Origin of the sequence: Parasphingorhabdus sp., assembly GCF_036964565.1 — a bacterium.
Lineage (GTDB): Bacteria > Pseudomonadota > Alphaproteobacteria > Sphingomonadales > Sphingomonadaceae > Parasphingorhabdus.
Map to the genome: position 1 here is coordinate 1 of NZ_JBALTN010000011.1, position 57,671 is coordinate 57,671.

Consider the following 57,671-nt stretch of genomic DNA (forward strand, 5'->3'; position numbering starts at 1 on the left):
TCGGCACCCAAAGACCAGCGGACGAAATCGGCCTATATCTTCGGCGCGATCTGCCCCGAGCACGGCAAGGGCGCGGGCCTGGTTCTGCCCTTCTGTAATACCGAAACCATGACGCTCCATTTGGCCGAAATAGCGCTCGCCATCGCCCCCGACGCTCACGCTGTCGTACTGATGGATCAGGCCGGTTGGCATATGACCGACAAACTGGATGTGCCCGGCAACATCAGCATCATCGCGCTCCCGGCCAAATGCCCTGAACTCAACCCGGTCGAAAATATCTGGCAGTTCATGCGCGACAACTGGCTGTCCAACAGGGTGTTCACCTCCCACGACAATATTCTCGACCACTGCTGCGAGGCGTGGAACAAGCTCGTCGATCAGCCTTGGCGCATTATGACCATCGGCCGCCGCGAATGGGCCCGTGGGTCATGATCATTGCAGGTTGGTATAATTCGCTCCGCTCATAAGGCTCTGTTTCCTTCTCCCTCACGGGAGAAGAAGAACACAGTCCGCTGCCTTTTTAGAATTCTGCCAAAAATTCCTCCCCGCTTGCGGGGAGGGGGGCCGCGCAAATCGTGGTGGAGGGGCCTGCGTCTAAGCCGAGCTCCTGGCCCAGAAGCCCCTCCGTCAGCCCTGCGGACTGTCACCTCCGCGCAAGCGGGAAGGATTTTTCTCTGGTCCTATCTTTCGCGCTTTTGACTCAGGCCGTCTTCGCTTGGGCGATCATCGCCGCCACTTCATCCAGAATCAGCAGGCGCTGCTTCTTCAATTCCTCGCTGCGTTCGTCAGAGGCTGCTTCCACCTCGGCTTCAATCCGGTGAATTTCCTTGTTGATGTCATGATATCGATCAGCAACGGTCCGGAAATGCCCGTCCGACATTTTCAGATCATGCAAAATGTCGCCATCGTTCGGAAATTCGGCGTGGAGATCGTGGGCTACATGGCTCATCTTGGTTCCTTCAAGGATGGATTGTCCCGGTCCGGACTGACGATGTTCAACCGGCCGGATTTCAGGATCGGGATATGCGTCGGCACCGCGCGCGGCTATCCGGGAAACTACCTAGGCTGCTGCTGGCCGGGGCGGTCACAACCAGCCGGACCCAGCTATTTGACCCAGTCGAGACCCATGTCCTGATAGAGGCTGCGGTCCTCGTCCCAGTTGGCGCTGACCTTGACGTGCAGATAGAGATGGACCGGCTTGCCCAATATGCCGGACAGCTCGGCCCGCGCCTTGGCGCCGATTTCCTTGATCTGGTGTCCGCCCTTGCCGAGAATGATCGCCTTCTGGCTGGCCTTCTCGACCAGGATCTGCTGGTGGATCTCGATCGACCCGTCGGGCCGCTCCTTATATTGTTCCATCGCGACGGCCGTGGCGTAAGGCAGCTCGGCATGCAGTTGCCGAAACACCTGTTCCCGGGTAATTTCGGCGGCGAGTATGCGTTCGCTGGCATCCGAGACCTGATCCGCGGGGAAATGCCACGGTCCCTCCGGCATGGCATTGGTCAGATATGCTTTCAGCTCTTCCAGACCGTCACCGGTCTTTGCGCTGACAAAAAATGTCTCGTCGAAATCGGCAAGTTCGTGGAGCTTGACGACATGGCCGAGCATTTTCTCTTTTGCGGCGATGTCGACCTTGTTCATCACCAATATGGTCTTTTCCGAACGGTGTTTTATGCGTTCGACGATCGATGTAACCTTGGTTCCCAGTCCGGCGCGGGCATCGACCAGCATCACGATGATATCGGCATCTTCGGCGCCTTCCCAGGCGGCAGAGACCATGGCGCGGTCAAGACGGCGGTGCGGCTCGAAAATTCCGGGCGTGTCGACCAGCAGAAGCTGGGTATCGTCCTCGATGGCGATCCCCAGCAGCCGGGTGCGCGTGGTTTGCGGCTTGGAACTGGTAATCGCGACCTTCTGTCCGACCAGGGCATTGATCAGGGTCGACTTGCCGGCATTGGGCGCGCCGATGAGAGCGATGACGCCACATTTTTGGTTCATGTGAATTTTTCCAGAAATTTCTTCGCAGCCCCGGTTTCGGCTGCCTGAATGGCGGAAGCGGTCGCTTCCACCGACCCTATATTGGTCACCGTCACCCGGACGGTGAATTTCAGATCGTGGTGCGGTCCGCTCTTGTCGATCAGTTCATAGGTCGGAACCCTGCGGTTGTTGGCCGCCGCCCATTCCTGCAGGGCAGACTTGGGATGCCTGACGTCTTTCACGGCCGCCGAAATCCGGTCGTCCCAGTGTTTCAATATGAAAGCGCGGGCCGCCTCCATGCCATGATCAAGATAGACCGCGCCGATCAGCGATTCCATGACATCGCCGAGCACCTTGATGCTGTGCCGGGCGCCATCATCGCGGGCCTGCTTGCCGAGCAGAATATGGTCCCCAACCCCGATTTGCCTGGCAACATCGCCGCAGACCGGACCCGATACCAGGCCGTTTAGCCGTTGCGACAATTGTCCCTCCGGCTCCAGGGGGAATTCGTGGTAGAGATGATCGGCGATCACCAGTCCAAGCACGCGATCGCCCAGAAATTCAAGCCGCTGATAGTCTTCATCGCCGTGACTGCCGTGCGTTGCCGCTCTCTTGTAGAGATTGGCGTTCAACGGTTGTGCATCCGTTATCGCGGCAATCCAGTCGAGAAAGTCCGTCCTGCTCAAAATCTCTTCCCGATGCGGTCGGGGCGAGCCGCGCTGAACCATGTCCAGGGCTTGATCCATTCGGCAGAGCCATCGGTAGAGAAAACCGAAACCAGTGCTTTGCCGACCAGATTCTCCTGCGGCACCATGCCGATCGCTTGTCCCTCTTCTGCGGGGAACCTGCTGTCAGCGCTGCGGTCGCGATTGTCGCCCATCAGGAACATGTGACCGTCCGGGACCACAAAGGCCTGCGTGTTGTCGCCTTCCGAATTTTCGTAAATGTCCAGAATTCGGTAGCTGACACCATTGGGCAGGGTTTCCCGGAACTGGGGATAGCGACAGACCCTTGTACCATTTTCGCCCGGCGATTCAAACTCGGGGCGATAGCAGGGGCTGTTGGGAGTGACGCGCAGCTCGAAATCCTCGATTCTCTCGCGTGCAACCTCGGTCCCGTTGATGGAAACGACGCCATCGGTGACCTGCACGATATCACCGGACAAGGCGATCACCCGCTTGATATAGTCATCGCGGGCATTGGGGGGCGCCTTGAACACAACCACATCGCCGGGCGTCGGCGCGTGGGGCAAGATCCGCCCGGGGATCAGCGGCGCGCTGAACGGCAGGCTGTACTGGGAGAAGCCGTACGGCCATTTCGCGACCAGCAGATAGTCGCCGACCACCAGCCGTGGCTGCATCGATTCCGAGGGAATGTTGAACGGCGACACGATGAAACTGCGCAATATCAGCACGAACAAAGCCAGTTTCACCAGGAATGCGACAAAGTCGCGGGTTTCCGATCGTTCTGCTTTGTGTCGCGCCATGGCGCCCCTTCGCCGACAATGGCAGCGAGGTCAAGAATTCTTGCAATGTCGCGGTCGTCATGATTTTCAACTTGAGGCGCGTCTGCCCGGCGGATAGGGCATGACCGGCAGGCAGGACGCATAACGCAGCACGGACAGATCGGATGATAGCATGACCTCAGGCAGTTGGCAGGCGCTCACCGCGCTACCCCGGATCCCGCTGAACCGGTTGTTCGAAGCCGACGGCGATCGCGCGAGCAGGCTTGGCCTGGACTTCGACGGTCTCTATTTCGACTTTTCGAAAACCCATCTCGACGAGCCGGTGCTGGCGGCATTCGCAGCGCTGGCCGACGACCTGGCCCTGGCCGACAAGCGCGCGGCGCTGCTTGCCGGGGAGCCGGTGAATATCACCGAGGGCCGGGCCGCCGAACATTGCGCAGAGCGCGGCACCGGCAATCCGGCCAGCGTCGAAAACGCCCGGGCGCTGCACCAGCGGATGAACAGCCTGATCGGCGCGATCGATGCCGGCGCGCTGGGAGAGATCAGCCAGATCATCCATCTCGGCATCGGCGGCTCGGCGCTCGGCCCGAAGATGCTGTACCAGGCGCTGCGGCTCGGCGACGAGAAATATGAGCTCGCCATCGTCTCCAACATCGACGGCAGCGCGCTGGAACCCGTGCTGGAGCGGTTTGATGCACACAGGACCCTGCTCGTCGTCGCCTCGAAGACGTTCACCACCGCCGAAACATTGCTCAACGCCCGGTCGGTGCTCGACTGGATGGGAGAGCAGGGGGTCGACGACCCGCTCGGACAGGTTGTGGCGCTGACCGCCGATCCCGAGCAGGCGGTTTCCTTCGGCATCGACGAGACCCGGATATTGCCCTTTTCGGACACGGTCGGCGGTCGCTACTCGATCTGGTCCTCGATCGGCTTCAGCGTCGCCCTGGCGCTGGGAGCGGAAATTTTCGAGGATCTGCTGGCCGGGGCAGCGGCCATGGACTCGCATTTCGAAACCACGCCGTGGGCCGGCAACATCCCGGTGCTGGCCGCCTTTGCCGATCAATATTATGCACAGGTCCGCGGCTGCGAAACCCGCGCCGTCTTTGCCTATGACGAACGGCTAGGCCTGCTGCCCGACTATCTCCAGCAACTGGAGATGGAGAGCAACGGCAAATCGGCGACCCTCGACGGCGAGCCGCTGGCTCTCCATTCCAGCCCGATCGTCTGGGGCGGCGTCGGCACCGACGCCCAGCACGCGGTGTTCCAGCTGCTGCACCAGGGCAGCCATCTGGTGCCGGTCGAATTTCTCGCCGTCGTCGAACCGGGCGATTCCCTGGACCCGGCGCATCACAATGGTCTGCTGCTCAATTGCTTCGCGCAGGGCGCGGCGCTGATGGCGGGCAAGAAATCCGATGACAGTCATCGAAACTATCCGGGTGACAGACCCTCGGTCACCATATTAGTGGAGACGCTCGACGCCCGGTCGCTGGGGTCGCTGCTCGCCTTTTACGAGCATCGCACCTTCGTCAACGCGGCGTTGTTGAATATCAATCCGTTCGATCAATTTGGCGTCGAGCTGGGCAAGCACATGGCCAATAGCCTTTCGGCTGACGACGGCAACCGTTTGGATGCGTCGACCGAAGAACTCAAAAAGCGGGCCTTCGATGTCTGACAACAAGGAATTATAAATGGCGGAATATGATTATGACCTGTTTGTTATCGGCGCAGGCTCCGGCGGGACGCGGGCAGCGCGGGTTTCGGCATCCTTCGGTGCAAAGGTCGCGGTTGCCGAGGAATATCGGGTCGGCGGAACCTGCGTCATCAGAGGCTGCGTGCCCAAGAAGCTGCTGGTCTACGGCTCGCATTTTTCCGAAGAACTGGAAGACGGCAAGAATTTCGGCTGGACCTGGGACAATGCGAAATTCGACTGGCCGACGCTCCGCGACCATGTCCTGAAAGACGTCGACCGGCTGAACAACGCCTATACCGACACGCTGAAGAATCACGGCGTCGAGATTATTTTGGAACGGGCGGAACTGACCGGACCGCACGAGATCAGGCTGGCTGGCGGCAAGACCGTCACCGCCAAGCATATTCTGATCGCGGTCGGTGCCTGGCCGCTGGTCGCCGAATTCCCGGGCAGCGAGCATATGTCGACGTCGAACGAGATGTTCCATCTCGAGAAACTGCCCGAATCGATGATCATTTCCGGTGGCGGCTATATCGCCAACGAATTTGCCGGTATCTTCAACGGGCTGGGCTGCGACGTCACCGTCGTCAACCGGTCCGACATCATCCTGCGCGGCTATGACGAGAGTGTCCGCGACCGGCTGATCCAGATCTCCCTCGCCAAGGGCATCAGCTACAAGTTCAACTGCGCCTTTGACAGGATCGAGAAGCGGGAGGATGGTGCGCTGGACGTCTATATGGATGGCAAGAGCGCGCCGGTGCGGGCCGATGTCGTTCTGGCAGCAACCGGACGCCGGCCCAAGATTGACGGCCTTGGTCTGGACAAGGCAGGGGTCGAGCTCAGCGAGACGGGCGCGATCAAGGTCAACGAATATAGCCAGACCAATGTCGAGAATATCTACGCCGTCGGCGACGTCACCGACCGCGTGCAGCTGACCCCGGTCGCGATCCGCGAAGGCCAGGCCTTTGCCGAAACCGTCTTCAACAACAATCCCCGCACGGTTGATTATAGTTGCATTCCGTCGGCGGTCTTTTCCCAGCCGCCGATTGCCTCGGTCGGCCTGACCGAAGGCCAGGCGCGCGAGAAATACGGCAATATCAAGATCTACTCGTCCGATTTCCGCGCCATGCGCAACGTCTTCGCCGACCGGGCGGAGCGCAGCCTCTACAAGATGATCGTCGAGCATCCGTCCGAAAAGATCCTCGGGCTGCACATGATCGGACCCGATGCCCCGGAAATATTGCAGGCGGCAGCGGTGGCGGTAAAGGCCGGGCTGACCAAGCAGGCGTTCGACGATACCGTCGCGCTGCACCCCAGCATGGCCGAGGAACTTGTGCTGCTGAAGTGACGCTACGGCACCCGTTGGTTGCAATTGAAATTTAATCGTTCAATTAATCTCTATTGACGATTGCCTTTCTGGCCATTCTTTGACTAGGGCATATCACGAAACGTGATTCACCCTGGGGGACCGATGTCAGATATTATTGCACAACTGGAAGCCAAGCGCGCCGAAGCCATGCTCGGCGGCGGACAAAAACGGATCGACAGCCAGCATGCCAAGGGCAAGCTGACCGCGCGCGAGCGGCTCGATATCCTGCTCGACGAGGATTCGTTCGAGGAAATCGACATGTATGTCGAACATAATTGCGTCGATTTCGGCATGGACGAACAGCATATTCCCGGCGACGGCGTCGTCACCGGTTCCGGCACGATCAACGGCCGTCTGGTCTATGTCTTCTCGCAGGATTTCACCGTCTTCGGCGGCTCGCTGTCCGAACGCCATGCCGAGAAAATCTGCAAGGTGCTCGACAATGCGATGAAGGTCGGCGCGCCGGTCATCGGCATCAACGACAGCGGCGGCGCCCGCATCCAGGAAGGCGTCGCCTCGCTCGGCGGCTATGCCGACGTGTTCCAGAAAAATGTTCTCGCCAGCGGTGTCATCCCCCAGCTCAGCCTGATCATGGGCCCCTGCGCCGGCGGTGCGGTCTATTCGCCGGCGATGACCGACTTCATCTTCATGGTGAAGGACAGCAGCTATATGTTCGTCACTGGCCCCGATGTGGTCAAGACCGTGACCAACGAGATCGTCACCCAGGAGGAACTGGGTGGTGCCATCACCCACACGACAAAGACCAGCGTCGCCGACCTCGCCTATGAAAATGACATTGAGGCCTTGCTCGCGGCGCGCGACTTCATCGACTTCATGCCGCTGTCGAACCGGGAAGAAGTGCCCGAACGCCCGACCGCCGATCCGTGGGACCGGCTCGAGGAAAGCCTCGATACCCTGATCCCGGCCAATGCCAACCAGCCCTATGACATGCACGAAGTGATCCGCAAGATGCTCGACGAGGGCGACTTTTTCGAGGTCCAGCCCGCCCATGCCGGCAATATCATCTGCGGTTTCGGCCGGATGGAAGGCTCCACCGTCGGCGTCGTCGCCAACCAGCCGATGGTGCTCGCCGGCTGCCTCGATATCAACGCCTCCAAGAAGGCGGCGCGGTTCGTGCGCTATTGCGATGCGTTCAATATTCCGATCGTCACACTGGTCGACGTGCCCGGCTTCCTGCCCGGCACCAGCCAGGAACATAATGGCATCATCAAGCATGGCGCGAAATTGCTCTTCGCTTATGCCGAAGCGACGGTGCCCAAAATCACCATCATCACCCGCAAGGCCTATGGCGGCGCCTATGACGTGATGGCCTCCAAGCATCTGCGCGGCGATCTCAACTATGCCTGGCCGACCGCAGAAATCGCCGTAATGGGCGCCAAGGGCGCGGTCGAAATCATCTTCCGCGGCCGGACAGCCGACGAAATCGCCGAACGCACCGCCCAATATGAAGCCCGCTTCGCCAACCCCTTCATCGCGGCGCAAAAAGGCTTTATCGACGAGGTCATCATGCCCCATTCCACCCGCCGCCGGGTGGCGCTTGGTTTAAGAAAGCTGCGCAACAAGCAGCTGGAGAATCCGTGGAAGAAGCATGACAATATTCCGTTGTGATAATTTGCAGTTAAAGACTGTTACCCGTCATTGCGAGGAGCGAAGCGACGAAGCAATCCAGGGCGTCGCTCGCGGCTCTGGATTGCTTCGCTGCGCTCGCAATGACGGGGTGCAATGATCAACAATGAAACAACCCGCGGTCTACATGATGGCAAACAAACGCAACGGAGCGATCTACACCGGTGTAACCTCCAACCTCCCGCAGCGGGTCTGGCAGCATCGCGAGGGCTTCGCCGAGGGCTTTACAAAACGCTACGGCTGCAAGATGCTGGTCTGGTTTGAAATGCACGACAATATGGAAGCGGCAATCTTGCGAGAGAAGCAGATCAAGGGTGGATCGCGCAAAAAGAAAATCGCGCTGATCGAACCGGCTAACCCGCAATGGAAGGACTTGTTTGATGATATCACCAAATGACCTGATTGCTGGGCATACGGCGTCGAATCATTCGAAAGCAGCACGCGCGGCCCTGGATTGCTTCGCTCCGCTCGCAATGACGGCTAACTGATGCCGACAAGTTCACTATTCCTTTCCGAGCACGTCCGGGCCGGTAGCGTCATTGCGAGGAGCGCAGCGACGAAGCAATCCATAGCGGCAAGCGCCGTCGATGGTGGCAGCACGCACTGGATTGCCGCGTCGCCTTTGGCTCCTGGCAATGACAGGGCATTTTTGCCAGCGGGACTGACAGCCATCCTCCACGATTTCACAGCTACCGGCGTCATTGCGAGCGTAGCGAAGCAATCCAGAGCCGCGAGCGACGCCCTGGATTGCTTCGTCGCATTCGCTCCTCGCAATGACGGAGGCCACTCATGCCAACCGGTCTAGTAGCTCTTCTCGACGACGTCGCCGCGATCGCCAAGGTCGCCGCCGCATCGGTTGACGATATCGGTGTCGCAGCCGCCCGTGCCGGCACAAAGTCTGCCGGCGTGGTGATCGATGATGCCGCGGTGACGCCGCAATATGTGACCGGCTTCTCGCCGGCCCGCGAACTGCCGATGATCTGGAAAATCGCCAAGGGGTCGTTCAAGAACAAGCTGGTTTTCCTGCTGCCGGCGGCGGTGCTGCTGGGACAGTTCGCGCCGTTCCTGATCCCGTTCATCCTGGTCATGGGCGGATTGTTTCTCTGTTACGAGGCGGCGGAAAAGATCCTCGAATGGCTCCGGGTCGACGAGACGACCAAGCACGAACAGCCGGCGATCGTCGGGGGCCCTGGCCGCGAAGACGACATGGTTTCCGGCGCGATCCGCACCGACCTGATCCTGTCGGCGGAGATCATGGCCATCGCCCTGTCGGAAGTCACCGATCAGGTCTGGTGGCAGCAGGGGATCATTCTTGCGCTGATCGGGATCGTGATCACCGTGGTCGTCTATGGCGCGGTGGCGCTGATCGTCAAGATGGACGATATCGGGCTCCATCTGGCGAAAGAGAATGAGGGCGCGATCGCATCCTTCGGTCGCGGCCTGGTGCGCTTCATGCCGAAACTGCTCACCGGTATTTCGATCATCGGCACGCTCGCCATGGCCTGGGTCGGCGGCGGCCTGCTGGTGCACAATATCGCGGCGATCGGCTGGCACGGGCCGGAGCATCTGATCGACATCATCTCGCATCCGCTGGTCGGGCTGTTTCCGGCATCGGCGAGTGTGATTGTCGGCGGGATTGCCTTTGCCGTCCTTTCGGGTCTTCTCGGGACCCTCGTCGGTGCCGCAATCGCGCCACTGGTACACCGGTTCATTCCCCATGGCGAGGGGCACTGAAAAAATGGTTATGAATGGTCATTTCGTCATTGCGAGGAGCGACAGCGACGAAGCCATCCAGGGCGGCAAGCGACGCCCCGGATTGCAGCGCTGCGCTCCCAATGACGGCAACGGAGAAATGGAATGAAACTCGGCAGAATGAACCATATCGGCGTGGTCACGCCCTCGATCACCGACGCCATCGCCCACTGGCGCGACGTGATGGGCGCCACGTCAATCTGTGAACCCTTCGACCTGCCGGAACAGGGCGTGAAGGTCTGTTTCGTCGATACACCGGCAGAAGGGCCGACCAATGGCACACAGATCGAACTGATCGAACCCTTGGGCGAGGAGAGCCCGATTTACGGCTTTCTGACCAAGAACCCGCTGGGCGGCCAGCATCATATCTGCTTCGAGGTACCGGACATCCACGCGGCCAAGGCGGAATTCGAAGCGATGGGCAAGCGCGTCCTCGGAGACCCCCGCATCGGCGCACACGGCACGCTTATCTTTTTTGTGCATCCCAAGGATATGGGCGGGATGCTGACCGAAATCATGGAAACGCCCCAGGGGCATTAGGAGCATCAAACCTTCTCCCTTGAGGGAGAAGGATACGCAGGCTTGCTGACGAAGGAAGCTAGCCGAAGTTGGACGAGGGTGCTCTGCACTCGATAGGGAGCACACCCTCATCCAGCTACAACTAGGCAGCAAGCTGCCAAGTTTTCACAACCTTCTCCCTCAAGGGAGAAGGAAGCAAAGGATCAAAAATGAACTTCGAAAACATCAAGCTCGACATAACCGACCAGGTCGCCACCATCACCCTCAACGTGCCGGAAAGGCTGAATGCCTGTTCGCTGGCCATGGCCGACGACATCTACACCGCACTCGACCTGCTCGAGGATGCCCGGGCCGTGATCATCACCGGCGAGGGCCGCGCCTTTTGCGCCGGTGCCGACCTTCAGTCGAAGAATGACAGCGCTGTGAAGGGGGGCGAAGCCTCCTATGCCGCGCTCAACCAGCATTATAATCCGCTGATGCTGAAGCTCGCCCGGCTCGATATCCCGACGATCACCGCCGTCAATGGCCCGGCCGCCGGCGTTGGCTGCTCGATCGCGCTGGCCAGCGATTTCGCCATTGCCGCAAAATCCTCCTATTTTCTCCAGGCATTCGTCAATATCGGTCTGGTTCCCGACGGCGGCGCCTCCTGGATGCTGACCCGCCTGGTCGGCAAGGCCCGCGCCACGGAAATGATGATGCTCGGTGAAAAGATTCCCGGCGAAAAGGCCGCCGATTGGGGCCTGGTCTACAAATGCGTCGAGGATGACGCGCTGATGCCGGAAGCGCAGGCTTTGGCAAAGCGCCTGGCCGCCGGTCCAACCGTGGCTCTCGGCGTGATGCGCCAGAATCTGGCGAAGGCGCTGGAAAGCGATTACGCGGCTGCCTTGCTCACCGAAGCCGAAGGGCAGCGGATCGCCGGCAACAGCAAGGACGCGAGGGAAGGGGCCATGTCCTTCCTCCAGAAGCGCAAGGCCGAATTCAAGGGCGAATGATCGCCGTCATTGCGGGGCTTCTTGCCGACCGCCCCCTATCAATGGGTGGGGTTCGACAGGCTCGCCATTGATAGCTATGAGAGCCAAACATTATAAGCAGGGCAGATATGACCGACAAACCGACGATCAAGGACTGGCAGGAACTGGCTGACAAGGAAGTCAAGGGCCGTGACCTGACCTGGCACACCCCGGAAGGCATTGATGTCAAGCCGCTCTATACGGCGGAAGATGTCAGCGAAAAAGGCATCGATCCGGGACTGCCCGGCTTCGGCCCCTTCACCCGCGGCGTCAAGGCCAGCATGTATGCCGGACGGCCGTGGACGATCCGGCAATATGCGGGCTTCTCGACGGCCGAGGAATCCAATGCCTTTTACCGGCGCAATCTGGCGGCGGGGCAGAAGGGCCTGTCGGTGGCCTTCGACCTTGCCACCCACCGCGGCTATGACAGCGATCATCCGCGCGTGGTCGGCGATGTCGGCAAGGCCGGCGTGGCGATCGACAGCGTCGAGGACATGAAGATCCTGTTCGACCAGATCCCGCTCGACGAAATGTCGGTGTCGATGACGATGAACGGCGCGGTGATTCCGTGCCTCGCCTTCTACATCATCGCGGCGGAAGAGCAGGGCGTGTCGCAGGCACAACTTTCAGGGACCATCCAGAACGATATCCTGAAGGAGTTCATGGTCCGCAACACCTATATCTATCCGCCCGCGCCGAGCATGCGGATCATCTCCGACATCATTGGCTATACCTCTGAAAACATGCCGAGATTCAACAGCATCTCGATCAGCGGCTATCATATGCACGAGGCCGGAGCGACGGCCGTGCAGGAACTGGCCTTCACCATTGCCGATGGCCGGGAATATGCCCGGGAAGCCATGGCAACTGGGCTTGATATTGACGCTTTTGCAGGGCGTTTGAGCTTCTTCTTCGGAATTGGTATGAACTTCTTCATGGAAGTTGCCAAACTGCGCGCTGCGCGCAAACTTTGGCACCTTGTCATGACCGACCTCGGCGCCCAGTCCGAACGCTCCAAAACCCTGCGCACCCATTGCCAGACCTCCGGCGTCTCGCTGACCGAGCAGGACCCCTACAACAACGTGATCCGCACCACGGTTGAAGCCATGGCGGCGACCCTCGGCGGTACCCAGTCGCTCCACACCAACGCGCTCGACGAGGCGATCGCGCTGCCCACCGATTTTTCCGCGCGCATTGCCCGCAACACCCAGATCGTCCTGCAGGAAGAAGCCGGGATTACCAAGGTCGTCGATCCGCTGGGGGGCAGCTATTATGTCGAGGCGCTGACCGACGAACTGGTCGAAAGAGCCTGGGAGATCATCGAAAAGGTCGATGCCGAGGGTGGCATGGCGAAAGCGGTCGCCGATGGCTGGCCGAAGGCGATGATCGAGGAAGCGGCTGCCGGCCGCCAGGCCGCGGTCGACAAGGGCGATGCCGTGATCGTCGGGGTCAACAAATACCGCCGCGAAGCCGAAGATCCCATGGAAACGCTCGACATCGACAATGCCAAGGTCCGCCAGGGCCAGATCGCCCGGCTCGAGAAAATGCGCGCCAACCGCGACGAGGCCGCCTGCCAGAAGGCACTGCAAGCCCTGACCGATGGCGCCAGGGGCAATGGCAATGTGCTCGCGCTCGCCGTGGATGCGGCCCGCCAGCGTGCGTCGCTCGGTGAAATTTCCGACGCGATGGAAGCGGTCTTCGGCCGCTACGAAACCCGCCCGACCCCGGTCAAGGGCATTTACGGCAAGGCCTATGAAGGCAATGCCCGCTACGCGATGGTCATCGAAGGCGTCGATTCGGTATCGCAGCGGCTCGGTCGCAAGCCGAAGATCCTGGTCGCGAAAATGGGCCAGGACGGCCATGATCGCGGTGCCAATGTCGTGTCCAGCGCCTTCACCGACATGGGCTTCGATGTGATCTCCGGGCCCCTGTTCCAGACTCCGAAGGAAACTGCCGAGCTAGCCCTGTCGGAAGGGGTGGATGCGGTCGGAGCCTCCAGCTTGGCGGCGGGCCACAAGACCTTGATCCCCGAATTGATCAATCTGCTGAAGGAATCCGGGCGCAGCGATATCAAGGTTTTCGCCGGCGGCGTTATCCCTGCCAAGGACTATGAATTTCTGCGCAACAGCGGCGTCGTCGGAATCTATGGACCGGGCAGCAATATTGTGGAATGTGCCGCCGACATATTGAGACTGCTGGGGCACAACATGCCCCCCGAAGAGGAAGCTGCAGAATGAGTCTAGACGAAAATTTCAGTACCCCGGCGCAGGCCGGGACCCAGACGATTGCTCAGGACCATTCCGGACCCTGCCCTGCGGCAGGGAACGCGGTCCGCAACGACTGGACCCGCGAGGAGATTGCGGCATTGTTCGACCTGCCGTTCGACGACCTCGTCTTCCAGGCGGCCACCATCCACCGCGCCAATCACAAGCCGGGACATGTGCAGCTTTCGACTCTGCTGTCGATCAAGACCGGCGGCTGCCCGGAAGACTGCGGCTATTGCAACCAGTCGGCGGGCGCAAAATCCGGGCTGAAGGCGGAGAAACTGCTCGATGTCCGCACCGTGCTGCAATCGGCAGCGCAGGCCAAGGACCGCGGGTCATCGCGCTTCTGCATGGGTGCTGCCTGGCGCAATCCCAAGGATCGCGACATGCCGGCGATCATCGAGATGGTGCAGGGCGTCCGCCAGATGGGCATGGAAACCTGCATGACCTTGGGTATGCTGACCAAGGAACAGTCGAAGATGCTCGCCGAAGCGGGTCTCGACTATTATAACCACAATATCGACACCTCGCCCGAGCATTATGAGAAGGTGATCACCACCCGCACCTTCGGCGACCGGCTCGAGACGCTCGAAAATGTTCGCAACAGCGGCATCAACGTCTGTTCCGGCGGCATCGTCGGCATGGGCGAGACGCGCGAGGACCGCGTCGGTTTTGTCCACGCGCTGGCGACCCTGCCAAGGCATCCGGAGAGCGTGCCGGTGAATGCGCTGGTTCCGGTCAAGGGCACCGTGCTCGGCGATATGCTCGCCGACACGCCGCTGGCGAAGATCGACGATATCGGATTTGTCCGTACCATCGCTGTAGCCCGGATCACCATGCCGGCCTCGATGGTCCGCCTGTCCGCCGGCCGCGAAAGCATGTCGGAGAGCACGCAGGCCCTGTGCTTTCTCGCGGGTGCCAACAGCATATTCACCGGTGACAAGCTGCTGACCACCGGCAATGCCGGTGACGACGCGGACGAAGCGATGTTCAAGAAACTGGGTCTGGTGCCGATGGCAGCAGAGCCGAGGGATGATGTGCTGGAGGCTGCTGAGTGAAATCAAACCCCGCGTTGGGCTGCTTCTTATTGGGCGTCACAATGTTACCATTTGTTCTCTATGCGATGGCAATGGCAGCGATGGGGGATTGTCCTGGCGTGGATCAAAATGATTGTATGGCGGAAACTACAAGACGAATTTTATTTTTTGGAGCTCCAGCGTTCGCAATTGCGATACTCGTGTTTTACATTTACCGATCTCAAAAAGGTGACGAATAAAAGTGTTTAAAAAAATCCTGATCGCAAACCGCGGCGAAATCGCCTGCCGGGTCATCCGTACCGCCCAGAAAATGGGGATCAAGACGGTTGCCGTCTATTCCGACGCCGACGCGCGCAGCCCGCATGTCAAGATGGCGGACGAGGCCGTGCATATCGGGCCGTCGCCCGCCGGCGAATCCTATCTGGTCGCCGAGAAGATCATCCAGGCGTGCAAGGACACCGGCGCGGAAGCCGTGCATCCGGGCTATGGCTTCCTGTCCGAGCGGACCAGATTTGCCCAGGAACTGGACGACAATGGCATCGCCTTCATCGGCCCCCCGATCAACGCCATCGCCGCCATGGGCGACAAGATCGAGTCCAAGAAACTGGCCGAGAAAGCCGGCGTTAGCGTCGTACCGGGCCATATCGGTGAGATTGACGACACCGAACATGCCGTGCGCATCGCTTCCGAAATCGGCTATCCGGTGATGATGAAGGCCAGCGCCGGCGGCGGCGGCAAGGGCATGCGCCTCGCCTGGAACGAGAAGGACGTCCGTGAAGGCTTCGAGGCAACCAAGCGCGAGGGCCTCGCCAGCTTCGGCGACGACCGCGTGTTCATCGAGAAATTCATCGAGCAGCCGCGCCATATCGAGATCCAGATACTCGGCGACAAGCATGGCAATGTGATTTACCTGGGCGAGCGCGAATGTTCGATTCAGCGTCGCCACCAGAAGGTCGTCGAGGAAGCGCCGTCGCCCTTCGTCGATCCCGAAATGCGCAAGAAGATGGGCGAACAGGCCGTCGCGTTGTCGCAGGCCGTGGGCTATTACAGCGCGGGTACGGTCGAACTGATCGTCGGCGCGGACAAGAGCTTCTATTTTCTCGAAATGAACACCCGGCTGCAGGTCGAGCATCCTGTGACTGAATATATCACCGGTCTCGATCTGGTCGAACAGATGATCCGCGTCGCCTATGGCGAGAAACTGCCCCTGACCCAGGACGCGGTCACGCTGACCGGCTGGGCGGTCGAGAACCGCGTCTATGCCGAGGATCCCTATCGCGGCTTCCTGCCGTCGACCGGTCGGCTGGTCAAATATCGTCCACCGGAAGCGGAAGAGGGCATCCGCGTGGACGACGGCGTCGCCGAGGGCGGCGAGGTCTCGATCTTCTACGATCCCATGATTGCGAAGCTGATCACCTATGGCGAGACCCGGATCGAGGCGATCGACCGCCAGATCGACGCGCTCAACCGGTTCGAGATCAAGGGACCCGGCCACAACATCGATTTCCTCTCCGCGCTGATGCAGCACGAGCGGTTCCGCGAAGGCAATATCACGACCAATTTCATCGCCGAGGAATATCCCGACGGTTTTCAGGGCGCGCCCGCGTCCGATGAACTGCTGCGCAATCTTGCCGCGATCGGTGCCTTTGCCGCGACCGCCCACGCCGACCGCGCCCGCCGCGTCGACAACCAGCTCGGCAAGCGCCTCGACCCGCCATCGGAATGGCAGGTCAAGATCGGCGACACCATCATCGACGTGTCGATCTCCGAAGAGGAAATCACCGTCGACGGTCAGGAAGTCGACCTGTCGACCGAATATACGCCGGGCGACAGCCTGATCCTTGCCGAAGTCGCCGGCAAGCCGCTTTCGGTCAAGATTGCCAAGACCGCCAACGGCTTCGCGCTCAACAGCCACGGTGCCACCCACAAGGCGCGCATCCTGCCCGCCCATGTCGCGCAGCATGCGGTCCACATGATCGAGAAAATCCCGCCCGATCTGTCCAAGTTTCTGCTTTGCCCGATGCCCGGCCTGCTGGTCGCGCTGCATGTTGCAGAAGGCGATGCCGTGGTCGAGGGCCAGCCGCTGGCCGTTGTCGAAGCGATGAAGATGGAGAATATCCTGCGCGCCGAGAAGAATGGCGTGGTCAAATCGCTGGAGGCGGCACAAGGCGATAGCCTTGCGGTGGATGCCGTGATACTCGAACTGGAATAGACAGCCTTTGGGGAGGGCAATGGATGGCCGGTGACGTAGCAATGGCGGGGCAACGAGAGCCGACGTCGAAAGAAATCCGCCTGGTCATCGCCGCTTCGTCGGCGGGCACGATCTTCGAATGGTATGATTTCTTCATCTACGGCACGCTTGCTTCCCTGATCGGCGCCGCTTTTTTCCCTTCGGGAAACGAAACCCTGCAATTGCTGCTGGTCTGGGCCGGTTTTGCCATCGGCTTTGGCTTTCGCCCGCTCGGTGCCATCCTGTTCGGCTATCTCGGTGACAAGCTGGGTCGCAAATATACGTTTCTGGTAACGGTCACGCTGATGGGCATTGCCACTGCGGGGGTCGGCCTGATCCCGAGCGCCGCCAGCATCGGTATTGCCGCACCGATCATCGTCATCTCGCTGCGCATCCTGCAGGGGCTGGCGCTGGGCGGCGAATATGGCGGCGCCGCCATCTATGTTGCGGAACACGCACCACGGGAAAAGCGCGGCTTTTATACCAGCTTCATCCAGGCCAGCGTCGCCGGCGGTTTCGTGCTCAGCATCGCCGTGGTCCTGGCCTGCCGCTTCCTGATCCCGCCGGATGATTTTGCCGCATGGGGCTGGCGCCTGCCGTTCCTGCTGTCGATCATCCTGCTGGCGATTTCGCTCTGGATGCGCCTGAAGCTTTCCGAGAGCCCTGTGTTCAAGGCGATGAAGGAAGCGGGCGAAATGGCCGGCAACCCCTTCACCGAAAGCTTCACCTATCCCGGCAACAAGAAGCGGATATTCGTTGCACTGTTCGGCATCACCGGCGGTCTGACCACCATCTGGTATACGGCATTCTTCTCCGGTCTGTCCTTTTTGCGCGGACCGATGCGGGTGGATGACCTCACCGTTGAAATTCTGGTGTTCATCGCCGGCCTGCTCGCCATGTCCTTTTACCTGTTCGTCGGCAAATGGTCTGACAGGGTGGGACGGAAGAAACCGATCATCGTCGGCAATATCCTGATCCTGCTGCTGCTGTTTCCCAGCTTCTGGGCGCTCGGCAATCTCGCGAATCCGGGGCTATGGGACGCTGCCGAAACCGCACCGGTGCAGGTTGCCGGTCAGCAATGCAGTACCGATCCTTTTGCCGATCTGGTCGGCAGCAAGCCAAGCGATTGCGGAAAGATTCTCGAGGCGCTGACCGCCAGCGGGGTGCCTTATGATGTAGTGGAGAGCCAGCTCCTGCGGGTCACCGTCGGGGGCACGGAACTGCCCGTCGAAGATACGCTGACAGCCAGCACGGCCGACCGAAAACTGGAAATGGAATCCAGGCTCAGCGAATATGGCTATCAGTTTTCCGACCGTCAGCCCTCCTTTCTGGCGTTGGCGGGAATCGTCGGTATCCTGCTTCTGCTCGGCGCCTTGAGTGCTATGAATTACGGATCGGTTGCTGCGCTGCTGTCGGAAATGTTTCCGGCCAAGATCCGCTACAGCTCGATGTCGATACCCTATCACATCGGCGCTGGCTATTTCGGTGGCTTCCTGCCGCTGATTGCCGGCTATATCGTTGCAAGATCCGGTGACGTCTATGCCGGCCTCTGGTACACGTGGATTTTCGTTTTCATTGCGCTGGTGGTGGGCTGGTGGGGCATCCCCGATGATCCCGAAGCGGCGCTCGACGAAGACCGACAAAGGCCCTAACGCTCTTTTCATGAGTGATGCGCACATAACCATACCGGCCACCGCCCGAGTGCAGCTGGACAGCGCCGCGCTGGTGGCAAACTGGCAGGCCCTGAATCGCCTGTCCGGTACCGCCAAGGCAGGTGCTGCGGTGAAGGCCAATGGCTACGGGCTCGGCGCGCGCGGTGTTGTGCGCCATTTGCTCGCTGCCGGTTGCCAGGATTTTTTCGTCGCAAACTGGCAGGAAGCGCAGGAAATCGAGGATTTGACCGCCGGCAAGGCTTCGGTCTCCGTATTCAATGGCGTCCGATCTGTCGACATGCCGTTTGCCTCGCAGTCGCCCGCCAAGCCGGTGATCAACAGCCTCGAACAGCTGGAACGCTGGCGAGGGATGGGGCAAGTCTGTGACATCATGATCAACAGCGGCATGAATCGCCTCGGGATCAATCCGGAAGATCTCCAGCCGGGTATGCTTGATGGAATGGCAATCGACATGCTGATGAGCCACCTTGCCTCCGCCGACGAAGACGGACCCCAGAACGGCGCCCAGCTGGCCGTCTACAGGAGCGCCATGGAAATTGTTCCGCATCGGCGCGCCAGCTTGGCCAATAGCGCGGGTATCGCACTGGGCAGCGACTTTCATTTCGATGTCACGCGCCCCGGGCTCGCATTATATGGCGGTATCCAGCGCAAGGAACTGGGGGCCCATATCCGCCAGGTGGTTTTTCCCCAGGCCGAGATCCTCCAGATTCGCCAGCTCGAGCCAGGTGACCGGCTTGGCTATAATGCGCAATATGTTGCGGACCGGAAGCATGCTGCCGCCATCCTCGCGATGGGTTACGCCGATGGCTATTTGCGGGGTTTTTCCAATCGCGGGATCTTTCGTCACGAGAAGGTGGAGCTGCCGGTTCTCGGGCGCGTCTCGATGGACCTGATTGCGATCGACCTGAGCCGGGCGCCGGACTTGAACGAAGGGGACTGGGTCGATTGCGAATATGATCTGCAGGCCGCATCCGAACAGTCCGGACTGTCGCAATATGAACTGATCACCGGTCTCGGTCGTCGCGTTTCACGGCAGTGGATCTAGGCGGCAAGTACCCGATTGACGCAACTGCACAAACGAAAATTGCTGCGCAAAAATGCTGCACAACAACAGAAGTTGCGGCAATGCACAAATAGGTTTAGTGCTACTGCAACATTTTGATAATTCACGGGTAGACAATCTTGCGCAGTAGCGAGAATCTGACCCGTCGGGAGCTGACATGGCCAAGTCCAAGAATACCAATCCAGGCGATCCGATCATCATAAAGAAATATGCCAATCGTCGTCTCTACAATACGCAGACATCCAGTTACATCACCCTCGACTTTCTTGCCGAAATGACCCGCAGCGACCAGGACTTTGTCGTTGTCGATGCAAAAACGGGCGAAGATATTACCCACAATGTGCTGACGCAGATCATTGTCGATGAGGAAAGCAGCGGCAAGCAGATGCTTCCGGTGAAGTTTCTGCGCCAGTTGATCTCGATGTATGGCAACAGCATGCAGTCGCTGATGCCATCCTATCTCGAAGCGTCGATGGACAATTTCCGCAAGAACCAGAAGCAGTTCCAGGAAGCGGTCGAAGGCGCGCTGAACAAGAACCCGCTTGGCCAGATGGCGGTCAAGAACCAGAAACAGTTTCAGGAAGCGGTCGAAAATGCCCTGAAGGCTAGCCCCTTGGCGGGTGTGTTCGAGAAGGCCTTGAGCCTCGGCAACAACAGCAACAGCGATCCGCAGGATGGCGGGGATGAAAACTTGTCTGACAAGGATGCAGAGATCATCGCGCTGAAAAAACAGCTCGCCGACATTCAGTCCAAGATCGACAAGCTCGACAGCTGATTACCGGAACATATTAATCCGCAGGAAAACCAAGTGAAAAAAAATGCTCTTTCCATCACCCGCGCAGATGATTTTGCGGGATGGTACCAACAAGTAATTTCCGAAGCCGACCTTGCGGAAGAATCGGGCGTGCGCGGCTGCATGATCATGCGGCCATGGGGATATGGCATCTGGGAGCGCGTGCAGTATCTGATGGACCAGCGGATCAAGGCCACGGGCCATGAAAATTGCTATTTCCCGCTGTTCATTCCGCTCAGCTATTTTGCCAAGGAAGCCGAACATGTCGACGGTTTTGCCAAGGAAATGGCGGTCGTCACCCATCACCGGCTGATGAAGGGCGAGGACGGCGGCCTGGTCGTCGATCCCGATGCCAAGCTGGAAGAGCCGCTGGTCGTGCGGCCGACCTCGGAAACCGTGATCGGCACCGCCTTTGCCCGCTGGGTACAAAGCTGGCGCGACCTGCCGGTGATGATCAACCAGTGGGCCAATGTCGTTCGTTGGGAAATGCGCACCCGGATGTTCCTGCGGACCAGCGAATTTCTCTGGCAAGAAGGCCACACGGCGCACGCATCGAGCGCGGAGGCGATGGAAGAAACGCTGAACGCCCTGGAAATGTACCGGGAGTTTTCCGAAAATGTGCTGGCGATGCCGGTCGTTGCCGGAGAGAAGCCGGAGAACGAACGCTTTCCCGGTGCCGACGCGACCTATTCTATCGAGGCGATGATGCAGGACGGCAAGGCTTTGCAGGCCGGGACCAGCCACTTTCTCGGGCAGACCTTCAGCAAGGCCCAGAATATCCGCTTCCAGGACAAGGATGGTGAATTCCAGTTCGCCTATACAACCAGCTGGGGCACCTCCACCCGGATGATCGGCGGCGTCATCATGACCCATGGTGATGATGACGGCATGCGCGTCCCGCCGCTGATTGCGCCCTATCAGGTGGTGATCGTGCCGCTGTTGCGCGACAAGCCCGAGGATGAAGAGGTTCTGGAATATTGCAAGGCACTGGCCAAGGAGATCGCGGGGCTCAAGGCCTTTGATGAAGCCGTGCGCGTGAAACTCGACGTGAGCGGCGCCAAGACGCAGACCAAACGATGGTCCTGGGTCAAGAAGGGCGCGCCGATCATTCTCGAAATCGGTCCCCGGGACATGGCCGAGGGCAAGGTCGCGATGATCCGCAGGGATGCGCTGTACCAGGACAGCGGCAAGCTGGACACGAAATTTCTGGTCAGGGAAGAGTTCCTGCCCGAAATCCCGGCATTGCTCACCGAAATCCAGTCGGCCCTGCACGCAGAGGCGACCGAGCGGCTCCACCGCAACATCACCCGCGGTGTTGAACATTGGTCGGACGTCGAGCGCTTCTACAAGGAAAACAAGAAATATCCGGGGTGGCTCGAAGTGCAATGGTGCAAGGCTACGGGTGCCGAACTGGAAGCGATCGAGGAGCGGCTCAAGAAACTGAAGCTGACGTTCCGCAATGTGCCGCTGAATGCTGCGCCTGTGGACGGCAAGTGCCTGTTTACCGGCGAGCCCGCGGTCGAGCGGATCCTCATCGGCAAAGCATATTGATGGCCGGCCCGAGAAAGCCTCACAAACCGAAGCAGGTCCCGACCCGCAAGCAAATTCTCGACCTCATCGAGCGCTCCGAACAGCAGGTCGGCAAGCGCGAAATCGCCAAGGCTTTTGGCCTGCGCGGCTCGGACAAGATCGCGCTGAAAGCCTTGCTCAAGGATATGGCCGACGAAGGGCTGATCGACAGCACACCGGGAAGGGCATTTCACAAAATGGGCGGAATTCCTAAAGTCACCGTGCTCAAGATCGTCGAAATCGACGGCAACGAGGCAATCGGCATTCCCGAGAAATGGGAAGCGGAAAGCGCACCCGCACCGAAACTGCGGATCAAGGAAAAGGGCCGTCGGGCAGCACTGGCCATCGGTGACCGCATTCTGGCCCGGACCGAAGAGCGCGGGCAGGGCCATGTCGCCTTCCTGATGAAGAAGCTGGCCCAGACCAGCGAAATGCTGCTCGGCATCGTCGAGAAGGATGAAAAGAACCGCTACTGGTTGAAACCGGTCGACCGCAAGATCCGCCGCAGCACGCCGATCCTGGAGCTGGGCGACGCCGAGCCGGGCAATCTGGTGCTGGCCGAACCGCTGAAGCGCGGCTCCGAGGTGAAGGCGCGGGTCAAGGAGATATTGGGTGATCCGTTCGCGCCAAAGTCGTTCAGCCTGATCGCGATCCACAAGTTCGAGATCCCGCTGCATTTTCCCGAGGCCGTGATCGAGGAAGCCGAGCGGGCAACGAAATTGCCGGTATCGGAGGACAAGCGCGAGGATCTTCGGCATCTGCCGATTGTCGCGATCGACCCGGCTGATGCCCGCGACCATGATGACGCGATCTGGGCGGAGCCGGACGACAGCCCGGACAACAAGGGCGGGTTCAAGGCGCTGATCGCGATCGCCGACGTCTCCTATTACGTCCGCTCGGGCAGCAAGCTCGACCGCGAGGCCTACAAGCGCGGCAACAGCGTCTATTTTCCCGACCGTGTGGTGCCGATGCTGCCCGAAGCCTTGTCCACCGATGTCTGCTCGCTGAAGCAGGGTGTCGACCGGGCCTCGCTGGTCTGTCATGTCACCATCAATGCCAAGGGGCAGGTGATCGCCTCCCGCTTCACCCGCGCGATTGTCAGGCTGGCCGGCAATATCGCCTATGAGGATGCGCAGTCAGCGATCGACGGCAGGCTTGACCACCCGCTGAAAAAGAAAGCGCTCGAACCGCTCTGGGCCTGCTGGAAGCTGCTCGCAAAAGCGCGGGATGAACGCGAGCCGCTCAATCTCGATCTTCCCGAAAAGCGGGTGGTGCTCGACGACCAGGGCAAGATCGTCGAGATCGCGATTCGCGAACGGCTCGACGCGCACCGCGTGGTCGAGGATTATATGATCGTTGCCAATGTCGCGGCAGCGAAGATGCTGGAATCGAAAAAGTCACCCGTCATCTACCGCGTCCACGAAACGCCCTCGCGCGAGAAACTGATCGCGCTGAAGGACTATCTGAAGACCTTCGACATGAGCTTCGCCATGGGCCAGGTAATCAAGCCGGCGGTGTTCAACAACCTGATCGAGCAGGTCGACGACGAACTGCTGCTGCCGCTGGTCATGGAACAGATTCTCCGCAGCCAGACCCAGGCCTATTACGGCCATACCAACATGGGTCATTTCGGCCTGTCGCTCGGCAGCTACGCCCATTTCACCAGCCCGATCCGCCGCTATGCCGATCTGATCGTCCACCGCGCGCTGGTCAGTGCCTGCAAGCTCGAACAGCCGGAGCCGGACGACGAATCCATCCCTGCCTATTCGGGCCTGGGCAAGGAAGAAGCCGCGCGGCTCGAACTGATCTCGGAAAAAATCTCCAAACTGGAACGCCGGGCGATGAAGGCGGAATGGGAAACTGTTGATCGCTATATCTCCGCCCATCTCGCGGGCCGGGTCGGCGAAGTGGTGCATTGCCGGATCACCGGCGTCCAGAACTTCGGCTTCTTCGCCACCGTAGACGATCTCGGCGGCGATGGCCTCGTGCCGGTCCGCACGCTCGGCGCGGAGCGCTTTGACTATGACGAATCCAAACAGCAGCTGACCGGCATGGACAGCGGCACGACCTATAATATCGGCCAGAAGATCGACCTCCGGCTCGTCGAGGCCAATGCGGCCACCGGCAGCCTGCTGTTCGAGCTTCCCGAAGGGGCCAACCACATGCCGGGCCGACCGGCCCCGCGCCGCCCGGGCAAGGGCAAGCCGCATCGCAAGGGCAAGCCGGGAAAGCCCGCCAATGTCCGCGGCCATATGGGCAAGAAGCGGCGGAAATAGGAGCGGGTCGTCGAACGGCAGCAAATCGATCGGACCAAAGTTGTCCGGTCAGCAGAAAAGGAACGCCCCATGTCCCGACTTCTCCCCGCCAGAACCGTCCCCGACTTTACCCTCCCGATGACCGACGGTGGCAAGTTTCAGCTGAGCCAGCGGCTCGGCGACCATTTCACCCTGCTGCTTTTCTATCGCGGCGTGCACTGTCCGGTCTGCAAGTCGCAGCTTCGCGACCTGCAGCGTCATCTTGGGGATTTCGCCAGACGCGGGGTGACGGTGGTCGCCATCAGCATGGACAGCAAGGAGCGCGCGCAGACGTCTGCAGAGCAATGGGGCGTTGATGACCTGATGATCGGCTATGGCCTCGACGAAAATCTTGCGCGCGTCCTTGGTCTCTATATTTCGTCGGGACGCCCCGGCAGTAACGACCCCCCGATATTTTCCGAGCCGGCCTTGCTGCTCGTCAAGCCCGACCAGAGTCTCTATTTCGCCAGTATCCAGAGCATGCCCTTCACGCGCCCGTCGCTAGACCAGCTGTTGCAGGGTATCGACCATGCCATCGAGACCGGCTATCCGGCGCGCGGCGCGCTCGCAGCAGACAGTTCAGCTTAGCCGGTCGATCTCTTCCTTGCTCAGCGAGCCCGGCACGACCATCACCGGGCAGGGCAGGGAGCCCGCCTCGGTGGCGGCAAAATGACTGACCAGGGGTCCCGGCGCGCCCGTCGCGGCCGCGCCCAGCACCAGCGCCGCCAGGCCGTCGACTTCGTCCATCATCTCCCGCACGACCTTCGGACCCTTGCCCTGCTTCACCGTGATCGAGGGACGGATTCCGGTTTCCTCGAACAGGCTTCCCGCGGCACCGGATACAAGCGCCTCGGCCCGGTTCTTCGCCTCTTCCTCCAGCGTGGCCTGGACTCCGCCCCAGGCAACAAAATCCTCGGCCTCCACCAGCGCCAGAATGTGCAGTGCGCTGTTCGTCTTCATCGCCCGGCGAGAGGCAAAGCGCAGCGCCAGACTGGCCTCGTCGGTCTCGTCGATCACCACCAGATATGTACGCATGAACCCTCCTCCTCCTGTCAGAAATACCTGTTGCGATAAAAATGGCCGCAAGGCAAGCGACCGCCCTTGACGCCATAAGCTCAATGTTGGACAGCTTGGGGCGAAAACAGGACCAATACAGGAAAACCGGCCATGCCCATCAATCTGCAAATGCCTGCTCTCTCCCCGACCATGGAAGAAGGAACGCTGGCCAAATGGCTGGTGAAGGAAGGTGACAGCGTTTCTTCCGGAGATCTGCTGGCCGAGATAGAGACCGACAAGGCGACGATGGAATTCGAGGCGATTGACGAAGGCGTGATCGCCAAGATCGTCGTCGCCGAAGGCACGGAAAATGTAAAGGTCGGGGCCGTGATCGCGATTATCGCCGAAGAAGGCGAAGATGCGGACGAGGTTGAAGCGCCCGCTGCATCGAAAGAGAAAAAGGCCGACGAGCCGGCGGCGAAGGCGGAGAAGCCGAAGGAAGAATCAGTGCAGGAAACGGAAAAAAAGGACGAAGCAGAGTCTGAATCTCCGAAACAGGCAACAAAATCCTCACCGGATTCCGGTGATGACCGGCTGAAGGTCAGCCCGCTGGCCCGGCGCCTGGCGGAGCAGAAAGGCGTCGATCTGGCGGCTGTTTCCGGCTCCGGGCCTGGCGGACGGATCATCAAGGCAGATATTGATGCGGCAGAGGGCGGGACGGCACCGGTCAAGAGCGACAAAGCCGAAGAAAAATCCGAGAGCGCGACGCCTGAGAAAGCACCGGCCAAGCCAGCTGCGAGCACCTCCGGCGATTTCGATATACCCCACGTAGCAGAGAAATTGTCGGGCATGCGCAAGACTATCGCTCGCCGCCTGACCGAAGCCAAGCAGACGATCCCGCATTACCGGGTCAGCATCGACGTCAATATCGACAAGCTGCTGAAACTGCGCGGCGAGCTCAATGCGTCGCTGGAATCTCGCGGCATCAAGCTGTCGGTCAACGACCTGCTGATCAAGGCGCAGGCGGTGGCGCTGATGCAGGCCCCGGACAGCAATGTCAGCTATACCGAGGACAATCTGATCCGCTACCAGCGCGCCGATATCGCGGTGGCGGTGAGCATCCCCGGCGGCCTGATTACCCCAATCATCGCCAGCGCGGACAGCAAGTCGCTCAGCACCATTGCCACCGAAATGAAGGACCTCGCCGAGCGCGCCAAGGCTGGCAAGCTCAAGATGCACGAATATCAGGGCGGTACCGCAAGCCTGTCCAATATGGGCATGTTTGGCGTGACCACCTTCGACGCGGTCATCAACCCCCCGCAAGGCATGATCCTGGCGATCAGCGCCGGGATCAAGAAACCGGTCGTCATCGATGACAGCATCCAGATTGCCACGATCATGACTGCGACTGGCAGCTTCGACCACCGCGCCATCGACGGCGCGACCGGGGCAGCGTTTATGAAGGCGTTCAAGGAGACGGTGGAGAACCCGCTGGGGATGCTGGCTTGACCGACCTAGCCCATAAGATTCCGGCAATCCGCACCATCGTCATGCCGACGGAGGGTAATCCCTATGGCGTGGCCTTTGGTGGCTGGCTGATGGGGCAAATGGCACAGGCCGGCGGGGCGCTGGCGGCGCAACACAGTCGTCACCAGTCGGTCGTCGTTGGTGCCAATGACCTGCGCTTTGACCATCCGGTGGGCATTGGCGATGAATTATCCGTCTATGCCGAATTTACCAAGATTGGCCGCAGTTCGATGACCGTTGCGGTTGAGGCCTATCGGCGCGACCGGCACCAGGACGAGATGATGAAAGCCGCATCGGGAACCTACATATTTGTGGCGGTAGACGCCAAGGGCCAGCCGGTGCAGGTGCCCTCGTTAGAATAAAATTACCAAAAGGAATATCATGGCAAGCACTTACGACCTCATCGTTCTCGGTTCCGGCCCCGGTGGCTATGTCGCTGCGATCCGGGCTTCGCAACTCGGCCTGAAGACCGCGATTGTCGAACGGGAAAATCTTGGTGGCATCTGCCTCAACTGGGGCTGCATCCCGACCAAGGCGATGCTGCGCTCGGCCGAGGTGTTTCACAATATGAAACATGCCAGCGATTATGGTCTGGTGGCGGAGAAGATCAGCGCCGATCTGGATGCCATCGTCAAGCGCTCGCGCCGTGTTGCCAAGCAGCTCAACCAGGGCGTCACCGGCCTGATGAAGAAGAACAAGATCGATGTCGTGATGGGTGACGGCAAGATCACCGCGCCCGGCAAGATGACGGTGAAGACCGAGAAGGGCGAGGAAGAGCTCACCGCAAAGAACATCATCATCGCCACCGGTGCCCGCGCCCGCGATCTGCCTTTCGCCAAAGCCGACGGCAAGCGCGTCTGGACCTATCGTCATGCCATGACGCCACCGGAAACGCCGAGCAAATTGCTGGTCATCGGCTCCGGCGCGATCGGCATCGAATTTGCCAGCTTCTACAATGATATCGGCGTGGATGTAACGGTGGTTGAAATGCTCGACCGGATCGTCCCCGTGGAAGACGAAGAAGTCGCGGCTTTCCTGGAGAAGTCTCTGAAAAAGCAGGGCATGACCATCATGACCGGCGCCGGCGTGAAAAGCATTGAAGTCGGCGACAAGGGCGTCAAGGCGGAGATCGAGGACAGCAAGGGCAAGAAGGACAGTCATGACTTCAGCCATGTCATCGTCGCTGTCGGCATCCAGCCCAATATCGAGACAATCGGCCTTGACGAGCTCGGCGTGCAGCCCGACGACCGCTATCATATCAAGACCGACGAATATTGCCGGACCAATATCGAGGGCATCTATGCGATCGGCGACTGTACCGCTGGCCCCTGGCTGGCGCACAAGGCGAGCCATGAGGGCGTCATTGCGGCAGAGACGATCGCCGGCGGCCACCCGCATCCCATGGACGTCAACAATATCCCCGGCTGCACCTATTGCCACCCGCAGATCGCCAGCGTCGGCCTGACCGAAGCCAAGGCAAAGGAAGCGGGCCATGACGTCAAGGTCGGCAAGTTCCCGTTTATCGGCAACGGCAAGGCGATCGCGCTCGGCGAGACCGAAGGCTTCATCAAGACGGTGTTTGATGCCAAGACGGGCGAACTTCTTGGCGCGCACATGATCGGCGCGGAAGTCACCGAGCTTATCCAGGGCTATACCATTGGCAAGACGCTGGAAACGACGGAAGCCGAGCTGATGGAAACCGTCTTCCCGCATCCGACTCTCAGCGAAATGATGCACGAAAGCGTGCTCGACGCCTATGGCCGGGTTCTGCATATGTAGCGAAATCTGTACCCCGCCGCAGGGCGGGGTCCAGATGATCGGGCAGGACTATTCTGGGCCCCGCTCTGCGGCGGGGCACAAAACCCCTCGACAATCGTCTGCTTCAAACAGAAAAACATCATGCTCGGCACCCCTGCGCAGGCAGGGGCCCATCTCCTGCATCATCCGTTTGAAACAAGGGAACGGGAGCGAGATACTGCCTGCCGAAAGCGACAATCGCCAGCCAACAAACACTTTCCTACACATCCCTAACTGCGCTAGTCTTGGCGCCATGAAAGCTGCTGATTCCAGATCGTCTGCACCCGCAAAACAAGCTTTCCTCGCCGCAGTGGATTTACTTTTTTATAACATTGTAAAGTTTGTAAAGTTCGCTTCCATTTCCCGCCAATTCCAAAGGTAATTCTCCATGGCCAAGGGCACGCACGACTTTGCCGCCGACCCGCGCAACGAAGATATTCTGATCAATATCAACGGCGCTATGACGCCGCGCGCGCAGGCGACGGTTTCCGTGTTCGACAGCGGCTTCATGCTCGGCGATGGGGTCTGGGAAGGGCTGCGTGTGCACCGCGGCAAGATCGCCTTTCTCGACGCCCATCTCGATCGGCTGTTCGAAGGATCCAAGGCAATCGCGATGGATATCGGAATAACGCGGGAAGCACTAGTCGACCGGCTTTACGAAACGATTAGCGGCAACGTCATGGCCGATCATGAGGGCGTTCATATCCGCCTGATGGTGACGCGCGGTATTCGTTCGACCCCCTATCAGGACCCGCGCGTGGTGATTTCGCCCGCCACGATCGTGATCATCCCGGAATATAAGGAGGCGCTGCCAAGCACGGTCGAGAACGGCATCCGACTGTTCACTGTCCATGTCCGGCGCGGCGACCCGGCCGTGCAGGACCAGAAACTCAATTCGCACAGCAAGCTCAACTGCATCACCGCCTGTATTCAGGCGACCCAGGCCGGTGCCGACGAAGCGCTGATGCTCGACCCGCACGGCTTTGTCGCGACCTGCAACTCGACCCATTTCTTCATCGTCCGCAAGGGTGAGGTCTTGACTTCGAGCGGCGACTATTGCCTGGGCGGTATCACACGCGCCAATGTCATCAAACTCTGCCGGGAAAATGACATTCCGGTGTTCGAGAAGAACTTCTCGCTGACCGATGTCTATGGCGCGGACGAAGCCTTTGTCACCGGCACCTTCGCCGGCGTGGTCCCCGCCACGGAGGTGGACGGACGAAAATTGACCGAGGGCAGGGGACCGATGGTGGAACGCCTGCAGGGCCTTTACAGGGAGCTGATCGAAAATGATGTCGCCTGACGCCGTCATTTCGAGGAGCGCTGCGACGAAGCAATCCAGAGCGGCAAGCGACGCACTGGATTGGTTGACCTTCGGTCGCCTCCGGCCCGCTTCGCTCGCAATGACGAAGGACGGATCATGAAAAACCCCATCCGTATCGCCATGTGGTCCGGTCCTCGCAATATCTCGACTGCGATGATGCGCAGCTTTAGCGGACGCAGCGACTGCGCGGTCACCGACGAGCCTTTCTACGGCGCCTTTCTGAGGACCACCGGCCAGCGCCAGCCGATGGCGGACGAAGTGATCGCCTCGATGGACTGCGACTGGCAATCGGTGGTGGACAGCATGCGCGGACCAGTGCCGGGTGGCCAGCCACTCTGGTATCAGAAGCATATGCCGCACCATATGGTGGCGGATATATCCATCGCCGATTTCCCGGACCATCGCCATGCGTTTCTGATCCGGGATCCGTCGCGGGTCGTGGCCAGCTATACCGCGAAACGGGTCGAGGTAACCGCCGATGATCTCGGCTATGCGCGGCAGCTGGATTATGTCGAGCAGGCAGCGCAGATGACCGGCAAGCCGCCGATCATTCTGGACAGCGCCAACATATTGCGCGATCCCGAAGCGCATCTCAAAGCGTTGTGCTCCGCCCTCGAAATTCCCTGGGACGCCGGCATGCTGCGCTGGCCAGCCGGGCCGCGCGACACCGATGGAATATGGGCGTCGCACTGGTATGGCCGGGTGCTGGAAACGACCGGTTTTGGCGAAACCGAAAGCGCTGCGCCGGATTTGAGTGACGAAGTGCGGCGAATAGCCGATGCTTGCCAGCCCCTCTATGAAAGCCTGTCCCGCTACCGGATCAAGTTATGAAGGCTGGCCTGCTATTCACCCCGTCCAGCGGATCCAGCCCTTGGCAAGATCGCCCATGTCCTCGCCCTCCGTATGGAGCGTATCGGCGATGATCTGCGCCGATTCCACCAGCCGCGGTCCGGGTCGGTTGAAGAAATGATGTCCGTCGGCCAGAAAGACCTGGTTTTTCTTGACCGCTGACAGCTTCGCCCAGTGCGGATGCTTCACCATCGTGGGCATTTCGGCCAAAGTCTGCGGAATCTGGTAGCCGCAGGGCATGAAGATGATCCGGTCTGGATCAGAGGCGAGCAAATCGTCCCACTCCAGCCACGGCGAATGCTGGCCCGCGGTTGCGAACAGGGACTCGCCGCCAGCCATTTCGATCAGTTCGGGGACCCAGTTCCCGGCCACCATCAACGGCTCGATCCACTCGATCGCGGCAACGCTGGGCCGGTGTTCCCGGTCGGTGCCGAGCTTGCGCAATCTTTGCTGGAGTTCCGCGATGGCCTGCTCGGCTTCTTCAGTCCTGTCCACCGCCTCGCCGACCTTACGAAAGTCCCCCCAAACGTCGTCGAGATTGTCGGGGGCCAGAGATATCAACTGCGGCTTCTGCCCGATCCACGTTGCCAGCGCGTCTTCCAGGTCATCAGGCGTCACTGCGCAGACCGCGCATTGCGACTGAGTCAGAATGACATCGGGTGCCAGGGACTGGAGCAGCGGGGTGTCGACTTCATAGACTGACAGGCCCTGACGGACGATTTCCTGGACGCGCTTGTCGATCTCGTCCGACTGCAAGCCCTTTTCCAGTTTGGTTGAGGTGCAGACGGGCAGGGCGCCGACGAAATTCGGGAAATCGCATTCGTGCGATCGGCCGACCAGATTGGCTTCGAGACCCAGTGCCACGGCAATTTCCGTGGCACTGGGCAAAAGTGATACGACACGAAGGTCGCTGGTCATGCCGAGCGGACAGCCATCTGAGGTGCATAGAAGCGCGGGAAGGCGCGAGTCAGGGCAACGCGAGCGGCGAGAAGGCCGGCGAACCAGAAGAAATCATTCTTGGCCACCAGCCAGACGATGTCAGGGGCAAAGGTTTCAATACCACCCAGCACAAATGCCGCCGCGAGCAACAGCAATTCGTAGGTTGCAAAGGCCGCAACAAATGCCAGCGCCAGACTGGCCAAACCCTTGTCATTCCGCGTCTTCAGAACGGCTACAGCAACCAGAAGACCTGCGATGCTTGCCACCAGCAGACTGCCGCCATGAGCGAAGCTGTTCATCGTGCGTGGATAGCCAAGGATCAGATACCCGACCAGCTGGTTGGCGATCCACACGCCGCCCATCCATGCGACCGCCTTGCGCATCGGAAGCGTTGCAGCGAGCAAAACACCTATGGCTGAAAATGGTGTGATGCAGGCAAATATCCAGCTTCCCAACACGGAGGCAGTTGCTACTACAGCAGCCCAGACATTTTCTGCCTTCCCGGACAATGACTGTGTAATCATAAGCTTGTTTTCCTCTGTTCTAATGACTTCAAAATTGACCGCGAATGCCGGCGTAGACAGACCTACCAGCCGAAACGAAACTGAACACCTGCTCATAACGCTCATTCAACAAGTTTTCAACGCGCCCGAACAATTCGATGTTGTTCGCAATTTCCACCCGCCCACTCAAATTGAAGAGCAGATAGTCTTCCAGTCGAACATCGACCGGGATGAAGCTCGGATCGGTAAACGCAACGTCTTGCTGCGATCCATTGTAGCGACCAACCAGAGTCAGTCCGGCCTTGTCGCCCGGAAGATGCCAGTCGATGGCGAGGCTGGCGATGTGATTTGGTCTCCGCACCTCTTGAACGCCGTTCTCGCGAGCGCGCAAATAGGTGTAGCTGCCGTTAATCCGCCAGCTTTCGTTGAGATCAATATCGAGCCAGCTTTCAACGCCGTTCTGTTTCGAAAGCGTTGTCCGATTTGCTGGCGTCGCTGTAAATGTCGGGGGCGGATAGGTGGTGAATATTTCATCCTTCAAGCGGCTCCGGAAATAGGTTGCGCCGATCGTTCCAGCGCCATCAAAAAATTGCTGGATAATTCCGACTTCCCATCCTTCAGATTTTTCCGGAGTCAGATCTGGATTGCCGATGAACACTCCGTCGAAATATCCAAACAGCTCGAAGAACCCAGGATTTTTGACGCCTGTCCCATATGCCGCCTGGAGACGAGTGCCAGTGCCCAGGAGATAGGAGCCCTGAACTCGATACGTGGTGGCATTGGCGAACCGATTGTTGTCGTCATATCTCATGGCGGCGCTGAATGTGGCTCGATCGCCAGCCTGGAGTTCATAGAGCCCGACCAAACCCAGGTTTTCGCTGCTCTTCTCTCCCGTGAAGGCGGAGGGATCGCCGTTGCGATAGGTTTCACGCTCCAGATCAGCGGCAAATGTAATGCGATGCTCGGTAGATCCCGCGGTGAGCTTCGCGGTGGTTTCATAGCTCCCCTTGAGGCGCTTGCCGGAGCTTTGTGAGCTCTGCGTTGGCGAGGAGTAGCTGCGCCGTTTGCTATCTGCAAACTGCGCGGAAAGTCGATGCGACCAGACTCCGTCCATCAGATCGAGTTCTGCCTTGACCAGGCCATACAGACCATCATTTTCGAACCGTCTGCCAGGCGTGTCGACGATCTGGCCATACAGAGGACTTGCGGGATCGCTGTTGCTGCCGTTGAAGTCACCACTATTTTCGGAATAGCGAGACACCACGCCGAATTTCAGATTGTCCGTTGCCTGAAGATTGCCGACAAAGGCAATCGCGCGATTGTCACTGGCGAGATCTCTTGTCCCTTCGCGGGCATTGGGTTGGCCATCTGTGCTCGCCAATGAAGCAGTGATTGCATAGTCGAAATCGCCGCTCACTCCCCCGAGGCGCGCAGCGCCGTTGATCGTGTTGAAAGAGCCGCCTTCAATTCGGGCCGACAGGCCAGGATCGACGGCCCCGCTCAAGGTGCGATAGTGAATCACGCCCCCGATCGCGTCCGATCCATATAGCGCGCTCTGTTGGCCCCGCAGGACCTCAATCTGCGCCGTGTCGTCGGCGATCAGAGTGCCGACGTCGAATTCCCCGAAAAAAGGATCCGACACTTCTATTCCGTCGATCAGGAAAAGCGTGTGATTGCCTTCTGCTCCGCGCAACCGCAACTGGGTTTGTCCTGCGGTTATGCTGACTGCAATACCAGGAACATCTCGAAGCACGTCGGCCACGAGACGGACTTGACGATTTACGATCTGGCTGCTGTCGATGACCGTCAGCGAACCGGCAGCAAGCTCCTTAGCTACGCCATCGCCCGAGCGTGTTCCGGTCACGACAATAAGCTCACCACGATCGCCATCATCTTCACCGCTATCATTTTGGGCGAAGGCGACGGAGCTGTGCAACAGAGCGACGCTACCCAAAAGCTGGGCAACTGGTAGTTTATATTTAGACACTGATATGTTCCCTTGTGTTAACGACTCAAAATGCCGTTACGCAGGGGAATCCCCGTTCACCCGACACACCCCGTCCGGCTGAAGAACGACGATACAGGGCAGGTCTCCTGACTTGCGGATCGCTGCTGGGTATGCCGCCTTCCCAGATCCGAAAATCCAGTGGCATTTGGCATATCAGCTAGCCGCATACAGTTGCGGGGGCAGTACCGGACTCGAAAAGGGTGCAAATCCTTTCCTCACCGATTTCCCTTTGAATTCTCAGTTACGAGAAACCCGATATCTGCCGCGTCATTCTCTTAAAATGTTCAATGATGCAACCCTTTTATTATCCGCTAGCATGGGTCCGGGGAGGTAGACGGCGCCTGATTCCAACTTCGCAAAACCTGTCAGCAGACTGCGCCCTTGGTGCGGTCTGTGCGGTGCATGTAATGGGAGGACGATTGCGGAATCTTCTTTTCTCGCCAAATCCAATCATGCTATAAGTGATTTCTATTAAAGGAATGACAGCCATGATTGCATTTTTGACCACCGCTTTGCTGAGCACCGCATCCGTTGCGGCAATCGCCGACGCTGAGACCGCCCGCCTCGCATATTCCAATTGCCTGACTGAATTTACCATCGCGCAACTGGATGAGAAGGTCGGTGCCGGTGCATTCAAGAAAGCCGCAACCGCGGCCTGTAATGATCAACGGACTGCTATGATTGCAACGATGAAGAAGGACGAGATGGCGTTTGGCAGCTCCGAAAGCGAGGCAAGCAGTTACGCGACCGAAGAGGCCGACGGCGTTCTTTTCTCTTTTACTGATAGCTATGCCGGTTATGCCAGTTCAAATACCCGTCCCGTAAAGGGAGATTGACGGAAGGACACATCGGCGCGGCTTGTCGGTTGGGAATATGACCGGCATTGTTCCTGTGCCGGCAATATTCTTGCTAGAAACGCAGGCCCAATTGGATGTTGACCTTTGGTGACTGATCCCCGCTTTCGAAGCGTTCGTTGTTAACCGGCGCTGCCGCTTCAATACCAAGATCGAACCTGCCAAACTGCGATCGGATTCCTCCCCCGGCGGAGGCTAGTGATCCGTCCCCAAAGCCAGTTCCTATGTTCGAGACATATCCACCGTCGACAAAGGCATAGAGTTGGACCCAGTCAAGCCAGTCACTGACATCGTTGAACTCGCGCCGAATTTCCGCAAGCCCGAGTACTCCTTCGTCACCAAATCGTTCACTAAAGTCAAAGCCCTTCCCGAAATAGGGCCCACCAATCGCAATTTCGTTGGCGGCAAGTAGCGGATCAGAGGCAATTTGCGCGTTACCGGCGAGCCTCATTCCGTAGCCTCCTCCAAAATTCAAGATAGAGTTGATCCAGAAATTGGCTTTGGTGAATTCCCCGCTTCCGTTGCTTCGTGAATTCAAGGGATCGCCGCGTCGGTTCGCCCCCAATATTCCCAAGCCCTGAGTAACACCTAACCCCCCATATATCCGGCCAATCCCGACATTGTAGTTGCCAGAGAAATTGATTGACGCGGTTACGATCTGATCGTCTTGAAACAGCACCCCGTCTTGAGATTGCTCCACATCCAGGTAGGACAGTTCGCCATTGAGCCAGAGGCTGAAGTCGTTGCTCCGTCGAAGAGCATGATTTAGGAATACAGACGCGTAACGATTGTGGCCCCTGAAGTTGGAACCGGACAGATAGCCGCCGGATGCGGTCCGACCGGCCGCGCCCGACAGCCCAATCACGGTACCGCCGTCGGCCAGTGTCATGGCATATCGTGCATGAATATAGGTGAGTTCATCTGGTTGTAACGCCGAGCTAATGACATTTGTGGTCAGCACGTCGCTATCCGTCAGCAACGATGTCAAATCCAGATCAAGCCGAGCACGAACGGGGCCCAGGGTCGATGGCCCATAATTGTCCAAAGTCAGATGCCCATTGGCCTTGTCTTCCCGCACGGAAACGATCAGCACGCCCTTGCCATTTTCATGATGGTAGCTCGAGTTCAGCAAGGTGATCCCAGGCAAATCACCTGCGAGCAAGAGCTGCCGTTCGACAATATGAGAACGGGCAGGCATACGGATGAGTTGATCGAGGATTTTTTTAAGTTGTCTGTTTGTTGATCCTGTGATGCGGACGTCGTCAATCGCACCGGGATCCAGTACCACTTCGACCACTCCGATTTTCACGGACTGCGAGGGAATGGTTGCGCTAGCGAAGATATAGCCCTGGTCTCTCGCAGCCGAAGACACAGAAGTGGCCAAGTCTCGAAGTGTCTGGTCGTTCGCTTCTTGTCCGATGAAGCTTGCATAGCTGCTAGCCAGGGCGTCCGAAGGTATATCGTGGCCGGCCCTGATGTTGACCGCGCCAATTATGACAGAGGAAGTTTCCTGAGCTTGTGCAAAACCGGGTTCGGAAGCCGGCACGGGTCGCACTACTTCATTTCCCGCGCGCGGTTCGATGGTCCATTCTCCGGGTGTTCCAACGCTTTCAAACGGGTTTCCGGTTTGCTGGGCAAGGCAGCTGGAGGAATAAAGCCCCAACACAGCGAACACACAATGGACGGATTTCAAACGCACGAACTACTCCTGAGTAAAAAACCCGTTTATGCTGCAATCCTTAGCATTTGCTTAGCAGTGGCGAAGTTTAACAAAATATTCAGTGCGTTCTTAAACGATATACGCAGTCCTTGGATCGTAGAAGGGAGAAGTGTGGGACCATGTTCGAATTCAACATTTGTCCTAAATCAACGAAGAGCGATTGAGAAAATGAAAAAGATGCTCGCGATACTCGCGATTTTGACCGCCGGCACTGCCCAGGCAGAAACTCCACAGTGGAAGTTATCCGAGAGCGCTGGGACTGTTAACATTCTCCGCGCCGGCGTGTCGCAGATAGCCCTCGGTGGAGGCAATCTCAGAGCGGGTGACATCATTACGACCGGCAGCAAAAGTCGCGCCGTTCTGGTGCGTGGTCAAGAATATGTAGTCGTTTCTCCCAATAGCCGTCTGCGCATCAGTGAACCGAAGCAGTCTGGGGGAGTGGTGCAGTTTTTTGAAGAACTGGGAAACGTCATCTTCCGGATCGATAAAAAGGCGACACCACATTTCGGGGTAAAGACGCCCTATCTGGCGGCTGTGGTCAAGGGAACCACATTCAGCGTTACCGTATCAGACACTGGGACAGCCGTGCAGGTGACAGATGGTGCTGTTCAGGTCGCTACACTCGATGGCGGAGCATCGCAGCTTCTGTCGCCGGGTATGATCGGAGTTGTAAACCGCGACCAGCAGTTCCGTTTGACAATTTCGGGGACGGAAGCCCGGACGATTGATTCCCCGAATGCTCCTGCTGGCAGCGCTGACACTCCCGAAGCCATGGCCGAAGCGGCTTTGGTAGAGATCGCCAACAGCGCGTTCGACGGGACAATTGCCGCACCTGTTATGGACGTACCAGTTTCATTCAGTGCCTTGACTGAAGGCCTTGTCAGCAATGGTCAAGCCAGGAACCCGACTGATCGGCTTGCTGCTGGAGATCGGTCCGCACCGGCGTTCGGCAATGCCAGCAACGGAATGAACGGCAACCCCGGCGCGGTGGGTAACGGCAATCGGTTCGACAATGGCTTAAACGACAACGCCGGCGGCAATGGCAACGGCAATGCTGGTGATAACGGCAATGGCAATGCCGGCGGCAACGGCAATGCAGGCGGTAATGGCAATGGCAATGCAGGCGGTAATCGAGGCGATCGATAACGAACTACCGAACGGAAATATCGGAAGTCATCAGTTTCTTTGGGAGCCCGATCTTAACGTAAAATAGACCGGTCTGCCTTATGCTCACTTCTGATAAGCGGGCGGAGCTTTTGTTGAAGACTATCCTTTCATATTTCAAAGCGGCGGCGTTTCGACACTTTCTGGCGGCTTGGCTGCTGGCGTTTCTGGTTGGACTGGCTCTGATCTGGGGCGAGATCGGCAATGATGCCGAGCGACGGCTGGACAATATCCGTGCCGGTCTGCTGGAGACTTCCGCCTCCGGCGAAATTGTCATTGTGGAAATTGATGCCGAATCCCTGCATGCTCTGGATCGCTGGCCTTGGCCGAGAGCTTATTATGCAGAAGCCGTCAGCAAGCTGAACAAGGCGGGCGCTGCGCAAATTGCCTTCGACATCGATTTTTCCTCTCGCTCAGATGCTCGGAATGATCAGTTGTTTGCGGAGTCCCTTGCGAAGTCCGACGCCACGGTCATCTTGCCGACGATGCGGCAGCAAGCTTCCATGGGAAAAGAAGCATTTGTTGAAAGCTTGCCAATTGGTCCCTTTCGCGAACACGTGTTTCTGGCTTCCGTAAATGTTCACCCGGATTCTCGCGGGGAATTGAATCGATACAGCTATGGCACCACTACGGCGGGAGTCGCTCGTCCCTCGCTGGCCAGCATGGTTGCCGAATCTGCCGGCGACATCGACGAGAGCTTCGCCATTGATCAGTCGATCGATCCTGCAACCATACCGCGTTTGAGTTTCATCGATCTCTTCGGTGAAAAGGATCTTTCACCAATAATATCCGGCAAGAAGATATTGATCGGGGCGACAGCGATTGAACTGGGCGATCGATACCCGATCAGTCGTTTTGGTATTGTGCCGGGTGTCGTTATCCAGGCGCTTGCCGCCGAAACGCTGATTCAACAAACCAACTTGCCAAGTTTCGGAAAGTTTCTTGCGCTTCTTCTGTCTGCCATTCTGATCTTGATATGCATCACCACTCGAATATTCTCCTCCCGTACGATGATTGGCATAGCAGTGGGAACAAGTGTTGTTCTACTGACAGTTCTTTATCTGGCAGATGCCTTTAATCTGTTCACATTCTCGACGGTTCCGGCTCTCGCGTTCCTCACGGTATACGTCCTGCTGCAAAAGTTCCTGTCTACGACCTCGGCATTGAAGGTCAGTCGATTCTTAAACGAAATGAGTGGCTTTCCCAACGAAGCAGCCATGGCCAAGAGCATGCCGGACGATGGATCATCTTACACCGCCACTGCGCGAATTGCCGATTTTCGGGAACTGCTGGTCTTGACAGATATGGCTTCACGGCAAGATCTATTCCAGAATCTCGCAAAGCGGCTGAGCTTTCTCGCCCGCGACGAACAAATTTATCACATCGATTCCGACATGGTGGCATGGATCGTGAAAAGTGAATATGCAGGAGATATGAAGGGTCATTTTGACACCGCAATTGCGCTCCTGCAGGCGCCCGTAATGGCAGGCGATACCAAGATCAAAATTGACGCAATTTTTGGCGTCAGCAACGGTTCGCTGGACGAATCAAGGTCGGCATCCGAACAGGCCGCATTTCTCGGAACGAAATGGGCTTGGCATGACAAGCAGTTCGACAAGCAGATCGGCGAGAAGCACAGCCTGCTACTGGAACTCGATCAGGCCGTCAAAGATGGTGCTCTTGGCGTGGTCTATCAGCCAAAATGGGATCTGAAAGCCAATTGTCTCGATGGAGCGGAAGCTCTGGTCCGATGGCACCATCCGCAGCATGGTATGGTCAGCCCAGAAATTTTCATTCCCATGCTGGAAAAGGCAGGTCGGATCGACGCGCTTACGATATATGTGCTGGATCGAGCTTTGAAAGATCTGGCCAGCTGGCGGCGACCGCGACTATCCTGCTCGGTCAATGTTTCGGCGATGCTATTGGGCGATCAGGTGTTCGTGGAAAAGGCCATTGCGATGGTCACCGATGCACCGCCCAGCAATGCGCAGATAGTATTCGAGGTTACCGAGACCGCCGCACTTGCCGATCCTGAAAAATCGATCGCTGCCCTCAAGAAAATAGAAAAAGCGGGAATAAGGATTTCAATCGACGATTATGGCACCGGCCAATCGACGCTGAGCTATTTGCAGAAGCTTCCAGTGAGCGAGATCAAGCTGGATCAAAGCTTCGTAAAGACCATGACGCGGGATAAAGCCAATCGCGTCATGGTGAAGTCCACCATTAAAATGGCCCATGATCTCGGGTTCAAGATTGTGGCGGAGGGGATTGAGGATCAGGCGTCGATGAACCTGCTCACGCGCTATGGTTGCGATATAGGACAAGGGTGGCACATCTCCAAGCCGGTGACATCGGAAACATTCGCAGCGGAATGGTTGGACAGAGGCGTCGAAAAGGTACGCTTGTCTGCCTGACCAACATGCTGGACTGACTTCCAGCGCCGACCCTTTTCATCGACAATGGACCTCTTAGCCGATGAGCAGAATTCTCAGATCATTGACGTTTGTTCCGGACGGACCCGTCATCAGTAGGGCGTTCGCTTTGTCGAACGCCAGGTAGCTATTGTCGTCGAGCAACATCTGACGGGCGTGTTCGCCTCCCCCCATATCTTCGAGTATACCGGGCCACAGATATCCGCCCGCATTGTCTTCCGAACCGTCAACGCCATCGCTGTCCGCTGCAAACCCGTATATATCGTCAGCGCCCTGCAAATTCAGGGCACAAGAAAGCAGGTAGGCCGTGCATCGACCCCCGCGACCGTCGCGATTGCTGACCGTTACCGTGGCTTCGCCGCCAGAGATCAGCGCGACCTTGCGCCCTTCGGATCGCAACGCGAGCGCCTTTAACGCATGTTGCTGGCCGAGTTCCAATGCATCACCCTCCAGTGCATCGCCCAGCATGATGGCTTCATATCCCAACTCTTGCGCGACAATCGCCGCCGCCGCACACATATCGGCGGGTCGGGCGCAGATTTCAGCGGTGGAGCGCTGCATCCTCGGATCAGTCCGCTTTGGTGTTTCCAATTTTCCGTGCTCCAAATCTGATGTTACTTCAGAGGGCAGGGTGATCCCGTATCGGGCCACGATATCCAGGGCCTCGGCACAGGTTGAATCGTCGGCAACGGTCGGACCAGAACCGATCAATGCGATATCATCGCCGGGTATATCGGAGATCGCAATCATGTGCGTCGCTGCGGGCCAGGCGGCTGCGGCCAAACGACCGCCCTTGATAGCCGACAGATGCTTCCGAACGATGTTCATGTCCCTGATTGGAGCGCCGCTCATCAGAAGACTTCGGGTAATGTCCTGTTTCTGTGTTAACGACAGGCCTTCAACTGGAGCCGGCAGCAATGCGCTGGCGCCGCCGGACATCAGGACCAGCAGAAGATCCTTCTCGTCCAAGGTTCCAGCTGCAGCCAATGCCAACTGCGCCGCGTCCGCCCCAATTGCATCAGGAACGGGATGGGAAGCTTCGACAAGTTGCAGTCCGGATGGTCCGAATCCAGCGTGAACATAGCCCTTCCGGGTGACTATCAGCCCGTCAGCTTTCTCCGGCATTCGTTTCTCGATGGCAGCGACCATATGGGTCGCGGCCTTGCCGACGGACAAAATATAAGTGCGTCCCGGAACCGCAGGCCAATGCAGGTCGCGCATGGCGTTCGCCGGGAGCGCGGGTGCCAGTGCACGCTCGTACATGGCTTTCAAAAAAGCTTTTGCTGAACGGGGATCTGTTGTTTTATGCACTGCACAATAAACTCCCGATAATTCGGTCGGGGTCAAGCGGCATTTGCGAACCCGGGGACCAATTCATGAATGATCAGGGCACCATCAACCATTTGTCGCAACGCCTGATCTCCCATCTTCGCAGCGTTTATCCCGATCTGGACTGCGATTTGCTGGCGGAGCGCATCATCGACCTGTTCTGGCCGGACCGAGGCAAGATCATCAAGCGCAGAAAGATCGCCAACAAGCATTTGTGGGATCAGACGGACGTAGCGCTGATTACCTACGGCGGAACTATTCGCTCGGCGGGAGAGAGGCCGCTTAAGACATTGCACCGGTTTCTGGATGAGCATATCGGTCAGGCCATCGGCACAGTACATATATTGCCCTTTTTCCCCTACAGTTCTGACGATGGTTTCGGGGTTATTGATTATCTTGCGGTTGACGATGAACTCGGCAACTGGACCGATATCGAGTCAATCGCCGAGGATTACCGGCTGATGGCGGATTTGGTTATAAACCATGGATCGAGCAAATCGGTCTGGTTTCAACAATTTCTGGCCAATGAGGCGCCCGGGAAGGATTATTATTACACGGCCGATCCTGCGACTGATCTGGGACAAGTGGTGCGCCCCAGATCGCATCCGCTACTGACCCGCTTCCGCACTGCTGCCGGCGATCGCCACGTCTGGAGTACGTTCAGCACCGACCAACTGGATTTTGACTTCAGAAACCCCGAGGTTCTGATTGAGTTCGTCAGGATCATCCGGGCTTATATCGAACATGGCGTGCGAATATTTCGCTTGGACGCGGTTGCCTTCCTGTGGAAAAAAGCCGGAACAGCATCAATAAATCTGGATGAAACGCACGAGATAATAAGACTGCTGCGCACATTGATGGATCATCATTCGGAAACGCTGATCATCATCACAGAGACAAATATTCCCAATCATGAAAACCTGACCTATTTCGGCAATCAGAATGAAGCGCACGTCATTTACAATTTTTCATTGCCGCCGTTGCTGACGCACGCCCTGCTGACGGGCAATGCCCTGTATCTCAAGCGATTGACCAGAAGCAATCCGCCGGCACTGACCGGCTGCACCTATCTCAATTTCACCGCAAGTCATGACGGGATCGGCTTGCGCCCTACGGAAGGTGTCTTGCCACAAGGCGAAGTCGACCGGATGCTGTCAGCCGTCGAAGGATTCGGCGGTCGCGTTTCGATGCGGCGAGGACCGGACGGCACGGAAAAGCCTTACGAAATGAACATATCTTTCTTCGAGGCCATGAAAGGGACGCTGGACGGGCCTGACGAATTTCACGTTGATCGTTTCATGGCAGCGATGGCGATCATGCTGGCGCTCGAAGGTATTCCGGCGATCTATATTCACAGTTTGCTGGCCACGCCGAACGGATATGAAGAAGTAAATCTTACCGGCCGCAACCGCTCGATCAACCGGCGGCAACTGGATTATGATGAAGTCAGCGCAAAATTGGGCGATCCTTCATCGACGGAAGCGCAAGTCTTCTCCCGCTTCCTGTCGCTCGTTGCAATCCGCAAGGGCCAACTGGCCTTTCACCCAAATGCGGTGCAGTTTACGCTGGCTTTGCCCGAGGGCCTGTTCGGCTTCTGGAGACAGAGTCAGGATCGAAAGCAGAGCATTTTTGCGATCACCAATGTGACCGACAAAGAGAAGATCCTGTCCTTGGCTGATATAAACCTGATTGCAGGTGATACTTGGCGCGATCTTATTTCAGGCCATGTTGTAATCGATATCGAGGGCGAAATGCCATTGTCGCCCTATCAGACCGTTTGGTTCGGCAACGGTGCATCCGTTCCGATCTAGTCTTCGTTGTCAAGGCGAACGGCTTCCTTGAACCGGTTGGTGAAATCTGGAATCGCGCTGTTGATCCGGGTCCAGTTGGCCATGAAGGGGGTTTCGTTCGGAGACTCGAGAAAAACCTCGCCGGCCGTCATGATATTCTGAGCAAAAAGCTCGACTGTGGTTTCTTCCTCGTGCCTGTCGAGCGTCAAGCCGTTCATGACCGCGTCATTATAATAAGTCTCTATGCGATCGAGTGCTATGCGAAAATAGGTCGCCTTGAGCGTCCTGAAAGTACCGTGGGAGAAGACCTGTCCGTCGGTGGCAAGTTTGCGGAAAATCGACTTGGTAATGTCGATACTCATCTTCGACAAGCCCGTCTCCGGATTGTCATGAGAGACGATTTGATGCTTGTGGTCATAATTGTCCGCGATCTCCACCTGGCAAATCGACCGGGGTGTGTGATTGCGCCACACTTCTGAAAGGACGCCAATTTCCAGGCCCCAGTCAGACGGAATGCGCAGGTTCTTGACAACCTGCCGGCCCATTGCGAATTCGCCGGCCAGGGCATAGCGAAAGCTGTTCAAGTAAATGATATAGTCATTCGGGTCGCACACTTTCTTTAGCGCTGCCAGCAGTGGACCGATGAGCAGGCGAACCACCCGCCCGTTGAACTTCTCGTCGGTGTTCCTCGCATAATAGCCCTTGGAGAAAACATAGGGGAAGGATGGGTTCGCCACGGGGTACATCAGCCGGGCAAGCAGCCCGCGATCGTAGGTGAGTATATCGCAATCGTGCAGTCCGACAATCTGAGCATCGGTTCCGGCCAGAAAATAGCCAAAGCAAAACCAGACATTTCGCCCCTTGCCCGGCTGGGCCGGTGAAAGACCGCGCTCCTGGAGTTCTTTGTCGAGCGCGGTGAGCCGAGGGCCGCTGTTCCAGAGGATATGATGGCGCTGCGGGAGCCGGGAGAAATAATCCCGTGCATATTTGAACTGATCCTTGTCCGCCCGATCCAGTCCGATGATGATATCATCCAGATAGGGGACACCGCACAGTTCATCGACGATATGTTCCAGCGCCGGACCCTCAAGTTCTGAAAAAAGACTAGGGAGGATTAACGCCATCGGGTTTGTCGACCGATATCCCATCAAGTCGGCTTCTAGGGATTCCGTGGTGCGATCGGTAAGATTGTGAAGCGTAGAGATGATACCGTTTTGATGAAAATCAGCCATAGGTGCCTCTGCAGTTTCCGAACGGCCAGCCTAATCAGCTTTCCGGCAGGATCAAACCCAATTCCGCAATAATTTCCCTGATTGCAAGGCACCACCCGTGAGGACCTGATGTGGGGGCTTTGCGGACATGGGGTTTGCTGCTCGTGATCGTGACCCCTTCCGGGTTGGGCATGACTACGCCGATATCGGCGGCTTCGATCATTGACAGGTCATTGGGACCATCACCCAGCGCGATTGAAACGATCTTGCGCTCGGGGCTTTGGGCTTCAAAGGCTGACATGATGCGATTCATCGCCAGGCTTTTCGTCGCGGGGCCGGTGAAATGATAGAAACGCCCGCCCTGCTGAATGCTGATATTTCGATCGGCCATCAAGGATCGCAACTCGTTCAACGCAGCATCCGAACCGGTCCAGAGGAAGGGCTCGGTCGCGTTCCGCTGCTTGGCTAGCTCCGCGTCGGTGATGCTCAGGCCTGTCGCATTTGCTACCTCATTCACGGACATATCCGAAAATCCCGTGATATGCTGGCGGAAGGATCGCGGCAGCATGCCGAGTGCGGCCAGTATTGCGCTGTAACTAATGCCCGTCAGCAATTCATGCGCTTTGCCGTCACTGCGGAACGGGACCCCTGAGGGCGAAAAAATCAGCGAACCATTTTCGGTGACACTTGCTGTTTCAGGAATGGGCAGGGAGCGCTGCAAGGATTGCAATTCTGCAAGCGTCTTGCTGGTAACCGGAATGACCGTGGCTATCGCACTTTCAGACAACTGGCGAATAAGGCGGTCTGCCGGATCGACCGAATAGCTTTTGTGATCGAGCAGGGTTCCGTCGAGATCCGTGAATATGATCGGGTGGACAGTATCGGTTGGCATTGGCCAGCGTTTATCAGATCACCGCTTCTGTGAACAAGATTTTCCGCCGCCTGCTACCCGCTGCAATATCCTTGGCCGGTTAAAATGCGTGGTCACGCACCGAGAATCATCTCCGATGCCTTCTCGGCGATCATGATCGTTGGCGCATTGGTATTGCCAGAGGTAATTCTGGGCATGATCGAAGCGTCCGCCACGTAGAGCCCGTCTATTCCGTGGACCTTCAGGCCATCATCCACCACGGCCATGTCATCGGATCCCATTTTGCAAGTGCCACAACCATGGTACATCGAGTTTCCGGCATATTTGACAAAGTTGGCAATTTCCTCGTCGCTGCCTACGGCGGGGCCGGGTACCAGCTCTGCCTCGGTCAAGCATGAAATCGCTGGCTGTGAAAGAATTTCGCGGCCAAATTTGACCGCATCGATATAGACATGGCGATCTTCTTCTGCTTCCAGAAAGGCCGGATCTATCACTGGTATAACGTCTGGATCGGCGCTTTGAATATGCGTGGCGCCCCGGCTTTCAGGACGCATCTGGGTAAACATGAAAGTGAACCCCGGTTTGTCCTGCAGCTTGTTCTTTCTTGCTTTTTCCGGGTCTGTTTCGCCGGTGAAGGGAAAGAAATGAATTTGCATATCATTGCGTTCGAGCTCTGGACGGGATTTGAAATAGCCTTGAACATGAAAGCCGCTGTTCGATAGCATGCCTTTGCGGCGGAGCGCATATTTGAAGAGTTCCCGGACCAGATTGAAGCCTCTGGCCTGTTCGTTCATCGAAACCGGTTCGCTCGCGCGGCAGAGGAACGGCACCATGTAATGTTCCTGCAAATTCTCTCCGACACCGGGTAAGTCGTGGATGGGATTCACATTGTTTTTCTTCAATATGGAGGGATTGCCGATGCCCGAGAGCTCCAGCAACTGAGGGCTTGCGATTGCACCCGCCGAAAGAATGACGGCCCGATTGGCTGACGCCACCTTGGCCTGTCCGTGTTGCAGAAATTCCACTCCGGTCGCCCGCTTGCCGTCCAACATGATCTTGCGGACGGAGGCTTTGGTCTCGATCGTCAGATTCGGTCGCCTTCTGGCGTCTTTCAGGAAAGAGCGGGCCGTGTTGCATCGGGTGCCGTCTTTGGTGTTGATCTGGAAATATGATATGCCATCCTGGTCGCCGCGATTGACGTCCTCCGCGAGCGGCATTCCAGCTTGCTGTCCCGCGTTCAAGAAAGCCTCGCTGAGGATGTTCTTTTCCTCCATGTCGGCAAGATGTGCGACGTGCAGGGGCCCGGTGGTCCCGTGCCACTGATCTGGCCCGCGCGCGTTATTTTCGGACCTCATGAAATAGGGGAGCACTTCGGCCCAGCTCCACCCGCCATTGCCGGCTGCTGCCCAGTCGTCATAGTCTTTTGCTTGCCCCCTTACATAGAGAAGGCCATTGAGTGCGCCGCTGCCGCCGATAACCTTGCCGCGCGGGTAGGCAAAGCTGCGTCCGCCGCTGTGTTCGGTTTCCGTGGTGTGATAGGGCCAGAGCAATCCGGCATTGTCCAGAGTATAGGCGTAGGCACCCGGAACTGCGATCGACCAGTAATCGTCGTCAGCGCCAGCCTCCAGCAGCAGAACAGTGTTTGCCGGATTGGCCGACAGCCGATTGGCCAAGACGCATCCGGCCGATCCCGCACCGACAATGATGTAGTCATAACTTCTGGATGTCGTCATAAATTCACTTCCATTGCAAGCCGAATTGCATAGCGCGCGGGGCTGCAGGAAATACTGCTATTAGTGCCAGCATCAGCCGGGGAAGCGAACAGCTGATCATCGATGCCTGGTCTGCGGTGGAAAATATTCGGATTATGGATTGGGGAAATGGCGGACAGGGTGGGATTCGAACCCACGGAGAGCTTGCACCCTCGGCGGTTTTCAAGACCGCTGCATTCGACCACTCTGCCACCTGTCCGCATAGCGTTGAAGCCGGGTCGTACGCGTCCTAGCGTTCCCGATTCCAAAGCGCAAAACATTTTGTAAACCTATGAAATATCATCGCTAATGGGATGGATCCCAATTATTTCGAGACAATCAGTGGCCCGTTTCAGACATTTAGGGATTCCCCTCCGACTCGCTTTGTGCGACAACGTCTCCACGAAAGGGAAGTATTCATGCGTATCATGACCGCGATTGCGTGCAGCGCTGCTGCACTTTTTAGCATAAGCACGGCGACGCCGATGCAAGCCGCGCAGGCACAGGACAGTTCAGGCTTCCAATCCTATCTTCAGCAGGTGCGTCAGAAAGCGCTGCGGGAAGGGGTGCGCGCGCAAACGCTGGATCGGGTGCTTCCGGGCTTGAGCTATAATCCCCGGGTTGTGGAGCTGGATCAATCCCAGCCCGGCGGCAGCCCGAATAGCGCAATTCCTCCCTTTGCTCCTTATCAGCAGCGCCACATCACGCCGGAGCGCATCGCCAGTGGCAAGTCGGCCTATCGCCGGCTGATCGCCAAGCTGATCGATGTTGAACGGGAAACCGGTGTGCCGGGTCCGGTGATCATGGCGATTTATGGCAAGGAAACCAATTACGGATCCTACACCGGTGATTTCGACATTCCCCGATCGCTGGCTACGCTCGCCTACGAGGGGCGCCGCCGCGCATTGTTCGAGCCCGAATTGCTGGCAGTGCTGAAGCTCATTGATCAGGGCGTGCCCCAGTCGGCCCTCAAGGGCAGCTGGGCAGGGGCCATGGGCAAGCCCCAGTTCCTGCCGTCCGTTTATCTCCGCCTGGCCAAGGACGGCAGCGGTGACGGATACGCCGATATCTGGGAAAGCGAATATGACGCGGTCGCTTCGATCGCCAATTATTTCGTCAATTCCGGTTGGCGGAGGGGCGAGCCTTGGGGAATCGCAGTGAATGTACCGTCTTCGCTCAATCGAGCGGCGATCGAGAGCAGGATTGTTCCGACTCGCTGTCCGCGAGTCTTTGGTCGCCACAGCCAGTGGAAAAGCATGGCGGAGTGGCGTTCGCTCGGCGTTTTCCCCGCGAGCGGCAAAACCCTCGACGAGCATGTGATGGCGACGTTGCTGGAACCGGACGGACAGGGGCGAACGGCCTATTTGCTGACGGGCAATTATCGCGTTATTCTGGACTATAACTGTTCGAATTTTTACGGACTAGCAGTGGGATTATTGGCGGATGAAATACGGGGTTAGGCTAGGGGTCTTGTCGGCCACTATATTGGTGTTAACGGGATGCAGCGGCGCGCGAGACTTTGGTCAGTTCCCTGAAGGGTCGCCGCCACCGGGAGCTTCAGGAAAGCCGGGCAAGTTCGCTGCGGTTTCCGATTACCCGCAGAAAATCGGTGATCCATATAAGGTCGGTGGACAAACCTACACGCCGGAGGATGTCGCCAGCTACGACGAAGTGGGGTACGCCAGCTGGTATGGCGAAGAGCTTGCAGGAAACCAGACCGCCAATGGCGAATTGTATAATCCGCAAGGAATTTCGGCCGCTCACAAGACTCTCCCGCTTCCCTCCTATGTCGAGGTAACAGCCCTCGATACGGGACGCACGATATTGGTCCGGGTGAACGATCGCGGCCCTTTTGCCACGGATCGTCTGATCGATCTCTCTCACGGAGCGGCCAAGCAACTTGGTATCGACCAGAACGGCGTATCCGGCGTTCGCGTTCGTAAAGTTAATCCCAATGAACAGGAGCGCGCTGTGCTCAGGAAGGGCGCGCCTGCCGCGGAACGGATTGCGACGCCAGACTCGCTTCTGACAATATTGCGAAAAAATCTCGACAAGCTGCCGCGACCTGCAGCGACCGCAACGCGGGTCGCAACACCGACCCAAGCTTCCCCTGCCATGCCGCCGAAAAAATATCCGGCTTCTTCATCGGTGCCCGTGTCAAAAGATGGCCGTTTCATCGTCGAAGGCCCGGGCAGGCCGGTCGCAGCGCAAAATAGCATTGGCGATAACTATGTCGGTGGATTGGCCGGTTCTTACGCCGTGCAGGTCGCCGCCTTCAGCGACAAATCGCGGGCAGAGATTCTGGCTCGAAAAATCGGCGCCAGTGTGATGCCGGACGGCACCCGGACCATTTGGCGTGTGCGCTACGGTCCGTATCCCAGCGAGCGGGAAGCACAAGCAGGGCTGGTGCAGGCACAGCAGCGCGGCTATAGCGGAGCTCGTATTTTGCGGGCGGATCAATGACATTGAGTCGCTGAATATTATCGGGAATATTGGACTAAATGAAAAAATATCTACTGGCGTCTCTGCCGCTCATCGCTGTGTCTTCCGTGGTTTTGGCTGCTCCCACGTTTGAAACCGATGCTCCCATTGCGTACATGACCGACTTGTCGTCGGGAGCGGTCCTTTTCGAAAAAAACGCAAACAAGCAGATTCCTCCGGCCTCGATGGCCAAGATGATGACCGTTTATGTTGCGTTCGACCTGGTCAAGCAGGGCAAGCTCAAGCTGGATGACAAATTCCGGGTCAACGAGGAAACCTGGAAGCGCTGGAACAATCAAGGATCGACAATGTTTCTGGGGGTGGGTGACCAGGTCAGCGTTCGCGATCTGCTGCACGGCATCGTCACGCTGTCGGGCAACGACGCTTGCGTTGTCCTCGCCGAGGGTATTGCCGGGACCGAACAGGCCTTTGTCGCGCTGATGAACAAGCGGGCCAAGGAGCTCGGAATGTCGCGAAGCCGATTTGGCAACAGCAACGGCTGGCCGGACGAGGGCGTCACAAAGGTGACTGCTCGTGACCTGGCGACACTGGGGTCCGCAACCGTGAACAATTTCCCGGACTTATACGACGCTTTTTATGGCCAGGATGAATTCGAGTGGAATGGCATCAAGCAACCCAATCGTAATCCCCTGATGGGTAAAGTCGCTGGATCTGATGGTCTGAAAACCGGTCATACCGAGGAAGCAGGCTATGGCTTCACCGGGTCCGCCGAGCAGAAGGGGCGACGGCTTGTATCGGTACTGGCGGGGCTCGACAGCTACAGTGGCCGGATCGAGGAATCGGTAAAGTTCATGAACTGGGGGTTCAATGCCTGGGAACCGAAAAAATTGTTCGACAAGGGCACGACTGTTCAGAATGCAGAAGTGCAGCTGGGCGACAGTTCCACTGTTTCTCTTGTTGCACCAAAGGATCTTTTTGTAACGATCCCAAAGGCATCCGACGGTGACCTATCAATGAAAGTTACCTATGACGGGCCGGTCAAGGCTCCGATCACCAAAGGTCAGCCGATCGCCAGACTGGTGGTCACCACCGCAGATGCCGGTCAGCAGGTGGTGCCGTTGGTGGCTGGCGAAGATGTCGGCGAGGCGGGATTCTTTGACAGGGTTTGGGCCGGGCTACAGTCTCTTCTTGGGTTGGCGTGACCGCAGGCGTTTTTATCAGCCTTGAAGGCGGCGAAGGCACCGGAAAGTCGACGCAGTCGAAGGCTCTTTCCGAGAAGTTGGAGCAGAAGGGCTATACCGTCACGGTGACCCGAGAGCCTGGTGGGACCGCGAGCGCGGAAGTTATTCGCGAACTGTTGCTGACCGGCGCGGAAGAGAAATGGGGCATTCGAACCGAAGCGATGCTGTTCGCCGCTGCCCGCGCGGAGCATTGTGCAAAATTGATCCGTCCGGCCCTCGTGCGGGGCGAATGGGTGATCTGCGATCGTTTCATCGACAGCAGTCGGGCCTACCAGATCGTGAATAGGGAACTCACCGACACCGATATATTGGCGCTGCACGCTATCGGCAGCAGAAACTTGATGCCGCATCGGACGTTCGTGCTTGATCTGCCGGAGGCGGTCGCAGCGAAACGGGCGGCTGCAAGAGATCGCGGCGACAGTGACCGGATTGGTGGTAGGGACAGTTCCTACCATCAAGCAGTAATAGCCAATTTTAGGCAGTTTGCAGCCGATGAGCCAGATCGAGTTCGGCTGATTGACGCATCTCGCGCTGTGGAGGAAATCACTGCCACTCTCCTTGCCAGTTTAAACGATCTGATGTCATGACGTCATATCTGGGTCATGATCGACCTCGGCAGGTCTTCCGGCAGTCGCTCGGGAAAGGCATGCTCCACCATGCCTGGATTTTGGCGGGCGACAAAGGTCTGGGCAAGGCAGCCTTTGCGCAGCAGGCGGCACATTATTTGCTCAACTCCCGCAATCAGCCTACGGATTTCGACACGGTGCAGAATGATGAGGCGGGGCGCCTGCTCGCCGCCGGATCCCACCCCGACTTTCGTCTGCTTCGTCGCGGCCCGAAGAGTGACAAGGAAGAGAAAAAGGCGCGAGACAATGGTCTTGGTTCGCTCGACGAACAGGAGCTTGCTCGCAATATCAAGGTTGACCAGATTCGGTCGCTGCAGCCGCTGTTCCAGAATCAGCCGTCGATATCGGAATATCGTGTGGTGGTGGTGGACGCCGCCGATGATCTGGAACGAGCCGGTGCAAATGCTTTGCTGAAAAACCTCGAGGAGCCTCCCAAAAACACGATTTTTTTTCTAATCAGCCATATGCCGGACAGGCTGCTTCCGACAATTCGTTCGCGATGCCAAATGTTGCGTTTTGATCCTCTTGGTGACGATCAGATGCGAATGGTCCTGAAGGAATCCGCGCCAAAGCTCGATGACTCCGAAATTGAATCGTTGGTGCTGGCGGGCGAAGGATCGCCTGGCCGTGCCTTGAAATACGTAGAAGTGGGGCTTGCTGAGCTGGAAATCATGGCGAGGGAAATCATTGCGACGGGCGACAGCGATAATCGTTTAAAGGGAGAGTTGGCAAGGAAGCTCTCGCTGAAACCGGCCGCGCATCGATATCGCGCTTTTCTAGAGCGAGCACCAAGCCTTATAGCCGAGCAGATAAAAACACCTGGTTTTCGATGTTCTGCAGACGCAATCGCAAAATGGCGCGAAGCCGCCGATCTGGCTTCGACTGCTGTGCCAAAAGCGCTGGACAATCAGGCCGTGGTTTTCCGGCTGGGTAGCCTGATGGCCGATATCTCACGACGCGCACCGGCAAAATAGAGATTTTGACTGTTTACAAGCGGCGCGAACCCATCAAGAGAGATGGGCATGTCTGAACCATTTTATATTACGACAGCGATCAGCTATCCGAACGGTCGGCCGCATATCGGCCACGCCTATGAAGCGATCGCCGCGGATGCGATCGCTCGTTATTTTCGTCTGAGCGGTCGCGATGTTCGCCTGATTACCGGAACCGATGAACATGGATTGAAAATGGTCCAGACGGCCCGGGATGCCGGTGTGGATACCATCAAGCTTGCTGATGAAATGTCAGCCTATTTCATGGAGATGTGTGATAAGCTCAATATTGGGCATGATGGTTTCCGTCGAACCACCGAAGCGGCGCATCATGACGCCAGCAAAGCCTTGTGGAAGGCAATGGAAGCCAATGGAGATCTATATCTCGACCGCTACGAAGGCTGGTATTCGATAAGGGATGAAGCCTTCTACGCAGAAGACGAACTGATAGCAGGCGAGGGGGGTGTCAAGCTCTCCCCCCAGGGGACTCCGGTTGAATGGACCGCCGAAGAAACCTGGTTCTTCAAGCTTTCCCAATATCAGGATAAGCTGCTCAAGCTGTACGAGGAGCATCCTGAATTCATTCAGCCCGATAGCCGCCGCAACGAAGTGATGCGCTTTGTGGAGAGCGGACTGCGGGATCTCAGCGTTTCCAGAACAAGCTTTGACTGGGGCGTGCCGGTTCCAGGTTCGCCCGGACATGTCATGTATGTATGGGTCGACGCGTTGACGACCTATATGACAGGCGTGGGTTATCCCGAGACCGAAGGCATGTTCGCGAAATACTGGCCCGCCGATCTGCACCTCATCGGAAAGGATATTGTTCGCTTTCATGCCGTTTACTGGCCAGCCTTTCTGATGAGCGCCGGTTTGCCCCTGCCAAAGCAGGTCTTCGGTCACGGTTTTCTCCTCAACCGCGGCGAGAAAATGTCGAAGTCCGTCGGCAATGTCGTTGATCCGATGAATCTGGCAGAGCAGTTCGGTGTCGACCAATTGCGTTATTTTCTGCTGTCTGACGTTGTGTTCGGCAAGGACGGCACGTATTCCGCGCATGCAATTGTAACGAAAACAAATGCTGACCTGGCCAATAATTTTGGCAATCTGGCCCAGCGCAGCCTTTCGATGATTGCAAAAAATTGTGGCGGGAAGATTCCGTCTCCAGGCGCGCCATCCGAAGCGGACCAACAGTTGCTCGACCAGCTGGATCAGTGCTTTGCCGATGTGAAGTCTGCCATGACGGGTGGGTTGTTCAAAATAGACCACGCGCTCGATATCATTCGGGAGCGGCTCAGCGCGACCAATTCCTATTTTGCCGATCAGGCGCCGTGGGCCTTGCGCAAAACCGATCCGGCACGCGCCGATACTGTTCTGTATCACACGGCGGAGGCGATCCGCCAGCTCGCGATCATGCTGCGCTGGGCGATACCGGAAAGCAGCGACAAAATGCTGGATTTGCTCGGCCAGTCTTCAGATGCCCGTGATTTTGCGCATCTCGCGACACCAATTCAAGCGGGGATTCTTCTGCCTGAACCTAAAGGGGTTTTCCCTCGACTGGAGCTTCCTAACGACGAGGCCGAGGACTGATATGCTGGTCGATAGTCATTGTCACCTGAACTACAAGGGGCTCGTCGAGGAACAATATGCTGTCCTTGATCGGGCGCGGGGCAGCGGCGTGACAGCCATGCTCAACATCTCGACTCGTGAAAGCGAGTGGCGCGACATTGTGGCGACGGCCGAGCGGGAAAGGGATGTCTGGGCGAGTATCGGCATTCACCCGCACGAAGCCGATGCCCATCCTGACCTCGACCTTGCAAAACTTGTCGAAGAAGCTGAACATCCCAGGGTTGTTGCTATCGGTGAGACCGGACTCGATTATTATTATGACCATAGCGACCGCGAACGGCAGCAACAGAGCTTTCGTACCCATATTCATGCGGCCCGCGAGACCGGTCTCCCCATCATCGTCCACACACGCGATGCCGAGGCGGACACGGCCCGGATCATGGGGGAAGAAATGGAGCAGGGCGCCTATACCGGCGTTATCCATTGTTTTACGGCCAGCGAAGACTTTGCGCAGACAGCGCTGTCGCTGGGACTATATATCTCTATCTCAGGGATCGTTACGTTCAAAAATGCCAAGGACCTCCAGCAAACCGCCGCAAAACTACCGTCCGATCGGCTGCTGGTAGAGACGGATGCTCCTTTCCTGGCACCGGTTCCGCATCGGGGCAAGACGGGGGAGCCGGCATTTGTAGCGGATACCACCCGCTATTTGGCCGAATTGCGCAATACGGAATATGACGAGCTATGTGAGACCACGAGCCGAAATTTCTACCGGCTTTTCTCCAAGGCACGACCCTGAATGTGGCTTTGAAACTGACTTTATTGGGTTGCGGAACATCTTCCGGCGTGCCTCGGATCGGCAACGACTGGGGCGATTGCGACCCGGAGGAACCCAAGAACCGGCGGACCCGCGTTTCCATTCTCGTCGAAAGCCAGACAACCCGGATATTGGTCGATACCTCACCCGATTTGCGCAATCAGTTGCTGGACAATGACATCGCCGGTATCGACGCAGTAATCTGGACGCATGATCATGCGGACCATTGCCATGGGGTTGACGATCTGCGTGCCATCTTCCAGCAGACGCGGCAGACAATCCCCGCTTACGCGCGGCCGTTCGCGTTGGACAGCTTGCGCGCACGGTTTGCCTATGTCTTCGAGGGGCACGAATATTATCCGTCTATCTGCGATCCTATCGTGCTGGAAGGCGATGTCGAGATCGGGGACATTGTCGTTCGCCATGTCGATCAGCCGCATGGCCCGATAACATCTGCCGGATTGCGATTCGAGCATCAGGGAAAATCTGTTGTGTACGCGACCGATTTTGGCGAAGTCACAAGCGAAATGCGGGAACTCTATCGCGACTGCGACCTGTTTGTCGTGGATGCGTTGCGCGACAAGCCACATCCCACCCATGCCCATCTGGAGATGTCGCTGGCCCTGATCAGGGAGGCAGGACCGCGGCTCAGCCTGTTGACGCATATGGACAATTCGATGGACTATCGCCATCTTCTCACAACATTGCCGGACGATGTTCTGCCCGGCTTTGATGGCTATGAGAAAGAAATCTGACCGTTGACCGAAGACCAGAATATCAATCTTGTGTTCGCCATCGGTGCTCTTGTTCTGGTGGCCAGCGCGCTGTTTTCGCGCCGTATCGGTTTCGGTGAAATCATGCGGAACATCCTGGCGTGGGTCGCGATTTTTGCGATATTCATCGTCGGTTTTTCCTACCAGCAGGAAATCAAAGCGGTCTGGAGCCGCGTCTCGGGAGAAATGGCCGGTGCGCACGACCAGATCGTGGAGGGCGAGACGTTGCGGATACGGCAGTCGGCAGATGGCCATTTCTGGGTGGATGGAAAGGTTAACGCGGTTCCGGTGCGGTTCCTGATCGACAGCGGGGCAACCACCACGGCGATGTCGTTGCGAACGGCGCAGAATGCGGGTGTGGATATCAGTGAGAGTCCGTTCCCGGTGGTGCTGACGACAGCCAACGGAACGGTTCAGGCAAAGCGCGGAACGATCGGTTCGCTGCAGATCGGACCGATGCTGGTGGAGGAACTGCCGGTCGTGGTGGCGGCGGAATTCGGGGATTCGAACGTGATCGGGATGAATTTTTTATCAAGGTTGCGAAGTTGGCGCGTGGAGGGGGGTGAAATGGTGTTGGAACCGGGGGATTCCGGTGGCAGCAAATGATCTTTAATTTAACATAATATATATTATCAACCTTAAATATCCATGGAAACGAGAGCAGCCTTGATCGATCCCCTGCTAGAAATCATGCGGCGTCTGCGCGATCCGGACAGCGGCTGCGACTGGGACAAGGTCCAGACCTTCGGCACCATCGCACCCTATACGATCGAGGAAGCCTATGAAGTGGCCGATGCAATCGAACGTGATGATATGGTTGCACTCCAGGATGAACTGGGCGACCTTTTGCTGCAGGTGGTGTTCCACAGCCAGATCGCCGCCGACAACGGGCAATTCACCTTTGCCGACGTGGTCGCCGGGATTTGCGCCAAGATGACGCGCCGGCACCCGCATATCTTCGGCGATGCCGATGCAAGCCCCGGATGGGAACAACTGAAGGCCGACGAACGCGCGCAATCCGGCAAGGCGAGCGCGCTGGACGGGGTGGCGCTGGCCCTGCCCGCCCTGCTCCGCGCCCAGAAAATCCAGAAGCGCGCCGCGCGCGTGGGTTTTGACTGGCCCGACAAGGAACCGGTCCGGGACAAGCTGCTGGAAGAACTGGACGAAGTTGCCAACGCCAGCACGGAAGCGGAAATCCATGAGGAGATCGGCGATCTGCTGTTCTCGGCGGTCAACCTGGCGCGCCACTACAAGGTCGATGCGGAGCGCGCCCTCGCTGATGCAACGAAGAAGTTTACCAAGAGATTCAATCAGATAGAATCCGCAATTGACAAAGACATGCAGGAAATGTCGATCGACGAGCTGGAGGCCGAATGGCAAAAGGCCAAGACCAGCCCGTCCAGCAGCTGATCATTCAATCCAGCGCGAGATAACGCCCCCAGTTGCGGGGTGACATCTCGACCGTAAGTCGCAGATTGTCCGCATCCTGATCGCTGTCGAGAACGCGCCCGTTTTCATGCAGCCAGGCGATGCGCTTGCCATCCCCCGCCGCGATGCTGATCTGCTCGGTCTTGTAGCCTTCCGACAAGGTCTTCGCGACAAGATTGACGAGCGTGTCGACGCCGGCGCCGGTTTGAGCGGAAATCGCGCAGACATTGGCCGGCAAGGGTGACGTGATCCGGGCATATTGCGGATCGTCCGGTCCGATCCGGTCAATCTTGTTCCAGGCCTCGATCACCGGTGGCCCCTCTCCTGCTTCCTCCGAAACGCCCAGATCCGCCAGAATCTGACGCACATCCC

General features: G+C 57.9%; 51 protein-coding genes, 1 tRNA gene and 1 riboswitch (1 of these 53 running past the window's edge). Of the genes, 37 read left to right on the top strand and 15 right to left on the bottom strand.

Annotated features, from left to right (window positions below):
* Positions 1-432 (top strand): transposase (locus V7650_RS14740; RefSeq protein WP_335657005.1); only part of this gene is annotated, 432 nt, incomplete at its 5' end.
* Positions 433-700: 268 nt separating this feature from the next.
* On the opposite strand, the gene V7650_RS14745 is transcribed toward V7650_RS14740, so the two are convergent.
* The 4 genes from V7650_RS14745 to lepB all read right to left on the bottom strand — a co-directional run bounded on the left by V7650_RS14745 (position 701) and on the right by lepB (position 3,463).
* On the bottom strand, positions 701-949 hold the full coding sequence (locus V7650_RS14745) for a YdcH family protein (RefSeq protein WP_335657006.1): 249 nt from the start codon (positions 947-949) through the stop codon (positions 701-703).
* Positions 950-1,104: 155 nt separating this feature from the next.
* On the bottom strand, positions 1,105-1,998 hold the full coding sequence (gene era / locus V7650_RS14750) for a GTPase Era (RefSeq protein WP_335657007.1): 894 nt from the start codon (positions 1,996-1,998) through the stop codon (positions 1,105-1,107).
* Positions 1,995-2,705 carry a ribonuclease III gene (gene rnc, locus V7650_RS14755; protein WP_442955314.1) on the bottom strand — a complete coding sequence of 237 codons (711 nt, stop codon included), beginning with the start codon at positions 2,703-2,705 and terminating at the stop codon, positions 1,995-1,997. The genes era and rnc overlap by 4 nt, the downstream gene beginning before the upstream one ends.
* Positions 2,660-3,463: a signal peptidase I gene (gene lepB, locus V7650_RS14760; protein WP_335657009.1), complete on the bottom strand. Its 804-nt coding sequence runs from the start codon at positions 3,461-3,463 to the stop codon at positions 2,660-2,662. The genes rnc and lepB overlap by 46 nt, the downstream gene beginning before the upstream one ends.
* Before the next feature lie 151 nt (positions 3,464-3,614).
* Between lepB and pgi the strand changes: the two genes are divergently transcribed.
* From pgi to V7650_RS14845, 17 genes are all read left to right on the top strand, one after another.
* Entirely contained in the window at positions 3,615-5,114 is a 1,500-nt protein-coding gene (gene pgi, locus V7650_RS14765; protein WP_335657010.1) for a glucose-6-phosphate isomerase, read from the top strand.
* A 16-nt stretch (positions 5,115-5,130) separates the two neighbouring features.
* Entirely contained in the window at positions 5,131-6,480 is a 1,350-nt protein-coding gene (gorA, locus tag V7650_RS14770) for a glutathione-disulfide reductase (protein ID WP_335657011.1), read from the top strand.
* A gap of 123 nt (positions 6,481-6,603) precedes the next feature.
* The gene (locus V7650_RS14775; RefSeq protein ID WP_335657012.1) at positions 6,604-8,130 is read left to right on the top strand and encodes an acyl-CoA carboxylase subunit beta; all 1,527 of its coding nucleotides are present in this window, start codon (positions 6,604-6,606) and stop codon (positions 8,128-8,130) included.
* A 124-nt stretch (positions 8,131-8,254) separates the two neighbouring features.
* Positions 8,255-8,545, top strand: a complete 291-nt coding sequence (locus V7650_RS14780; protein ID WP_335657013.1) for a GIY-YIG nuclease family protein — start codon at positions 8,255-8,257, stop codon at positions 8,543-8,545.
* A 392-nt stretch (positions 8,546-8,937) separates the two neighbouring features.
* On the top strand, positions 8,938-9,882 hold the full coding sequence (locus V7650_RS14785) for a DUF808 domain-containing protein (protein ID WP_335657014.1): 945 nt from the start codon (positions 8,938-8,940) through the stop codon (positions 9,880-9,882).
* Between the two features lie 4 nt (positions 9,883-9,886).
* Complete coding sequence (locus V7650_RS14790; RefSeq protein ID WP_335657015.1) at positions 9,887-10,009, top strand: hypothetical protein; 123 nt, start codon at positions 9,887-9,889, stop codon at positions 10,007-10,009.
* Positions 10,006-10,440 (top strand): methylmalonyl-CoA epimerase, encoded by a 435-nt coding sequence (gene mce / locus V7650_RS14795; protein WP_335657016.1) that lies wholly within the window; start codon positions 10,006-10,008, stop codon positions 10,438-10,440. The genes V7650_RS14790 and mce overlap by 4 nt, the downstream gene beginning before the upstream one ends.
* Before the next feature lie 188 nt (positions 10,441-10,628).
* A complete protein-coding gene (locus tag V7650_RS14800) occupies positions 10,629-11,411 on the top strand; it encodes an enoyl-CoA hydratase-related protein (protein ID WP_335657017.1) in 783 nt (260 codons plus the stop codon).
* Between the two features lie 107 nt (positions 11,412-11,518).
* A complete protein-coding gene (scpA, locus tag V7650_RS14805) occupies positions 11,519-13,666 on the top strand; it encodes a methylmalonyl-CoA mutase (RefSeq protein WP_335657018.1) in 2,148 nt (715 codons plus the stop codon).
* Complete coding sequence (gene bioB, locus V7650_RS14810) at positions 13,663-14,751, top strand: biotin synthase BioB (RefSeq protein ID WP_335657019.1); 1,089 nt, start codon at positions 13,663-13,665, stop codon at positions 14,749-14,751. Before scpA ends, bioB begins: the two co-directional genes overlap by 4 nt.
* A gap of 220 nt (positions 14,752-14,971) precedes the next feature.
* Positions 14,972-16,942, top strand: coding sequence for an acetyl/propionyl/methylcrotonyl-CoA carboxylase subunit alpha (locus V7650_RS14815; protein ID WP_335657020.1), 1,971 nt, complete (start codon positions 14,972-14,974; stop codon positions 16,940-16,942).
* A 23-nt stretch (positions 16,943-16,965) separates the two neighbouring features.
* Positions 16,966-18,612, top strand: coding sequence for an MFS transporter (locus V7650_RS14820; protein WP_335657021.1), 1,647 nt, complete (start codon positions 16,966-16,968; stop codon positions 18,610-18,612).
* 10 nt (positions 18,613-18,622) lie between these two features.
* Positions 18,623-19,678, top strand: coding sequence for an alanine racemase (gene alr / locus V7650_RS14825; RefSeq protein ID WP_335657022.1), 1,056 nt, complete (start codon positions 18,623-18,625; stop codon positions 19,676-19,678).
* Positions 19,679-19,853: 175 nt separating this feature from the next.
* Entirely contained in the window at positions 19,854-20,471 is a 618-nt protein-coding gene (phaR, locus tag V7650_RS14830) for a polyhydroxyalkanoate synthesis repressor PhaR (RefSeq protein WP_335657023.1), read from the top strand.
* A 33-nt stretch (positions 20,472-20,504) separates the two neighbouring features.
* Positions 20,505-22,040, top strand: coding sequence for a proline--tRNA ligase (proS, locus tag V7650_RS14835; RefSeq protein ID WP_335657024.1), 1,536 nt, complete (start codon positions 20,505-20,507; stop codon positions 22,038-22,040).
* A complete protein-coding gene (rnr, locus tag V7650_RS14840) occupies positions 22,040-24,334 on the top strand; it encodes a ribonuclease R (RefSeq protein ID WP_335657025.1) in 2,295 nt (764 codons plus the stop codon). Before proS ends, rnr begins: the two co-directional genes overlap by 1 nt.
* Before the next feature lie 69 nt (positions 24,335-24,403).
* Entirely contained in the window at positions 24,404-24,940 is a 537-nt protein-coding gene (locus tag V7650_RS14845) for a peroxiredoxin-like family protein (RefSeq protein ID WP_335657026.1), read from the top strand.
* Here V7650_RS14845 and V7650_RS14850 read toward each other — a convergent pair.
* Positions 24,932-25,387, bottom strand: a complete 456-nt coding sequence (locus V7650_RS14850; RefSeq protein ID WP_335657027.1) for a universal stress protein — start codon at positions 25,385-25,387, stop codon at positions 24,932-24,934. The genes V7650_RS14845 and V7650_RS14850 overlap by 9 nt on opposite strands.
* Positions 25,388-25,519: 132 nt before the next feature.
* On the opposite strand from V7650_RS14850, the gene V7650_RS14855 reads away from it, so the two are divergent.
* The 5 genes from V7650_RS14855 (at position 25,520) to V7650_RS14875 (ending at position 30,827) form a co-directional block, all read left to right on the top strand.
* Entirely contained in the window at positions 25,520-26,857 is a 1,338-nt protein-coding gene (locus V7650_RS14855) for a pyruvate dehydrogenase complex dihydrolipoamide acetyltransferase (protein WP_335657028.1), read from the top strand.
* Complete coding sequence (locus V7650_RS14860; protein ID WP_335657029.1) at positions 26,854-27,237, top strand: acyl-CoA thioesterase; 384 nt, start codon at positions 26,854-26,856, stop codon at positions 27,235-27,237. Before V7650_RS14855 ends, V7650_RS14860 begins: the two co-directional genes overlap by 4 nt.
* Positions 27,238-27,256: 19 nt before the next feature.
* Positions 27,257-28,654, top strand: a complete 1,398-nt coding sequence (gene lpdA, locus V7650_RS14865) for a dihydrolipoyl dehydrogenase (RefSeq protein WP_335657030.1) — start codon at positions 27,257-27,259, stop codon at positions 28,652-28,654.
* Between the two features lie 406 nt (positions 28,655-29,060).
* The gene (locus V7650_RS14870; RefSeq protein ID WP_335657031.1) at positions 29,061-29,975 is read left to right on the top strand and encodes an aminotransferase class IV; all 915 of its coding nucleotides are present in this window, start codon (positions 29,061-29,063) and stop codon (positions 29,973-29,975) included.
* 117 nt (positions 29,976-30,092) lie between these two features.
* Positions 30,093-30,827 carry a sulfotransferase gene (locus tag V7650_RS14875; protein ID WP_335657032.1) on the top strand — a complete coding sequence of 245 codons (735 nt, stop codon included), beginning with the start codon at positions 30,093-30,095 and terminating at the stop codon, positions 30,825-30,827.
* 15 nt (positions 30,828-30,842) lie between these two features.
* On the opposite strand, the gene V7650_RS14880 is transcribed toward V7650_RS14875, so the two are convergent.
* The 3 genes from V7650_RS14880 to V7650_RS14890 all read right to left on the bottom strand — a co-directional run bounded on the left by V7650_RS14880 (position 30,843) and on the right by V7650_RS14890 (position 34,274).
* The gene (locus V7650_RS14880; RefSeq protein WP_335657033.1) at positions 30,843-31,763 is read right to left on the bottom strand and encodes a cobalamin-binding protein; all 921 of its coding nucleotides are present in this window, start codon (positions 31,761-31,763) and stop codon (positions 30,843-30,845) included.
* On the bottom strand, positions 31,760-32,167 hold the full coding sequence (locus V7650_RS14885) for a hypothetical protein (protein ID WP_335657034.1): 408 nt from the start codon (positions 32,165-32,167) through the stop codon (positions 31,760-31,762). Before V7650_RS14885 ends, V7650_RS14880 begins: the two co-directional genes overlap by 4 nt.
* 169 nt (positions 32,168-32,336) lie before the next feature.
* Positions 32,337-34,274 (bottom strand): TonB-dependent receptor plug domain-containing protein, encoded by a 1,938-nt coding sequence (locus V7650_RS14890; RefSeq protein WP_335657035.1) that lies wholly within the window; start codon positions 34,272-34,274, stop codon positions 32,337-32,339.
* Between the two features lie 80 nt (positions 34,275-34,354).
* Positions 34,355-34,566: riboswitch (cobalamin riboswitch) on the bottom strand.
* Between the two features lie 217 nt (positions 34,567-34,783).
* Between V7650_RS14890 and V7650_RS14895 the strand changes: the two genes are divergently transcribed.
* Positions 34,784-35,131 carry a hypothetical protein gene (locus tag V7650_RS14895; RefSeq protein WP_335657036.1) on the top strand — a complete coding sequence of 116 codons (348 nt, stop codon included), beginning with the start codon at positions 34,784-34,786 and terminating at the stop codon, positions 35,129-35,131.
* Positions 35,132-35,204: 73 nt separating this feature from the next.
* On the opposite strand, the gene V7650_RS14900 is transcribed toward V7650_RS14895, so the two are convergent.
* On the bottom strand, positions 35,205-36,848 hold the full coding sequence (locus V7650_RS14900; protein WP_335657037.1) for a ShlB/FhaC/HecB family hemolysin secretion/activation protein: 1,644 nt from the start codon (positions 36,846-36,848) through the stop codon (positions 35,205-35,207).
* 189 nt (positions 36,849-37,037) lie between these two features.
* On the opposite strand from V7650_RS14900, the gene V7650_RS14905 reads away from it, so the two are divergent.
* On the top strand, positions 37,038-38,015 hold the full coding sequence (locus tag V7650_RS14905) for a FecR family protein (protein WP_335657038.1): 978 nt from the start codon (positions 37,038-37,040) through the stop codon (positions 38,013-38,015).
* 113 nt (positions 38,016-38,128) lie between these two features.
* Positions 38,129-40,447, top strand: a complete 2,319-nt coding sequence (locus V7650_RS14910; protein WP_335657039.1) for an EAL domain-containing protein — start codon at positions 38,129-38,131, stop codon at positions 40,445-40,447.
* 54 nt (positions 40,448-40,501) lie between these two features.
* Here V7650_RS14910 and V7650_RS14915 read toward each other — a convergent pair whose 3' ends face one another.
* The gene (locus tag V7650_RS14915; protein ID WP_335657040.1) at positions 40,502-41,776 is read right to left on the bottom strand and encodes a glycerate kinase type-2 family protein; all 1,275 of its coding nucleotides are present in this window, start codon (positions 41,774-41,776) and stop codon (positions 40,502-40,504) included.
* 65 nt (positions 41,777-41,841) lie between these two features.
* Here V7650_RS14915 and V7650_RS14920 point away from each other — a divergent pair, with 65 nt between their 5' ends.
* Positions 41,842-43,605, top strand: a complete 1,764-nt coding sequence (locus tag V7650_RS14920) for a sugar phosphorylase (protein ID WP_335657041.1) — start codon at positions 41,842-41,844, stop codon at positions 43,603-43,605.
* Here the strand turns inward: V7650_RS14920 and V7650_RS14925 are convergent.
* From V7650_RS14925 to V7650_RS14940, 4 genes are all read right to left on the bottom strand, one after another.
* Positions 43,602-44,816 (bottom strand): hypothetical protein, encoded by a 1,215-nt coding sequence (locus tag V7650_RS14925; RefSeq protein ID WP_335657042.1) that lies wholly within the window; start codon positions 44,814-44,816, stop codon positions 43,602-43,604. The two genes, V7650_RS14920 and V7650_RS14925, sit on opposite strands and share 4 nt — an antisense overlap.
* Positions 44,817-44,850: 34 nt before the next feature.
* Positions 44,851-45,687, bottom strand: a complete 837-nt coding sequence (locus tag V7650_RS14930; protein ID WP_335657043.1) for an HAD-IIB family hydrolase — start codon at positions 45,685-45,687, stop codon at positions 44,851-44,853.
* A 92-nt stretch (positions 45,688-45,779) separates the two neighbouring features.
* Positions 45,780-47,399, bottom strand: a complete 1,620-nt coding sequence (locus V7650_RS14935; protein ID WP_335657044.1) for a GMC family oxidoreductase — start codon at positions 47,397-47,399, stop codon at positions 45,780-45,782.
* 148 nt (positions 47,400-47,547) lie between these two features.
* A tRNA-Ser gene (locus V7650_RS14940) sits at positions 47,548-47,637 on the bottom strand.
* Positions 47,638-47,845: 208 nt separating this feature from the next.
* Between V7650_RS14940 and V7650_RS14945 the strand changes: the two genes are divergently transcribed.
* The 10 genes from V7650_RS14945 to mazG are packed head-to-tail and all read left to right on the top strand — an operon-like array spanning position 47,846 to position 57,281.
* Positions 47,846-48,877 carry a lytic murein transglycosylase gene (locus tag V7650_RS14945; RefSeq protein WP_442955315.1) on the top strand — a complete coding sequence of 344 codons (1,032 nt, stop codon included), beginning with the start codon at positions 47,846-47,848 and terminating at the stop codon, positions 48,875-48,877.
* Positions 48,861-49,880: a septal ring lytic transglycosylase RlpA family protein gene (locus V7650_RS14950; RefSeq protein ID WP_335657045.1), complete on the top strand. Its 1,020-nt coding sequence runs from the start codon at positions 48,861-48,863 to the stop codon at positions 49,878-49,880. The genes V7650_RS14945 and V7650_RS14950 overlap by 17 nt, the downstream gene beginning before the upstream one ends.
* Positions 49,881-49,918: 38 nt before the next feature.
* Positions 49,919-51,061, top strand: a complete 1,143-nt coding sequence (locus V7650_RS14955) for a D-alanyl-D-alanine carboxypeptidase family protein (RefSeq protein WP_335657046.1) — start codon at positions 49,919-49,921, stop codon at positions 51,059-51,061.
* Positions 51,058-51,687, top strand: a complete 630-nt coding sequence (gene tmk, locus V7650_RS14960; RefSeq protein ID WP_335657047.1) for a dTMP kinase — start codon at positions 51,058-51,060, stop codon at positions 51,685-51,687. The genes V7650_RS14955 and tmk overlap by 4 nt, the downstream gene beginning before the upstream one ends.
* Entirely contained in the window at positions 51,684-52,700 is a 1,017-nt protein-coding gene (locus V7650_RS14965; RefSeq protein WP_335657048.1) for a DNA polymerase III subunit delta', read from the top strand. Before tmk ends, V7650_RS14965 begins: the two co-directional genes overlap by 4 nt.
* 48 nt (positions 52,701-52,748) lie before the next feature.
* Positions 52,749-54,302: a methionine--tRNA ligase gene (gene metG, locus V7650_RS14970; RefSeq protein WP_335657049.1), complete on the top strand. Its 1,554-nt coding sequence runs from the start codon at positions 52,749-52,751 to the stop codon at positions 54,300-54,302.
* 1 nt (position 54,303) lies between these two features.
* Positions 54,304-55,080 carry a TatD family hydrolase gene (locus V7650_RS14975; RefSeq protein WP_335657050.1) on the top strand — a complete coding sequence of 259 codons (777 nt, stop codon included), beginning with the start codon at positions 54,304-54,306 and terminating at the stop codon, positions 55,078-55,080.
* 2 nt (positions 55,081-55,082) lie between these two features.
* Positions 55,083-55,853 carry an MBL fold metallo-hydrolase gene (locus V7650_RS14980; protein WP_335657051.1) on the top strand — a complete coding sequence of 257 codons (771 nt, stop codon included), beginning with the start codon at positions 55,083-55,085 and terminating at the stop codon, positions 55,851-55,853.
* A gap of 3 nt (positions 55,854-55,856) precedes the next feature.
* The gene (locus V7650_RS14985) at positions 55,857-56,477 is read left to right on the top strand and encodes a retropepsin-like aspartic protease family protein (RefSeq protein WP_335657052.1); all 621 of its coding nucleotides are present in this window, start codon (positions 55,857-55,859) and stop codon (positions 56,475-56,477) included.
* A gap of 60 nt (positions 56,478-56,537) precedes the next feature.
* Positions 56,538-57,281 carry a nucleoside triphosphate pyrophosphohydrolase gene (gene mazG / locus V7650_RS14990; RefSeq protein WP_335657053.1) on the top strand — a complete coding sequence of 248 codons (744 nt, stop codon included), beginning with the start codon at positions 56,538-56,540 and terminating at the stop codon, positions 57,279-57,281.
* Between the two features lie 4 nt (positions 57,282-57,285).
* Here mazG and hflX read toward each other — a convergent pair whose 3' ends face one another.
* Positions 57,286-57,671, bottom strand: partial view of a GTPase HflX gene (gene hflX, locus V7650_RS14995; protein WP_335657054.1) — the final stretch only. It continues 913 nt past the right edge of the window; only the last 386 of its 1,299 coding nucleotides appear in the window; its start codon lies off the right edge, out of view; the stop codon is at positions 57,286-57,288.

Coding starts and splice junctions, on each gene's coding strand:
- phaR (WP_335657023.1), top strand. CDS start 19,854: ATGGCCAAGTCCAAGAATACCAATCCAGGCGATCCGATCATCATAAAG.
- V7650_RS14800 (WP_335657017.1), top strand. CDS start 10,629: ATGAACTTCGAAAACATCAAGCTCGACATAACCGACCAGGTCGCCACC.
- V7650_RS14820 (WP_335657021.1), top strand. CDS start 16,966: ATGGCCGGTGACGTAGCAATGGCGGGGCAACGAGAGCCGACGTCGAAA.
- V7650_RS14925 (WP_335657042.1), bottom strand. CDS start 44,816: ATGGCTGATTTTCATCAAAACGGTATCATCTCTACGCTTCACAATCTT.
- era (WP_335657007.1), bottom strand. CDS start 1,998: ATGAACCAAAAATGTGGCGTCATCGCTCTCATCGGCGCGCCCAATGCC.
- V7650_RS14945 (WP_442955315.1), top strand. CDS start 47,846: ATGACCGCGATTGCGTGCAGCGCTGCTGCACTTTTTAGCATAAGCACG.
- rnc (WP_442955314.1), bottom strand. CDS start 2,705: ATGGTTCAGCGCGGCTCGCCCCGACCGCATCGGGAAGAGATTTTGAGC.
- V7650_RS14920 (WP_335657041.1), top strand. CDS start 41,842: ATGAATGATCAGGGCACCATCAACCATTTGTCGCAACGCCTGATCTCC.
- pgi (WP_335657010.1), top strand. CDS start 3,615: ATGACCTCAGGCAGTTGGCAGGCGCTCACCGCGCTACCCCGGATCCCG.
- metG (WP_335657049.1), top strand. CDS start 52,749: ATGTCTGAACCATTTTATATTACGACAGCGATCAGCTATCCGAACGGT.
- scpA (WP_335657018.1), top strand. CDS start 11,519: ATGACCGACAAACCGACGATCAAGGACTGGCAGGAACTGGCTGACAAG.
- V7650_RS14785 (WP_335657014.1), top strand. CDS start 8,938: ATGCCAACCGGTCTAGTAGCTCTTCTCGACGACGTCGCCGCGATCGCC.
- V7650_RS14950 (WP_335657045.1), top strand. CDS start 48,861: ATGAAATACGGGGTTAGGCTAGGGGTCTTGTCGGCCACTATATTGGTG.
- V7650_RS14880 (WP_335657033.1), bottom strand. CDS start 31,763: ATGACCAGCGACCTTCGTGTCGTATCACTTTTGCCCAGTGCCACGGAA.
- V7650_RS14955 (WP_335657046.1), top strand. CDS start 49,919: ATGAAAAAATATCTACTGGCGTCTCTGCCGCTCATCGCTGTGTCTTCC.
- bioB (WP_335657019.1), top strand. CDS start 13,663: ATGAGTCTAGACGAAAATTTCAGTACCCCGGCGCAGGCCGGGACCCAG.
- rnr (WP_335657025.1), top strand. CDS start 22,040: ATGGCCGGCCCGAGAAAGCCTCACAAACCGAAGCAGGTCCCGACCCGC.
- V7650_RS14895 (WP_335657036.1), top strand. CDS start 34,784: ATGATTGCATTTTTGACCACCGCTTTGCTGAGCACCGCATCCGTTGCG.
- V7650_RS14845 (WP_335657026.1), top strand. CDS start 24,404: ATGTCCCGACTTCTCCCCGCCAGAACCGTCCCCGACTTTACCCTCCCG.
- V7650_RS14975 (WP_335657050.1), top strand. CDS start 54,304: ATGCTGGTCGATAGTCATTGTCACCTGAACTACAAGGGGCTCGTCGAG.
- V7650_RS14965 (WP_335657048.1), top strand. CDS start 51,684: ATGACGTCATATCTGGGTCATGATCGACCTCGGCAGGTCTTCCGGCAG.
- V7650_RS14935 (WP_335657044.1), bottom strand. CDS start 47,399: ATGACGACATCCAGAAGTTATGACTACATCATTGTCGGTGCGGGATCG.
- V7650_RS14855 (WP_335657028.1), top strand. CDS start 25,520: ATGCCCATCAATCTGCAAATGCCTGCTCTCTCCCCGACCATGGAAGAA.
- V7650_RS14745 (WP_335657006.1), bottom strand. CDS start 949: ATGAGCCATGTAGCCCACGATCTCCACGCCGAATTTCCGAACGATGGC.
- lepB (WP_335657009.1), bottom strand. CDS start 3,463: ATGGCGCGACACAAAGCAGAACGATCGGAAACCCGCGACTTTGTCGCA.
- V7650_RS14780 (WP_335657013.1), top strand. CDS start 8,255: ATGAAACAACCCGCGGTCTACATGATGGCAAACAAACGCAACGGAGCG.
- V7650_RS14870 (WP_335657031.1), top strand. CDS start 29,061: ATGGCCAAGGGCACGCACGACTTTGCCGCCGACCCGCGCAACGAAGAT.
- mce (WP_335657016.1), top strand. CDS start 10,006: ATGAAACTCGGCAGAATGAACCATATCGGCGTGGTCACGCCCTCGATC.
- V7650_RS14875 (WP_335657032.1), top strand. CDS start 30,093: ATGAAAAACCCCATCCGTATCGCCATGTGGTCCGGTCCTCGCAATATC.
- V7650_RS14905 (WP_335657038.1), top strand. CDS start 37,038: ATGAAAAAGATGCTCGCGATACTCGCGATTTTGACCGCCGGCACTGCC.
- V7650_RS14930 (WP_335657043.1), bottom strand. CDS start 45,687: ATGCCAACCGATACTGTCCACCCGATCATATTCACGGATCTCGACGGA.
- V7650_RS14775 (WP_335657012.1), top strand. CDS start 6,604: ATGTCAGATATTATTGCACAACTGGAAGCCAAGCGCGCCGAAGCCATG.
- V7650_RS14850 (WP_335657027.1), bottom strand. CDS start 25,387: ATGCGTACATATCTGGTGGTGATCGACGAGACCGACGAGGCCAGTCTG.
- V7650_RS14885 (WP_335657034.1), bottom strand. CDS start 32,167: ATGCGCAAGGCGGTCGCATGGATGGGCGGCGTGTGGATCGCCAACCAG.
- lpdA (WP_335657030.1), top strand. CDS start 27,257: ATGGCAAGCACTTACGACCTCATCGTTCTCGGTTCCGGCCCCGGTGGC.
- alr (WP_335657022.1), top strand. CDS start 18,623: ATGAGTGATGCGCACATAACCATACCGGCCACCGCCCGAGTGCAGCTG.
- V7650_RS14790 (WP_335657015.1), top strand. CDS start 9,887: ATGGTTATGAATGGTCATTTCGTCATTGCGAGGAGCGACAGCGACGAA.
- gorA (WP_335657011.1), top strand. CDS start 5,131: ATGGCGGAATATGATTATGACCTGTTTGTTATCGGCGCAGGCTCCGGC.